This is a genomic window from Chryseobacterium daeguense DSM 19388 (genome assembly GCF_000430825.1).
In the GTDB taxonomy this organism is placed as follows: Bacteria; Bacteroidota; Bacteroidia; order Flavobacteriales; family Weeksellaceae; genus Chryseobacterium; species Chryseobacterium daeguense.
Window position 1 is genome coordinate 1 of the sequence record NZ_AUMT01000017.1, and the last position, 57671, is coordinate 57671.

A 57671-nucleotide genomic window follows, 5' to 3' on the forward strand; every position below is an offset into this window, starting at 1 on the left:
GCAGCCTCAAAGCTTGACCCAAAACAATTAAAAATAGAATCCATCAATTTCCAGAAACCACTGACTGACTGCGGAACTGCAGCAGCCAAAGTGGATGAAAATTATTGGACTTATTTATTCCTCGGATTCATCGGAGGATTAATTGCACTGCTTACCCCGTGCGTTTTCCCGATGATTCCCCTTACCGTTTCCTTCTTTACAAAAGGGAATAAAAACAAGGCAAAAGGAAAAAGAGATGCGCTCATTTATGGATTTTTTATCCTTTTAATTTTTGTGCTGCTGAGTATTCCTTTCCATATTATTGATGGAATTGCAGGGAATATTTTTAATGAAATTTCCACCAGCGTATGGCTGAATATTGTGTTTTTCATCATATTCATTTTCTTTGCGGGAAGCTTCTTCGGGTATTACGATATCACTTTGCCAAGCTCAATTGCCAACAAATCTTCCAAGGCAGAAGAAGCCGGTGGAATTATCGGGATTTTCTTTATGGCACTGACTTTAGTGATCGTTTCTTTCTCCTGTACAGGCCCTATTTTAGGAAGTTTGCTGGGAAGTGCGGTGACGGGTTCGGCAAACGTTCCGATGCTTCTGACATTTGCTCTGGCAGGTTTCGGACTGGCGTGGGCGATTATTTTTGGACTTTTGGCCTTATTCCCGCAGGCATTGCAGAGCCTTCCGAAATCCGGAGGCTGGATGAATACGGTGAAAGTGGTATTAGGTTTTGTTGAACTGGCTTTAGCATTGAAATTCTTATCAAAGGCAGATTTGGTTTCTAAAACTTTCTTCTTAAAAAGGGAGCTTTTCATTGCTGTATGGATCATTATAGCCCTTGGGCTGGCCTTATATTTATTTGGATTAATACGATTTCCGCATGATGATAAAAAACCGAAAATTTCCGTTACAAGAAAAATATTGGGAGTTTTAGGGTTTGGATTTGTGATTTATTTAATTCAGGGGTTAATTCCTTCCGACCGTCCCAAACTGCAGCTATTAAGCGGAATTTTACCTCCGTTGAATGTAAGCTATTTCCATGACGAAAAAGACGGAATCCTGGGAATGCACCCTGAACACGATTTCTTTACAGCCATTGAACTGGCCAAAAAAGAAGACAAGCCTATTTTAATTGATTTCACAGGCTACGGCTGTGAAAACTGCAGAAAAATGGAGGAGTTTGTCTGGAGCGAAGGTGATATTTTACCGATTCTTCAGAATGATGTTGTTCTGGCTTCACTGTACGTAGACGACAAGGAAGAGCTTCCTGAAGATCAGCAGACCAAAATTGATCTTGGAGACGGACAGGTGAAGAAAGTAAAAACCATTGGCGACAGATGGAGCTTATTCCAGCAGGTGAATTTTAACAACAATTCCCAGCCGCATTATGTTTTGATTACCCCGGACGGAAAAGTGATCAACACACCGGTGTCAGGCTACATGCCGAAAGAGGATTTTAAAAAGTTCCTGGAATGCGGGGTTGAATTTTATAAAAAGAACAAGTAATTTTTCTTATCAAAATAAGCAAGCCTTATCAATTTTATTGGTAAGGCTTTTTTAATACATTGATTTTAACAATATTTAAGGTTAATTTTTAAATAAATTTTAAATTTCTTTACGATTTTTAAATTTAAGGTATATAATTTGTATGAATTCAACAAAATAGAGACATACAATTCCATTCTTCTTAAAATACCGTTTAACATTTAAAAAATATTAATTATGGCTGAAGTAATTGCACAAGAAAAGCAGGGAGGAAGCAAGCAGAGAAAGAAAATGATCCGGGTGGATATGACTCCCATGGTAGATCTCGGATTTTTGCTGATCACATTCTTTATGTTTACCACTAATTTTACAAAACCCAATGTAATGGATCTGGGACTGCCAGCGAAAAGTCCTCACCCTCCAACAAACGTAGTTGATACTAAGAATCAGGTCACTTTTATTTTAGGGAAGGATAACAGAGTTTTTTATCATCAAAGCAGTAAGGAAGATTTAAATTCAAGCAATTTAAAAGAAACCAACTTCAGTGGAATTAATATCACTAAAATCATTTCTGAAGCCTACAATAATGCTCCGAAAAAGGAAAATTTCACAATCATTATTGAACCAACCGATGAAGCCAACTATAAAAATTTCGTAGATATTCTGGACAATATTGCGATTTCCAAAAAAGAACGGTACGGAATTACCGACATCAAGCCCTGGGAAAAGAAAGTTTACGAAGAATTAACCAAATAAAAGAGGAAGAGCATTTTTAAAGTGCTCTTTTTTATTTATTTTTGGGTATAATTTTTATTAATGAAAAAATTTTTAACCGCAATTATAATTTCAGCTTTATTTATTTCATGTTCTAAAAAAGAAGCAACCCCTACAACCCACAAAATTGACAGTACAAAAATTGTAGATTCCATCAACGCTGCAAGAACAAAAATAAATAACAGCATCAGATCAAAAAATCATTTCAAAGATTTTTCAGGAAAACATAAATTCACCCATAACTTAATCAAAACACCCGGCTCAATTGAGTTCAAAAAAATTGATGGTGAAGGCGATCATTATACTGTAAAAGGAAGCATTGAATCCGGAAGAAATGTGGTTGAAATGGAAGGTTTTATGGCTGTAGTTTCAGACAAGCATATGAATTTCACAGGAGAAATTACCCAAAGCATCACTGAGGACAGCAACGGAAAACCGTACAGCAGAAAAAAACTACCACTTTCATGTCCAAAGACGGCGGAAAAACTTTCAGATTGCAGGATATGGTAAATGGTTCGGGATTTGTTGATCATATTGATATTCACTTTTAATTTTTGAATTATGCTGAACTTTGAGAGAAAAGGAAATGGTAAGGAAACCCTGGTTTTACTTCATGGATTCATGGAAAATATTTCTATCTGGAATGATATGGAGCCTCATCTCTCCGAGCATTTTTCTTTGCTGAAAATTGACCTTCCTGGGCACGGGCAGTCGGAAATTTTAGCAGAAGTCCAGACCATGGAGCTGATGGCTGAAGAAGTAAAAAAAGTTCTGGACGATCAGAATCTGGAACAAATTCATTTGCTGGGTCACTCAATGGGAGGTTATGTTTCTTTAGGATTTGCTGAAAAATATCCTGAATATCTTAAAAGTTTAACCTTATTTTTCTCCAGCTACCTGGCTGACGACGAAGAAAAAAAAGAACAACGCATTAAAAGCTACAGAATCATAAAAGATGCTTTTTCGCATTACGTGAGAGCCGGAGTTCCTAATTTATTCAATCCGAATGAAAGAGATGTTCTTGAAGGAAAAATTGAAACCGCGCTGGAAGTTGCCCTTTCCACCAATAACCTGGGAGCATTAGCCTCCGTAAAAGGAATGGTAAACAGAACCGACAAAAAGAGCGTATTAGAAAATCTTGAGGCAAAAATTCTAGTGCTTGCCGGAAAACATGATAATGCAGTAAAAACAGAATTGATGATTAAAAATCTTCCCGACAGAACCAATATAAAATCTTATATCCTGGATTGCGGACACAATGGACATTGGGAAAAACCAAGCATCTGCGCAGAGATCATCAACACGGAACTTCTTCATCATTTACCGAAAAAATTAGTTTTCTAATGCTGGATTTTTTCTCTTTCAAAAAAAAGAAGCCGGTGATAGGCCTTACCCTTTCGGGTGGAGGTATGCGCGGAATTGCTCATATCGCTGTTTTAAAAGCTTTGGAAGAGTATGACCTGAAACCACAAATCATCTCCGGAACCAGTGCAGGATCCATTATTGCTGCATTTTATTCTTTCGGGAAAACTCCGGATGAAATGATGGAGATTGTGAGACAGACCACTTTTTTTTCAAGATCTTACCTCAGGCTTTCCAAAAACGGAATTTTTAGTTCGAATTTTATTTTGAAATTATTTAAAGATCATTTTCCTGAAGATGATTTTAAAATCCTGAAAATCCCTGTTTATATTGCCGCTACAGAACTTACCAACGGAATTGTTGATTTCTTTTCGGAAGGTGAGCTTTTCGGACCATTGCTGGCTTCGTCCAGCGTTCCTTTTGTACTTTCTCCGGTGAAAATAGGAGATAAAATATATGTTGACGGCGGGGTTTTGGATAATCTTCCCATAGAACCGATTATTGATAAATGTGATTTTCTAATCGCTTCCCATGTCAACTCCATAAGCTATGACAGCCTTGAAAACATGAGCCTTATGAAAGAATTCGATAGGATTCTGCATTTAGCTATCGCAAAATCTGTTTATTCTAAAGCGAACACATGTGATATTTTCTTAGACCCTCCTAAAATGACAAAATTCAGTTTATTCAATAAAAAATTCCTCGATATAATGTTCCAGGAAGTGTATGAATATACCTGCAAAGAACTGGAGGAAAAGGGATATTCCCGGGTTTCGTCTTGAGTTTGAGGGTGAGAGGATGTAGAGTTTGAGCGTCATTTACGAACAGACTGAAGGTCTGCGAACAAAGCTCAGAAACGACGAAGTAATCTCTTTTTTAAAAATTACACTTTAGACACGAAGTTGTCACTCTGTAGGAACCTCAGCAAGAATATTTTAACAAAAAAATTACAAATTTCCTTCCTCTTCAATCCTTTTTTTAAAGGTTTCAATTGTCTCCTGTAAAGATTCGTGAGATTTTCCTCCCGCGGCATTGATATGCCCTCCGCCGTTGAAATATTTTCTTGAGAACTGGTTAACATCCATATCATCTTTACTTCTAAACGAAATTTTGATGAAATCTTCATACAAATCTTCCATGAAGAACGCAGCCATTTTCACACCCATAATGCTTAAGCCGTAATTAACGAAACCTTCCGTATCTCCTTTCTGGAAACCATATTCTTTTAATTCTTCTCTTGTAAGGTACAGAACAGCCACTTTTCCATCTTTCACCACCTCTATTCTTCCTAAAATCAAAGCTAATAAATGAAGACGCGAAACGGTATTGGTATCCCATGTGCTTGATGTGATCATTGCCGGATCTGCCCCTTTTTCAATTAAGTTCGCAATAATTCTGTGTGTAGTAGCGCTCGTGGAACGGAAACGGAAACCTCCGGTATCAGTCATAATGCCGGTGTAAAGACATTCTGCAATATTCTTGTTCACCAAATTTTCATCATTCATCGCTTCAATAAAATGATAAATCATCTGGCATGTAGCCGGGATCACCGTATCTGAATAAACAAAGTCAAACTGCTCCGGCTGCTGATGATGGTCGATCAATATTTTCTTTCCTTTCGCATTGGTAAGCCAGTCGCCCAACAGCCCGATTCTTGAAGGAGAATTAAAATCCAGGCAGAAAATGACGTCTGCCTCATTGATAAGATCAAAAGCAAATTTTCTTTTATATTCTGCGATCAGAGCTTTTTTTGCTTCCGGCATCCATTTCAGGAACTTCGGGAAATCGTTCGGGACTATGACTTCGGCATGAATCCCCTTTGCTTTTAAATAATGTTTTAAACCAAGGCTGGAACCGATAGCATCACCATCCGGATTGTAATGGGTAAGGATTACTATTTTATTCTTTGGGGTAAGTAACGTATTGATTTCTAAAATTTCCGCTGGTGTAAACATTATCTTGTTTATTTTCTTTAAATTTGGGTCTTCAAAGATAGAGCTTTTAAGCAAATCATAAAGATAATTTTTGGATTATAAAAAACCTTTATACATCAGGCTTTATGATAAGTGATAAAAATTCACATCAAAAATTATAAAAAAAGACTGCTAAAGTTTGTAACTTTTAAAAAAAACCATATCTTTGCAACCTGAAAATTAATAGATAATTACGATTTAAACATATAGTAATGAGTAAAAGAACATTCCAGCCATCAGAAAGAAAAAGAAGAAACAAACACGGTTTCAGAGAAAGAATGTCTACGCCAAATGGAAGAAGAGTTTTGGCTGCGAGAAGAGCTAAAGGCAGAAAGAGTTTAACTGTAAGTGCATCACGCGCTAAGAGATAATCTTTTTATTATCATATACAAATCATGCTTGAAAAGAAGTTTTTCAGGCATTTTTTGTTGTTAAAATTTCCTAAAATTTAGGTTCCTTATTCTTCTTTTTCCTATTTTTAAAATCTGAAAAATATTTTAGAAACAGCACTACTAAAACTCAATTATGCCACATACAAATATTGCGGGAGATAATATTATAAGTTTGCAGCACGCGAAGATCGCGCAAAAAAACTTCACTGTTCTTTCTGATGTGAATCTGAACATTAAAAAAGGAAGATTCTGCTACCTTATCGGAAAAACAGGATCCGGAAAAAGCTCATTATTAAAGACTTTGTACGGGCATATTCCATTGGCTTCCGGTCACGGATCCGTTGTAGGTTTTGATCTTGCGAAAATGAAAACTTCAGACATTCCGAATTTGAGAAGAAAATTAGGAATTGTTTTCCAGGATTTCCAATTGCTTTCCGACAGAACGGTTGAGAAGAATCTCAGATTCGTTCTTGAAGCAACCGGCTGGAGCGACAAAATAAAAATGGAAGACCGCATCAATGAAGTTTTAGGAAGTGTAAACATGAAGAGTAAGAAACACAAGATGCCTCACGAGCTTTCCGGTGGTGAACAGCAGCGTGTGGCTATTGCAAGAGCTCTTTTAAATCACCCGGATCTTATTTTAGCAGATGAGCCTACAGGAAACCTAGACCCTGAAACTTCCAACGAAATCATGACCTTACTAAAGCAGGTCGCCCTTGAAAACGGAGCCGCTGTAGTAATGGCAACACATGATTATCACATGATTCAGAATTTTCCTGGTGAAGCCATCAGATGTGAAGACGGAAAAGTTTCCGTACTGGATACTGCAGAATTATTTGAATAAAAATATTAAGAAATTTAGAGATTGAGATATTACTAACTTCATAAAATTTAATATCTAACTTCTATTTTTAAAAACATGAAACTCCTTCGTGAGTTCAAGATATTGGTCCGAGTATTGTCTCGGACTTTTTTCTATAATGAATTCCTGCTCTTGTAAACTCTTTTCAGCTAAAGAAAATTCAAGGATCACTCTTTTTACTTTCGAATTTTCAATGCCTTGAATGTTGATTTTTTTAATTAGAAACAATTGATGTTCTTTAGAAATTTCAATGAAATCATTTCCTGTCTCAGCAGGAATTATCACCGAAAATAGTCCATTTCCCGAAAGCAGTTCTGATGATTTTGAGATGAGCTGCCTGAAATTTAGCTCAACGGTTTGTCTTGCAATTTTATCTTTTTCTGAATCTGAGGCTTCAAAATAAGGTGGATTCGAAACAATTAAATCAAATTTTTCATCTGACTCAAAATTTTTAAAATCCTGTTGAATATTTTTTAATCTTGATGCAAAAGGAGCATTTCCAAAATTAATTTTTGTAAGATGTACTGCTTCTTCATTGATATCAATTCCCAAAAACTGAGCATTTGCATTTCTTTGCGCCAACATCAACGAAATCAGGCCGGTTCCCGTTCCTACTTCCAAGACTTTACAAGCATTATCTACATTTGCCAGCGCGCCGAGCAAAACACCGTCTGTTCCTACACGGAAAACGTTTTTTGACTGCTGAATTTGAAATTGCCTGAATGTAAAAGGTTTCACTATAAATTGGTCGGTAATGTAATGGTAAATGTTGATCCTTTTCCGACTTCAGATTTTACGGTAATTTCTCCCTTGTAATCTTCCACCATTTTTCTTACCATGGAAAGACCAAGTCCCATTCCGCTGTTTTTTGAAGTGAAATTAGGTTCGAAAATCCTTTCATAAATATTTTCCGGAATCCCGATACCATTGTCCTGAACCGAGATCATTACTCTTCTCTGATGCTGCTCTACATCTACATTGATGATTAATTTTCTTTGATCACTTTCGGCCTGCTTGGCATTGGTAACAAGATTCGTTATAATTCTGGACAGATAAATTCTATCCATATTAATCATAATATTACTCTTGTTGGAGTGCATAAAAATGCTGTCATCATTGAAAACGCGAAGAATATCTTCTACTTCATTATTCAGATTAATGACTTCATTATTTTTTTCGGGAAGCTTGGCAAATTCTGAGAATGCGGATGCCACGGTCGCAATTAAATCAATCTGATCCACCATTGTTTTGCTCATTTGCTTTACTCTTTCGCGGATGCTTGGATCTTCCGGATCAAATTTTCTTTCAAAATTCTGAATCGTAAGCTTCATTGGTGTCAAAGGATTCTTCACCTCATGAGCTACCTGTTTCGCCATTTCCCGCCATGCCTCTTCAGATGCTTTGAACCTCAACCTTTCCTTTTGATCCTGAATCTGCAGAATCATCCTGTTATAGGCCCTTGCCAATGCATTCAGCTCATCATTTTTATAATATCTGATCGGCCGCATTTCATTTTCAAATAATGTAATACGGGTAATCATATCAGAAAACTTTGTGATGGTTTTGGCCAGGCTGTTTGACATTACCCAGCTTATCCAGATACTTAACAAAATAAGGAAAACGTCTACTAAAAGTATGTATTTCACATATTCCGAAAGAACTTCGAGATAGGCTGATTCGTTATGATAAAGAGGAATATATACAATAGCAATAGGCTCCAGCTCATTATTCTTTAAAATAAGATAAGAAGACGTACGCCCGGCATCTTTGGCCGCATCGTAACCCTTGATGTCTACTCTTGCATCAGTTGATAAAATTTTATTAACAATATCCAGTGGAATTGTTTTCTGATCTACGAGGCTTTCGTCTTTGTTGGACAGCAAATAATGCCCATGCAGATCATACAGCACAATATCATGCTGATTAATATCTGCAATTTCAAAAATTTTATTGCCTAAAACCCCCGGAATATCTTTCGTATCAATTGTAGCCCTGCTTACCGCATAGTCCAGATACCTCATTACGGCACTGGTTTTATCATGCATGTCAATTTCACTCTGCTTAAAAGAATTATTTCTTAAAACAAAATAAGGAACAAGCGAAGAAGCAATGACACTTAAAAGACATACCAGCAGGAAACCGAAAAATACACGGTTCCGCAAGCTATAGCCTTTGTAAATATTAATTGACATCCTGTTTTTTAATTAACCTAGCAATATACTTACCAATTATATCAAATTCAAGATTAACTTTATCACCTGCTTTTAAATGTTTCATATTTGTAAATTCCCAAGTGTAAGGAATAATGGCTACAGAAAATTGTGTATCCTCGCTTTTGGCAACCGTAAGACTTATCCCGTTCACCGTGATAGACCCCTGCGGCACCGTTACAAAGCTCCCGTTATCTTCATATTTAATGGTAATGAAATAGCTTCCGTCTTTATTTTCAACACTTACTACTTCACCGGTTTTATCAACATGGCCCTGAACAATATGCCCATCCAGCCTTCCATCCATTTTCATGCAGCGTTCAAGATTCACCACAGTTCCCACTTCCCATTTCCCCAGATTGGTTTTTTCCAAAGTTTCGTTGATAGCGGTTACGATATATTGGTTGTTTTCAATTTTCACTACTGTAAGGCAGCAGCCGTTATGCGCAAGGCTTTGATCAATTTTTAATTCATTGGTAAAGGGGCAGGTAAGCGTAAAATCTATATTACTTCCGTTCTCTTCAATTTTTTCAATAACTCCAACTGCTTCAATAATTCCTGTGAACATATTATTTTTTGCTAAATTTGTAAAATTATAATCTTCAAAGATAATCAAAATGAGCCCAAAAAACCATAAAGTACGAGTAGGAATTTCAATCGGGGATTTCAACGGCATCGGTCCGGAAATCATCATGAAATCCCTTGCAGACAAAACCATTACGGATTTTTTTACTCCGGTAATTTTTGGTTCGGGAAAACTTTTCACCTATCAGAAAAATATTTTTAAGCTAAATTTAAACTTCAACTACATCAATGAGGCTTCACAGGCTCAGGCAGGAAAGCTGAACATGCTGAATCTTGTAAAAGAAAATTCTAATGTTGAGCTGGGAACCCCTACGGAAGAATCTACAAAAATGGCGATAGATTCTTTGGAAGCCGCTACGGAAGCTTTAATGAAGGGAGAAATCGATGTTTTGGTTACCGCTCCTATCAATAAAGATGAAATGATGAAAATGGGCTTCAAACATGCCGGCCATACAGGTTATTTCGAAGAGAAATTTAATAAAAAAGGATTAATGTTCCTGGTTACAGAAGACCTTAAAGTTGCCGTTTCCACGCATCACATCCCGCTAGCACAGGTTGCTGAAAATATTTCTAAAGAAAAAATAAAAAAGCAGATCAGGGTTTTGAACCAGACTTTGATTGAAGATTTTAATATTTCAAAACCGAAAATTGCTGTTTTGGGATTAAATCCACATTCGGGAGACGGCGGCGTTATAGGAAACGAAGAAATTGAAATCATTGCTCCTGCTATTAAAGAGCTTTCGGACAATGGAATTCTGGCTTTTGGGCCTTTTCCTGCGGACAGCTTTTTCCAGCCAAGCAAATACAAAAGCTTTGATGCGGTTCTGGCGATGTATCACGATCAGGGACTAGCTCCATTTAAAACATTGGCCTATGAAGAAGGCGTGAATTACACTGCCGGACTTCCTTTCATCAGAACTTCTCCAGATCATGGGGTTGCATACGATATTGCGGGACAAAATATTGCGGATGAGCAGAGCTTTACGGAAGCTATCTTTACAGCGATAAAAATTTTCAAAAACAGAATGGAATACAATGACCTGATGAGCAACCGCCTGCAGCCGAGAAAAATGGTGGTAGACAACGGAATTGATGAAGATCTGCCAGAGGAAATTGAGCCTTAAATCTTTAAAACAGATTTTAAAGTAATTTGTTAGAAAAATTATTTGTTATTATAAAAAAATTGCATATTTTTGCACACTCATTTTATGGACAGGTTAAGAAACTATGATGTAAGCTTTTCCGGACTGAAAACCGGGAAACATCAGTTCAAGTTTGAGATAGATAAAGAGTTCTTTCAATTATTTGACACTGAACAGGAATTTACAAATCCTAGAATTACAGTAGATGTTTTGCTTGATAAACACTCTACTTTTTTAGAATTTGAGATCAAAGTAAGTGGGACGGTAGAATTGGTTTGTGATATTACAACAGAAACTTTCGATCATCCTATTGAAAATCAGATCAAGGTTTTGGTAAAGTTTGGTGAAGAGTATGATGACAGCGAAGAAGATGTTATTACCATTCCTACTTCTGATCATGCTTTCAACATTGCACAATTGATCTACGAAAACGTAGCACTTTCAATTCCAATGAAAAAAATATCACCGAATATAAGTGATGAAGATCTGAAAATTCTTGAAAAATTCAGCCCAAAGGAAACTGAAGAAGAGAAGGAACATGAAAGCGACCCGAGATGGGACGCATTGAAAAATTTAAAGAATAAAAATTAAATAGTTTAATGATGAGATGATGAATCTCATCGCTCATCAATTAAAAAAGTTATTAGAAAATGGCACATCCAAAGAGAAGACAATCGTCTACAAGAAGAGATAAGAGAAGAACTCACTATAAAGCTGTAGTTCCTCAATTGGCTAAAGATGCAACAACAGGAGAGCTTCACCTATACCACAGAGCTCACTGGCATGAAGGAAAATTATACTACAGAGGAAAAGTAGTATTGGAAAAAGAAGTAGCTGCTACTGAAGAAAACTAAGAGTCGCTTTTCACTGAAAAACACTCGTTTTAATACAAAAACCGCCCGATTTTGATAAAATTTGGCGGTTTTTTGTTGTTTTTTATGTTTTTTTGGTATCTTTGGCTCAAAATCAAATATCAAATTTATGGACATTAAAGACATACAAAATCTTATCAAGTTTGTATCTAAGGCAGAGGTTTCTGAAGTGAAGTACAAAACTAAAGATTTCGAAATCACTATTAAAACTCCATTAGCCGGAAGCGAAATTGCTTATGCTCAGCCTGCGGTTTACCACACTGCTCCTCAGCAAGTAGCTGCTGCTCCTGCACCTGCTGCAACTTCGGCTGCTGCACCTGCTGAAAAAGCAGAAGCTGCATCTGATGATAGCAAATATGTAACAATTAAGTCTCCAATGATTGGAACTTTCTACAGAAAGCCATCTCCAGATAAAGACGTATTCGTAAACGTAGGTGACGAAGTTTCTATCGGAAAAACGGTTTGTGTAATCGAAGCAATGAAGTTATTCAACCAGATAGAATCTGAAGTAAGCGGAAAAATCGTTAAGATTTTAGTTGATGATGCTACACCTGTAGAATACGATCAACCTTTATTCTTAGTAGATCCATCTTAATTAGAAATTAGATGTTAGACATTAGATGTTAGATTAAATTCTACATTAAAATAACATTATCTAATTTTCAAATTATCTAATTTTCAAATTAAAAAAGATGTTCAAAAAAATATTAATTGCCAATCGTGGCGAAATTGCAATGCGTATTTTACGTACTTGTAAAGAAATGGGGATCAAAACCGTTGCGGTTTATTCTACTGCTGATAAAGACAGTCTTCACGTAAGATTTGCTGATGAAGCGGTTTGTATAGGTCCTGCAATGAGTAAAGACTCATATCTGAAAATACCTAATATTATTGCCGCTGCGGAAATTACAAACGCAGATGCTATCCACCCGGGTTACGGATTCTTATCTGAAAATGCTAACTTTTCAAGAATCTGCCAGAAAAACGGTATCAAATTTATCGGCGCTTCTCCCGAGCAAATTGAAAAGATGGGAGATAAAGCGAATGCTAAAGCTACGATGAAAGCAGCAGGCGTACCTTGTGTACCTGGTTCTGACGGTTTGATCGAATCCTACGAGCACGCTGTAAAAGTAGCTGAAGAGACAGGATATCCTGTAATGATCAAAGCAACTGCAGGTGGTGGTGGAAAAGGGATGAGAGCTGTTTGGAAAGCTGAAGACCTTAAAGATCACTGGGAATCTGCAATTCAGGAAGCTGTGGCTGCATTCGGAAACGGAGGTATGTACATGGAAAAGCTGATTGAAGAGCCCAGACATATTGAAATTCAGGTTGCAGGTGACCAGTACGGTAAAGCTTGCCATCTTTCTGAAAGAGACTGTTCTGTACAGAGAAGAAATCAGAAACTGACAGAGGAAACTCCTTCTCCTTTCATGACTGATGAGCTTCGTGAGAAAATGGGTGAAGCAGCTGTAAAAGCAGCAGAATTCATTGGATACGAAGGTGTGGGAACTATTGAATTTCTTGTAGACAAACACAGAAATTTCTATTTCATGGAAATGAATACAAGAATTCAGGTAGAACACCCTATCACTGAGCAGGTTATTGATTATGACCTGATCAGAGAACAAATTCTTCTGGCAGCAGGAACTCCTATTTCAGGAATCAATTATTATCCTAAATTGCATTCCATCGAGTGTAGAATTAACGCGGAAGATCCGTACGCAGATTTCAGACCGTCTCCGGGGAAAATCACAGGATTGAACATTCCAGGCGGACACGGAGTAAGAGTGGACACACATGTTTATGCAGGCTATACAATTCCTTCCAATTATGATTCAATGATTGCAAAACTGATCACTACAGCTCAGACTCGTGAAGAAGCGATTGCAAAAATGAGAAGAGCATTGGAAGAATTCTACATTGAAGGTGTAAAAACTACCATTCCTTTCCACAGACAACTGATGGATAATGAAGATTATCTTTCAGGAAACTATACAACGAAATTCATGGAGAGTTTTGTTATGGATAGAAAATATGATAATCACTAAGATTATTTAGATAAAAACTTTAAACTGTCTCATTTTTGGGACGTTTTTTTTATTTAAAATAATTTAATACATCATTTAAAAGATAGAATAACTACAACAGACAATCTGAAAGGGCAATATTTTCTAATTCACTTTTCGTTAAGCCTTAAAAGCACTTAAAATCAATCATTTTCCAGTGTCGGATTGCTGTTTATCTGTCTCATTTAGAATGCTTAATTTTGTGCAAAACCTAAATTTATGTCAACAGTAGAAACAGCAAAAAACTCACAGTATTTTATTGACCTTGAAGACAAGCACGGTGCACACAACTACCACCCTCTTCCCGTTGTTTTAGACAAAGGAGAAGGCGTTTTCGTGTGGGATGTGGAAGGCAAAAAATATTATGATTTTCTCTCTGCATATTCTGCTGTAAACCAAGGACATTCTCACCCGAAAATTGTAGAGGCACTGGTAGAGCAGGCAAAAAAGCTGGCTTTAACATCAAGAGCTTTTTACAATTCGAAATTAGGGGAATATGAGAAAAAAATAACTTCTCTTTTCGGTTTTGACAAGGTTTTACCCATGAATTCCGGGGCTGAAGCAGTGGAAACTGCCGTAAAATTAGCCAGAAAATGGAGCTATGAAGTAAAAGGAATTTCAGAAAATGCCGCTAAAATTATCGTTTGTGAAAATAACTTCCACGGAAGAACAACAACTATTGTCTCCTTTTCAAACGATCCGGATGCAAATCAGAATTACGGACCTTTCACTCCAGGATTTATTAAAATTCCTTACAATGATATTTCAGCATTGGAAGAAGTTTTAAACAGAGAAGCAGGAAATATCGCTGCATTTTTGGTTGAACCCATCCAAGGTGAAGCAGGAGTTTATGTTCCAAATGACGGCTTCCTGAAAAACGCTTCTGAATTATGTAAAAAACACAATGTCCTTTTCATTGCCGATGAAGTTCAGACGGGAATTGCTAGAACAGGTAAGCTGATTGCCTGCCATCACGAAAATGTACAGCCTGATATTTTGATCCTAGGAAAAGCTCTTTCCGGCGGGATGTATCCTGTTTCTGCGGTTTTGGCTGATGATGAAATTATGAGCGTGATAAAACCGGGACAGCATGGTTCTACTTTCGGAGGAAATCCTATCGCATGCGCCGTGGCCGTCGCTGCTTTGGATGTTGTGGAAGAAGAAAAACTTTCTGAAAGAGCTGAAGAATTAGGAAAATTATTCAGATCTGAGATTGAAAAAATTATTGGAAAAACAGATCTTATTACGAAAGTAAGAGGGAAAGGTTTACTAAACGCTATTTTGATCAACGATACCCCCGAAAGCTCTACAGCATGGAATCTTTGTCTGCAATTAAAGGAAAACGGACTTCTTGCCAAGCCTACTCACGGAAATATTATCAGACTGGCACCTCCTTTGGTAATTACTGAAGAGCAACTTTTGGATTGCGTCAGGATAATCGAAAAAACACTATTAGAATTTAAATAAAAAATGCCACTCTCACTCGCAGTCATTACTTACAATGAAGAAGAAAATATTGTAAGACTATTAGACTCACTTAAAGACACAGTTGATGAAATTGTAATCGTTGATAGCTTTTCAACCGATAAGACCAAAGAAATCTGCACTCAAAAATATCCTCAGGTAAAATTCTTTGAGAAAAAATTTAATGGGTATGGTGAACAAAAAAACCATGCCCTTAATTTGTGTTCAAAAGAATGGATCCTGTTCCTGGACGCAGATGAAATTCCCGATGAAACCCTGATACATTCCATTAAAAAAATCATATCTTCAGAACAACCGGAACATAAAGTTTATAAAGCGAAATTTAACAACCACCTAGGGATTCATTTAATAAGACACGGCGGCTGGGGCAATGTTTGCCGTGAAAGACTTTTCAGAAAAAACTGCGCTAAATATTCTGATGACAAAGTTCATGAGTTTTTGGTTACGGGTGAAAAAGCAGGCCTTTTAGAAGGAAAAATAAATCACTACACTTACAAAAGCATCCATCATCATATTGTAAAAATCAATAAATATTCTGATATGATGGCCGAAAAGATGTTTGAAAGAGGAAAAAAAATAAACCGTTTTAAAATTATTGCAAGCCCTATTTTTGAGTTTGTAAAGGTTTTTATCTTTAAATTTGGCTTTCTGGATGGTTTTCCGGGATTTTATATTGCTAAAACAATGTCTTATTATACATTTTTAAAATACATCAAGCTTCACGAAAAAATACGCCTGATGGAATTAGAAAAAAAACACGGCAAAAAATGCTGATTTATATTATTGCTTTATGCATTCTTACTTTTCTTGTTTTTTATTTTAAGCTGTATCTTTTTGCAGTTCCGAAAAACAGGCTGGTCATTCTTATGTACCATCAGATAGAAAAAGAAAGCCATGAAGATCTTACGGTAAGCCTGCAAAATTTTGAAGATCAGCTGCGATATTTAAACAAAAAAAAATACACTGCAAAATTTTTCTCCGAGCTGGGTACTTTGGAGAAAAAAAGCATTATCCTTACCTTTGATGACGGATATAAAAATAATTTTGAATATCTGCCTCCGTTATTGGAAAAATACGGCTGCAAGGCAACAATTTTCATTCCTACACGGTTTATTCAGGAAGGATACGATAATTATGAAATGATGACATTTGAAGACATCCGGAATCTGGATAAAAAGCATTTTGAAATAGCACTTCACAGCCACAATCATCAGAATTTCAGAAATATTTCTGCAGATTTTTTAGAAAATGATTTAAAAACCAATATGCAGATTTTAGAGGATCAAAAAATAGAATATTCAAAAGTACTAGCTTATCCTTATGGAAAATATCCTAAGAAAAATCTGGAAAAAAATATATTTTTTGCTGTTTTGAAAAATTTAGGAATCGAATTTGCTGTAAGAATTGGAAATGAAGTAAATTTTTTCCCTACTCAAAAGCCTTACGAGCTTTGTAGAATAGACATAAAAGGTAAAGATTCGTTAATAAAATTCAAATTAAAACTTATCTTTGGGAAATTAAAACTGTTTTAGAAAAGATATTTATAATATACTTTCTGATCAAACAAATGTTATGATGAATATAAGTGGCTTAATCATAACACATAATGAAGAAAAAAATATAAAAGATGTTTTGGAGTGTTTTGATTTCTGCGATGAAATAATTGTAGTAGATTCATACAGCACGGACAAAACTGTAGAAATTGCTAGAGAGTTTCCTAACGTAAAAATTATTCAAAATAAATTTGAAGATTTTACCAAACAAAGAAACCTGGCTTTGGACAATGCCAAGAATGATTGGGTCCTTTTTCTTGACGGAGATGAAAGAATAACTCCAGCATTAAGAAAAGAAATTATTGATGAATTTAATAAGCCTGAACAGAAAGATGCCTATTATTTTTACAGGAAGTTCTTTTTTGCTCAGAAGCCTATCAATTTTTCCGGAACACAGTCTGATAAAAATTTCAGGCTTTTCAGAAAATCAAAGGCAAGATATGCTGCCGGGAAAAAAGTACATGAAACACTGGAAGTAAATGGTACGATAGGCGTTTTAAAAAATAAACTGCTGCATTATTCCGTTTCAGATTATGAATCTTATCGCGAGAAAATGATTCATTACGGGATTCTGAAAGGTAAAGAACTGGCTGCAAAAGGTAAAAAGTTTAATATTTTAATGCAATATATTAAAACCGCTTTTAAATTTTTTAAAGCATACGTAATGCGGCTTGGTATTTTGGACGGAAAAGAAGGCTATCAGCTTTCTTATCTGCAGTCATTAAGTGTTTTTGAGACTTATGAATCATTAAAAAAAGAGCAAAATTAGTTGGATGAAGATTTGTATCATAAGTTATGATTTCTGGGATTATGATAAGTATATTGTTGAAACATTATGCAACCGTGGTATTGATGCGCATCATATAAAGATCAGTACCATAACCCATTCCAACTTTAATGAAAGAGCTGTAAACGCTTTAAGCAAAACTTTTCTCAATAAAAATCTTAAGACAGAAAAAAGACAGAAGTACGTTCTTGATTCTCTGGAAAAACTGGGTCATCAGGATCAGATTTTAGTTTTAAACCCTGATACTTTTGATCTTTCCACACTAGAAAAAATAAGGAAATATACCGACCGGCTGATTACCTATCTCTATGACAATCTTGAAAGAGTGCCCGTAGAAGATAAGCTGCATCTTTTTGATAAAATTTTCTCTTTTGATATTATTGATGTTGAAAAGCATGGCTTCGAAAAAATTACCAACTATATTTATCTTCCCTTTACACCAAAGGAAAATCAGAAGCCTGAGATGGATCTGTTTTATATAACTTCTTATGACAACAGAAGAGTTTCACTGATCAAGCTATTAGCTAAAAAATTAATAGATCTCGGATTAAAATTCCAGATCATGGTTATTGGTAAAAAGTCCTGGAAGCATCAGCTTACCAATATTTTTATTAAAGTTCCTGAAAATTTATTCCTTATTTTCAGCATTAAGAAAATACCGCATAACGAACTCCCGAAATATTACAGAAATTCAAAAGTACTGCTGGATCTGATGCGTGAAGGGCAGTATGGCTTAAGCTTCAGGGTATTCGAAGCGATGTCACTGGAGAAGAAAATCATCACTGATAATGAAGCCATTAAAAGCTATGATTTCTACAATCCCAATAATATTTTGATTATAAACGAAAATATTAGTAATCTTGACAAATCTTTCTTTGAAACACCCTACGAAAAAATTCCGGAAGAGATCTATTACAGATATACTCTGGACAGCTGGGTAAACAAAGTTTTTGAATTGAAGCATAAAAACTAACGAATGGGAATCTTAAAAAAAATAAAAAAACACTTTAAGAGAAAAGAAAAACTTAAACAGCTGAAAACGCAGGACATCGTTAATATTCATCTGTATGATTCTTCAAAAAAAACAATCCTTTTTGCTTCAAGAGATTTCCCGACACACGATAAAGATTCAGGATCCAACAGATTAAAAGAAATCATTCTCATCTATAAAGAACTGGGTTACAACTGTATTCTTTTTGCCCCTAATGTTTTTGAAGATGATTCTTATGTAAAATTTTACCAGTCGCGGGACATTATTGTTTTTGTCGAAAACACGCAGTATAATAATATTTATTCATTTCTTTCATCACTTAAAAGGGTTGATTTTGTGTGGTTTAACGGGCCATTAGCTTTAAATTTATTTTATAAAAGAATGAAAGCTATTCTGCCTGAGACAAAATTCATCTATGATATGGTGGATATTCATTTTTTAAGATTTAAAAGAGCTATTGAACTTGAGCCAGCCCGGATCTCTTTAAAGAAAAATTACAAACATTTCTTCCGCTTAGAAACTATTGTTGCGCCTAAGCTGGATTATATGATTGCTATTTCGGATAAAGAAAAGGAGGTCATGAGCCAGTACACAGATAAGAATAAAATTATTACGATTTCCAATATTCATTACCCGAAAATCAACTTTTCCGAAAGAAAGAATTTTCATAACAGTAAAGGAATTATTTTCATTGGCTCTATTCACGAACCGAATATTGACGCGGTAAAATTTTTATATGATAAAATAATGCCGATCGTCTGGAAAGAAAACCCTCAACTTGAAGTAAGTGTCATCGGAAATGTAGCCGATAAACTTGATATAAAACAATATCCGAAATTTAAATTTTTAGGCTTTGTAGAAAGTGTTGAAGAACTTTTTATGAATTCAAAGATCATGGTAGCCCCTTTACGTTTCGGAGCGGGCGTGAAAGGGAAAATCGGGCAGGCTTTTGAATATTACTTTCCCGTAATTACCACAGACATCGGCGCAGAAGGAATGCAGCTGAAAGACAAAAAAAATGTTCTCATTGCCAATGATGAAAAAAGTTTTGCAGAAGCTATTTTGCAGCTTAATAATGATGAACAGCTTTGGAATACATTAAGTGAAAATTCGGAGGACAGCCTGAGGCCATTTTCTCCGGAAGAAGTAAAAGAAAAACTTAAAACATTATAAATCATGTCATTAAGTGTAAATTACCACGGCTTTTTCAACGGAAATTTCGGTATTTCTGAAGCGACCCGTCTGAATGCGCTGGCGTTGGAATCTGTTGGAATAAAGGTCAATACAATTAATTATTCCAGTGAAACTTTTGAAAGAATTGGAGATATTGGGGAATCAGAAAATGAATCTTCCATCAATATTTTTCATATCAATATCAATTTCATTAATGATTTTTTCTCTAAAAATCAGAATTTGAATCTGAAAAATCATTACAATATCATCTATTGGGCTTGGGAATTTCCTGAAGTGTCAAAAAAAGTGGTTGAAATCCTGAATGTTTTTGATGAACTTTGGGTTCCGAGTGATTTTTGCGTCAATATATTCACAAAATATACAGGAATTCCGGTTTTACGCTTTTCCCACCCTATCCAGAAGCTTGAAAATTCCGAAGAATTTGATTTTAATCAATATAACGTTCCACAAAATTCAAAGGTTTATCTTACTATTTTTGACTCTTTAAGCACAACGATTCGAAAAAATCCGGAAGCTACTCTGGAAGCTTTTACAACTGTTTTTAAAGAAGATAAAGAAAGTGTTCTGATTGTAAAAACTCACAATCTCGAACGAAGCAAGGATGCCCAAAAAGCACTGGAAAAGTATAATAATGTTCCAAACGTCATCATCATTAACGAGCATTTTTCAAAAGAAAAACTACATTCACTCATTCAGCAGGCAGATGTTTTACTCTCACTTCACGGCTCGGAAGGTTTTGGCCTTACCCTTGCAGAAGCGATGGCGTATGGAAAAATTGTAGTCGGCACGGGATATTCCGGAAATCTGGATTTCATGAATGTAAATAACAGTTTCCTTGTTCAGTATGATTTCATTAAAACATCGAATACAAAAGGACTGATCGATGAAGGCTTAACCCTGGCAAAACCCAGATTACAGGATGCAGTGGCTAAATTGTTATACATAAAAAACCATTTCAATTCTTTGGATCATCTTAGAGAAAGTGCAAAATCTCAGATTGAAGACAACTTTTCTCTGCAGTCCATCGGCGGATTATTTAAAATCAGGTTAAATTTTATCAATAACTTTGATAAAAAAGAAGGTGCCAGCTCAGATGTAAATAATGTTTTCTACCTGAGTGAAATTGAAAAACTAAATAAGAAAGTTAATTACCTGGAAAGAACAGCTTACAATAAAATAAGAAAAAAAGTAAATATTTTTCTTAAAAGGATAAAAGGCAGGAAATGATCATTTCTTGCCTTTTCTGTTTCTTATATACATTTTTATTCCGTAAATAAACTGTATTGGAGCACTTTTCTTGTAAATCCTGAGATCTTTTTTTAATAAAATATTTTCTACATACAGCTTGATTAAGCTTGATTTATTCTGTGAAATTCTGTTCTCCGATATAAGCTCTTCACATCTGTTCTTGATAAGCTCTCCTACTTTTTTTAGTGACAGGTCTTGAGCAATAGTTTGCTGACCTTTTTCCGCTTTTGTAGAAACCTCTTCTCCGCCCTGATAAACAGATTTTAAAAATATTGAGGCCTGTTTCAATGAGGGTTCAGACCAGACAGTATTAGAATTATAATTAAGATCATCCGAACCATAAGATACTTTTTCAGCATTTACCAGAAAGCTATTTTCAGCATTCATAAACTGCAGATTTCCTGAATATCCCGTTGCTATTACGGGCTTTTTAAAGTACATCGCCTCAGCCATTGTAAGTCCAAAACCTTCTGACCTGTGAAGAGAAATATAGCTGTCGCAATTGCTGATAACATGATTCAAAGCATTTCTGTCAAAAATTTTCTCTACAATCTTTATTTTTGGGGACTCCCCGATTGCCTGTAGAATCTGCTCTTTTTCAGAAGGAAACTTTTGCGATCTGGAAGTTTTAATGGTTAAAAAAGCATTGTTTTCACTGCCATCAAAAGTCTCCCGGAAAACCCTGATCAGGTTAATTACATTTTTTCTTTCAATCGAGCTGTTATAATCAAAAATAAAAAGAAAGTTAAACAAATTTTTATTGTAAAAGCTCAAAGCGTCTTCATCATCTGTCTCCTTCAAATCAATATTGATGGGATGTGGAATAATCTTCACGGGCATTCCTACATATCTTTCAATACATTCTTTACAATATGCAGAAGGTGTCCAAATTTCATCAAAAAGATTCATATTCATCACATAATCTTCAGGAATAGTCTCAGATTCCCAGGCCATATAAAGAATATTATACTTATCTCCAAAAAACGAGTGATCAAAATAATCAAAGAAATTAGGTGTCTCAGAAGGAGAAATCTGTATTAAATTAATAGGATGTGGAGCGTGGTCGGAAAACTCTGTAAAAGTAAGATCATTGTTATTGTGATTGGTCTTCACATTATAATTAATGAGGCTTAATGGAATTCCTGCCGTCTGAATAGCCTTACAGTTCAGCCTTGTAGCTTCTGCAATACCAAATTCTCCATTGATAAATCCAAAAACATTAATTCCCAATTCTGTCATTCTGATCGTTTTATATTTTTAATTAATCTTCCAGTGTTTCGTAGAAATCATTCTGCTTTTTCTGTTTTTCGAAATTCTTTTTGTGAATTAAGGACAAATTATAATCTTTAGGTACTTCCGTGAAATTTTTATTTCCGTACAGGACTTCATGCACCTTATTTTTCCAGAAAATTTTCTTGTTATTTTTAATGATTCTCGCCTGATAGTCGGGAAAATTGATATAACCTTCTTCATTTATGCTCCAGCCCATCTCCTTTACATATTCTTCCGTAATCCCTTCAACAATATTGATTCGCGGAACAAAAAATATTTCTACACTTTTTTCCTTTTTCAGATAAGGTTTTAATGTTTTAATAAAATGTTCTGTAGGATATTCATCAGCATCAATCTGAAAAAGATACCTGCATTTTGAATTTTCTATCAGCTTATTTTTGAAAGTCGCAAAATCTCCGTTAAGCTTAGCTTCAATTATTTTTACTTTAGATTGATACTGTTCCAGCAGCTCCCCCACTTTATGGTCCGGATTTGTCATATCCCGAAGCACAAGCACTTCATCATTCTTATCAATGAGCGGCAGCAGCATATCAAGAAGAACCTTTAGCTCCCTGTGTTCATTGCAAACTGTGATTCCGTAAGTGATGGTAATCGGTTTAAAAAAATCAAGCATTATTTTCTGATTATTAATTGTTTTTCATGAGACCTGTCATTCACGATTTCTATTTTCAGATTATTGATTTTAAAGACATTTTCTTTTCCAAAAATCTTCTGAAATATATTCTTTTTTGAGCTTTTAAATTCTTCAATAATCTCTGCAAGATTTCTAAAGGTATACAGATTTTTCTCAGAAAGTTTTCTCGCATCAAACGTTATTACAATATCATCCGAAATATCTTCACTTTTGGCCCTGAACCTTTCTTTTAAATTAAATATCGTGTTTTTTTGTTCTGTTTCAATGTATTGATCTGCATTAAAATCAGAATACAGGTGATCTGCAAATATTTCCAGCGTTTTCACAGCTTCTTCATTAGGGTTTTCCAGAATAAGCCCGATATTATGTTTCTTTTTTACCTTAGACTGATTCATGAATCCCCATTTCCTGATAAAATTACGCAGTGAATTTTCCTCTATTTTTTTTGTCTTATTCTGAAATTCTTCGGAAAACCTGGATGTTTTGCTTACAAAATGATACACCATTGCGTTTGGACAAACATAGGTTTTTTCACCCGACATTCTCAATCTTAAAATCAGATCATCATCTTCACAAAACATTGGTCTGAAAAGCGGATCCAGACCGTTTATTTTTAAAAGAATTTCTTTTTTGGCGGCCAGAAAAAAACTTACATCTTCTGTAAAAGCACCCTCCTGCTTTTTCTGCTCGTTTTCAAATTGAAAAAAATCATCAAATCTGAAGGTTTCAAAATCATTCCCAAAGTCCTGAATTTCTTTCCAAAGTCTTTTGTCTGCAGCAAAAATAGGAGGTTCTATTACTTTATAATAAACAAGATTATGTTTTTCCAGCGAGTTTCCAATTTCTGCTAAAAAATTTTTGCCGATAACCATATCATTATGTAAAAAGCATACATAATCTTTGGTAGAAATCTCTATAGCTTTATTGTAAGTGTCGGACAGTGTTTTTTCTTCGCGGCTCGTAAAATAGACAAGATTGTCGTCCTGCAGGCTGTCTAGCCATTCATCTGTTCCGTCTGAGCTTCCGAAGCTTACAAAAACAATTTCAGCAACAGGATAATTTTTTCTTATTGAGTAATAACAACTTTTAGAATATTCCAGATTGTTTTTTAATCCTATTAAAAGCGAAATCGTATTATCCATGTCTTATTTTAGGTTCCTAATTATTTCTTAGAAAATACAAATGTAAATATTAAGATAAAAAAAACAGTAAAAATCATATGATTCTTACTGTTTAAATCTTATTGATGAAAAAATTATTAATTAATTTCTGTCATAATCATCCTCTATTCTCACAATATCGTCTTCCCCGAAATATGTTCCCGTCTGAACTTCAATGAAAACAACAGGCTTGTCAGAAAGATTCATCATTCTATGTTTAGCACCAAGCGGGATGAAGATGCTTTCCCCATATTTTAGGTTAATTTCCTTATCATCAAGAACTACGGTAGCATCACCTTCTATGATGGTCCACTGCTCCTGTCTTTTGTGGTGGTATTGGTAAGATAGTTTTTGCCCGGGATTTACCTCAATTCTTTTAAGTTTATAATTCGGTTCATCTGCCAAAACATAATATTTTCCCCACGGTCTTTCGCCTATTTCTAACATAATTTACTTTTTATATATACAAATGTAGAAATTCAAAACAAAAAAGCCAATAACCCGAACATTAATCATCCTTAAAACACATAATTTAAGTAAATTTGCATCAAAATTTTAATTGAAATGGAGAAAGTAAGAGTACGTTTTGCTCCAAGTCCTACCGGACCTTTACATTTGGGAGGCGTAAGAACCGCATTATATGATTATCTTTTTGCTAAAAACCAGGGAGGTGAATTTGTATTAAGAATAGAAGATACAGACACTGCAAGATATGTGGAAGGTGCAGAAGAGTACATCGAAGAAGCTTTGGAATGGTGCGGGATCATTGCGGATGAAAGCCCTAAAAAAGGAGGAAAATTCGCTCCATACAGACAATCGGAAAGAAGAGATATTTACGACAGATATACAGAGCAGATCCTGAAAACGGACTATGCTTACATCGCTTTTGATACGGCCGAAGAATTAGACACCATCCGCGCCGAATATGAAGCAAGAGGTGATGTATTTTCGTATGATAACAAAACCAGAAACCAGCTTAGAAACAGCCTTGCATTTTCTGAAGAGGAGGTTAAGAAATTACTGGATGAAAAAACACCATACGTGGTGAGATTCAAAATGCCTGTTGACAGAACATTGAATCTTGAAGACATTATCCGAGGAAAATTTTCTGTGAATACTAATACTTTAGATGATAAAGTCTTGGTTAAAAATGACGGAATGCCGACTTACCATTTCGCCAACATCATCGATGATCATGAAATGGAAATTTCCCACGTGATCCGTGGTGAAGAATGGCTGCCATCCTTAGGCCTGCATACTTTATTATATGAAGCAATGGGTTGGGAAGCGCCACAGTTTGCGCACCTTTCTTTGATTCTAAAACCTGAAGGAAAAGGCAAATTAAGCAAAAGAGACGGTGATAAATTCGGATTCCCTGTATTTCCTTTAAACTTTACAGATCCTGCAACAGGAAATGTTTCCCAGGGATATAGAGAAAGCGGTTATCTTCCTGAAGCTTTCATCAATATGGTGGCACTTCTAGGCTGGTCTCCTGCTGATGACAAAGAAATCCTATCGTTGGATGAAATGGCAAAAGAATTTGACTTAAATAAAGTTCATAAAGCCGGGGCAAGATTCAGTAAAGAAAAAGCAGAATGGTTTAACCATCAGTATATTCAGATGAAATCCGATGAAGAATTGCTGCAAATTTTAAAAAAATCAGATTTAAACTTAACACTTTCTGACGAAAAACTGTTAAAAATAATTCACCTGATGAAAGAACGAGCAACGTTCCCGAAAGACATCTATGAAAACGGTAAATTTTTCTTCGAAGCACCCACTTATTATGATGAAAAAGCATCAAAAAAAGCTTGGAACGAAGAAACTTCAGGCATTTTAGGTGATTTGGCTTCAAAACTGGAATCTGTGGATTTTAAGGCTGAAGCTGTAAAGCAAACCATGCATGATCTGGCTGAGGAAAAAGGTTTGGGAATGGGTAAAGTGATGATGCCTTTACGTCTCGCATTAGTGGGCGAACTGAAAGGCCCTGACGTCCCGGACATCATGGAACTTCTTGGAAGAGAGGAAACTACCTCCAGAATAAACAATGCGATCAATAATTTTAAATAGTTTTTGATAATTTTTCATAAATTTGAAAGATTTAATTTACTTCAAGAAATGGAATATTTAAGTTTCGAACTTCCTATAAAAGAACTGATGGATCAACTTCAGACTTGTTCTTTGGTAGGAGAAGAAAGTGGTGTTGATGTAAAATTAGCATGTAGCCAGATAGAGGATAAGATCATAGAAAAGAAAAAAGAAATCTATTCTAATCTTACGCCTTGGCAAAGAGTACAACTATCGCGTCATCCGGACCGTCCTTATACCCTTGATTATATCAGCGGAATGGTAGATAAAGGAAGCTTCCTGGAACTTCACGGAGACAGAAATTTCGCAGACGACCCTGCAATGATTGGCGGTTTAGCCACTCTTGATGGTCATAAAGTAATGATCATAGGAACTCAAAAAGGAAGAACAACTAAGGAAAGACAGCACAGAAGATTCGGGATGCCAAATCCTGAAGGATACAGAAAGGCTTTGAGACTAATGAAGCTTGCTGAAAAATTCCAGATTCCTGTAGTAACTTTAGTAGATACACCGGGAGCTTATCCTGGTCTGGAAGCCGAAGAAAGAGGACAGGGTGAAGCTATTGCAAGAAATATTTTCGAAATGGTTCAGCTTAAAACTCCTATTTTCACGTATATCATCGGTGAAGGAGCAAGTGGCGGAGCATTAGGAATAGGTGTAGGAAATAAGGTATATATGTTGGAAAACACATGGTACACCGTAATCGCACCGGAAAGCTGCTCATCCATCCTTTGGAGAAACTGGGATCATAAGGAAGATGCAGCCAATGCATTGAACCTTACCCCGAAAGATGCTTTAAGAGAAAAATTCATTGATGGGATTATTGAGGAGCCGCTAGGCGGAGCACATTACGACCCGGCAACAACGTTTTTGAACTTAAAAACTTCTATTTTACAGAATATCAAAGCGTTTTCAAAATTTACAGGACAGGAACTTGAAACCCAGAGACAGGAGAAATTCATTGCGATGGGACAGTTTAAAGGATAAATAAAACCGGTTAAGAAAATTTCTTAACCGGTTTTTAATTCTATTTATCTGTAACTTATTAAATCTTCCATTTTTAGATCTGCTGCTTTCAGAATTAATTTTGTCGCGTACCAGAAATCTTTCTGAGACTTATCATTTTTAGATCTTTTTCCTAAGCCAGTCGCATAATAACTCTTATTATTTCCTAAATCATCATATAATGAGATACGGCTTGCTGAACCATGTATCATATTTCTGACTGCAACTGTATCAAATTTTATTTTCATACAAGCATTATAGATATCTCTAAACTTTTCTTTCGGAATTTTTAAAAAATATTCTTCACCTCTATCCTTTTTTACTTTTATTTTTATTTTCTCTTTTTTATTATTTTTTATTGGTTCAAAAAGAATGTCTACCGATTTAAAAAGAATCATCGCATTTGAGTGATGAAACTCTATCTTAATAATATTTTGGCAAAAGTATAAAGGACTCAGTATCAAAAAAAATATGCTTAAAAATTTATTTTTCATTTTATTATTATAATATCCTTTATCTTTCTTTCTACAAAAATACTTATTTCAAATTGTTCCTTTACAGGGATGCCAAAGATTCTAGCAGATTTCCATGTATTAAAGTCTTCCAATTTAAAGACATTTTCAATTGCATCCTTTATTTTTTTGTCTGTGTATTTGAGCAATTTTACGCTTTCTAGATTGTCTTTTATACCTATAGTTAAAAGAACCCGGTTTTCTCCTTCTTTGGCATTTTTAGGGATTTTAATTTTTTTAAACAATACCGTTCTAAAATTAGAAATTCCTTTTGGAAATTCTGCATGAAGTGTCATAATGCCTCTATCATCAATACAGATTGAATTTTTATTTTTCTCACATTTTTCTAAAGCCTCTTCAGTTGATAAATCAATTTTTCGGATTTTTGCAGAATCATGTTTAGTCGCAGGAAATATTTTAATGTTTTCTATTCCTGGAGAAAGATAATAATTAATTGACTCGCTTTTTATTTTACAACTTTCAGCACAAAAAAGAATTATAAAAAAGAATGTAAGTTTCATTATTTAGGATCATTACTCTTGTTTGTCAAACCTCTCACATACCAAAACTCAATTTTCTTTATAATTAAATTTTTATAAAAATTCTCAGCTGCTGAATTCCAATACCAATGGTATTGTTGAATAATTGTAGAAGCTTGCTGAAAATCAAATGTTTGAGTAAAATATATGTCAATGTAAGGATTTGCATAATTTTTTTTTCTAATTTCTGATCTTGTATCTACATCACCAACAAACATTAATCTCAAAAATCCGCTATCTGGATAATAAGATTGTATTGTCAAATTACTTTGCGATATTTTTTGCAAGAACAAAGAAAGAGGTTGATTGTAATAATTTGTTTTATTAAGAATGACATTATCTAAATTATTTATAGTTTGATCATAGAAGTTAGGATAATCTATTATATTAATAGGCTGACTTGCCTGTGATTTATATTGAGAAAAAAAAAGAACTGTGATAATAAGTATAAATATTTTCTTTGGTTTCATAATAATTTTTTTAATATTAGGGACAAGGTACTGCTTTATAACCAATTATTGTTTTCCCGCCAGATGCTGGAATTTCATATTGAAAAGCAACAGATCGAAGAGGTTTTAAATTTCCATTTGAATCTATTTTCGCTAAATTAATACCAGAATTATATTTTTCAAGAATACTTGCATAAGCTGATTCAATACCATCATCTTGACTGTTTCCTGAATAAGCAGGGAGCCTTCCCACCATATAGTTTTCTAATATATTCAAAAAATCTTTTCCTACAGCTGAGCTATCATTAAAAATTCTTCCTTCATTCGTAGTATTATTTGCTAACGGGTAAGCCGCTAAAAATGCGATAGCCTTCTCTCTATCAGTAACTACAAAAGCATATATTGTTCCATTACTGCTAAAAACAAATGATGATTGAAAGGTTAGATATTCTTTAGAATTACCAAGCGTATTATATAGATCTTTTACAGATGGAGGAGCAGCCCCATGATTGGGGTGCGTATGTGCTGAAGCAAGATAATCCCCTACCGGTGGCACAGTAATTCCAACATGTCCAGGGTCATTAGGATCATTATTCGAATATGGATCTTGAGCAATTACAGTAGTACCAGTATTAATAATTGCTGTACCATACTCATAATGATCATTAGCAGCATACTGTTTCAATGCATTCATTTCCGTGGATATTGTGGCTGTATTTAGAATATTATTCGCATTATTTACAGGATTTTTTGCATTTTCACAAGGATTATTCTTAGGGTGTCCTCCCAAATTGGGTACTGTTGGTGTACCGTCATTACAATCATTCTGCCCTATTTCTGTGGTAGGTGACTGCGGTTGTGTAGGAACCCCGTTCCCACCACATGGCTGAGAAGAGCCGTCGCCTGTACCACCTCCGTCTGAGCTGCCATTATCACCATCTCCTGTAGGATTTCCCGGGCCGGCTCCCGAGCCTGCACCGCCTCCGTCACTTGGGCATTTCCAATCTGCGGAAATTACCAGCACAGACTGTGCTTCTGCTTTACAGGGCCCTCCGTCATCCGTAGAAAGCTCTCCGTGATTATGGTAGCCTTCACTACACCACGTATAATAAGAATTTACCTGCCAGTAGCAGCCGTCATCTTTCTGCATTATTCCCGTTGAGTAGGTGTTATTTTCTAATACAGTATAAGAAATCTTCCCGTGCAGGTTTACAGCTCCTCCCGAAAGCATGATCTGCTTTTCCTGTTCGGTAAGAGTGTAGGTTATCAGAGTTTCTTTCCAGGTTCCGTCTGAAAGAGGACTTAACACTAAATTTTCTACCGGTGCATCAGCAGGAGCATTTTCCCTGTTGATTCTAAAAGTGTAGGTGTGAAACCCGGGACCGTTTTCAATATAGATCACATCATCTGTATCTATTGAAACTCCGTTTCCATAGCTCACCACTTTCCCGGAAATATTGGTTTTGAGTGTCTTAAAAGTTTGTTCTGCTTTTTGCAGTTCCGTGGAAAGCTTATCAAAGTGATTACTTTCCTGTAAAGAAATAGTTTTTAAAGTAAGTTTGAAAGCACTGCTGTTGTAATAAGCTTCATGCTGTTCATTAAGATAGTCGTTCCTGCAGGATTGCAGCATTAGTATAAAGACTGCCAGAAACGACAGCCATAAAGTAATTTTTTTACTCATTTGTTTTGTTGTTTTTTAAGGTTGTAAATATATAAAATTAATAATCCACACCGAAGTGATATTTGCAAATATAAAAGAAAAATTTAATTATGGCAAAAATGCCATAATGATTTTTTTTTATAATCTCAACCTTTGTATTGTGAGAGCAAGCATTGATAAAGAGTTTATAATATTATTTGGGAAAAATCTAAGAAATATTAGAGAGTCCAAAGGTATGAGTATGCAAACTCTTGCAGATATAATAAATGTTGAATATTCACAAATAAGCCGAATTGAAAGAGGACTAATAAATACATCAATAGGAATTGCCAATGAGATAGCAAAGGCCTTAGAAATTGATATAAAAGAATTATTTAATTTCCCAACAGAACAAAATAAAAAAACCATCAAAATTTGATGGTTTTCTTCTATATTAATTTTAATCCTCCCTCAGATTTAATTCCAGCTCAATATCTTTATTAATCTTCTTTATGGAAGAATATTTGGCATCACAAACCATTGTGGTCAAAACATACTCACCTTTGTCTACAAGCAAAAAGTTTTGTCCGTTGGCCGGGACATCAAGGTTGTAATATTTTTTACCGCTTATTTTTACAATGAGGTTACATTTAGATTTATTTTTAATATTAATGTAAGCTTCTTTGTCCATAGGATCATTATTAAACATGTGGGTCAATAATGCTGCCGTTCTTTTATTTTGTTCGCTTGCACCGGTAGATTTTTTGCTGGTTCCTGCTACACTTGCGTAGTTTACGGTTCTTTCCGGAGCTGCTGAGCCTGTATTTGCAGCGATAGTTTTGGAGCTGTTCAGGGTATTGTTGTCAAGAACCATTTGTTTCACTTTATCTTCACTCAGAGGTTTGATGGTAGGCTTGGCTTCGGGAGAATTATCTGCCATAATAAGTGCGATCAGCTTCTTTTTAAAATAATCTGTCTTGGCATGCCCGGGGTTTTGCTTTAAAAATCCTGCAATTACCCTGGCTTCTTTTGTAGCTTCCGCATCGCCTTCCGTATAGATGATCACGGTCTCTTTTTCTACAATGGCTTTAGATTTTGTTTTTTTCTTTTTTTGAGAAAAGCCCAAGGTAAAAATACATAAAAATATGAGGAGAAATATTTTTTTCATTAACTAAACGTTTAAAATTTTATTAAATATACAAATAACGCAAAAAGTCATTTTTTAGTTTATCATTAAAATCATTATCTTTGCACAGCTTTAAAACTAAGCAAAAAATTAATACTAATCTTACAATAAAAAAATAATAGATATTATGTCTTATACACCAGTAGCTGCTGACGTAGCAAAATTGAGAAACCAAACGGGTGCAGGTATGATGGACTGCAAGAAAGCTTTAGTAGAAGCTGAAGGAGATTTCGAAAAAGCAGTAGATATCCTTAGAAAAAAAGGACAGAAAGTTGCTGCTAACAGAGCGGACAGAGAGTCTACTGAAGGTGCAGTAATCGCAAGAGTAAACGAAGATAACACTTTAGGTGCTATTATTTCTTTGAACTGCGAAACTGACTTCGTTGCTAAAAATGAAGCTTTCATTGAGCTGGCTTACGAATTAGCTGAAATGGCGATCTTCGCTGCTACAAAAGAGGAGCTTTTAGCTACAGATTTCCACGGAATCACTGTTGCTGAAAAATTAGTAGAGCAGACAGGTGTTATCGGTGAAAAAATTGAGATCGGTGCATTCGAAAGAATTACAGGTCCTTATTTAGGAGCTTACATCCACGCTGGAAACAAAATCGCTGCTATCACTGCCCTTTCTTCTAAAGTAGACGGAGCTGATGAAACTGCTAAGGCTGTTTCTATGCAGGTTGCTGCTATGAACCCGATCGCTCTTGACGAAACTGCTGTTTCTCAGGAAACTATCGACAGAGAATTAGAAATCGAGAGACACAAACTTACTGAAGAAGGTAAGCCTGCAAACATTATCGACAATATCCTGAAAGGTAAAATGCAGAGATTCTACAAAGACAATACTTTGGTACACCAGGATTTCATTAAGGACGGAAGCATTTCTGTTGCTGACTATGTGAAGTCTGTAAACGGAGACCTTAAAGTAACTGGATTCGTAAGAGTAAGCTTATAATCTTTTCAGATTTTAAAAATAGATCCCGGTGATTTTTTCACCGGGATTTTTTTATTTCACCGGATTATGAAATCCGAGCCAATATTAAAATTTAATTAAATTTTCAATAATTTAAACATGAACGAGAATTTAGCAGAATTTTTTGTTTAAAAATTTGATTATTAATACTTACATTTGCTTCCCTTATCAATAACCATGAAAAAACTTCTACTAACTATTTGTACTTTTCTTTGCTTATTATTCAATGCACAGCTTGATACTGACCACTGGTTTGCCCCGATGGCAGCAAAAGCAGGAATGACGGGACTTCAGGGACATTTATACCTTTCAACTAATGAGACCACGCCGTTTTCCGTGCAGATTTATAATAACAATACACTCTACACCACAGTACAGGTGAGCAAGGGAAATCCTGCTCAGGTTAGTATTCCCAACTACTTCCTGATTACAGATAATCCCGGAGACCTCTTTACTCCTAATGCCATGGGAATGAATGTGAAAGGTCCAAAAAAATTCTTTGCGAATTACAGGTTCTCACTTCAGAACCATGCAGAAATCATCACTTCCAAAGGACTGGCCGGTCTGGGAACTACCTTCTATGCAGGAATGGCTCCTATAACAGGTACAGCTTACTATGTAAATGCCATGATAGGAATTACAGCCACGGAAGATAATACTTCTGTAGTAGTTTCCGGATACAACCCAAATGTTGTTTTTTCTGACGGATCTTCAAGCCCTACTAAAACTTTTACTTTAAATAAAGGACAATCTTACATATTAGATGCAGCAAGTACAGATTCCTTCTACAATCTTAACGGGCTGGTAGGAGCAAAAATTGTAGCTACAAAACCCATTTCGGTCACCAACGGAAATTTTAACGGGATCTACACAAGCTTAAATTTTACCAATAATGATGTTCTCATGGATCAGGCTGTTCCGGTAGAAAGACTGGGAAAAGACTTTGTAGTAGTAAAAGGCAACGGCTCTGTTGCATCTGAAATGGAAACCGCTTTAGTCATCGCTACCGAGGACAATACACAGCTTACCATCAATGGTACCGGCACAGGGATTACACTAAATGCAGGACAATATTATATGGTTCCGAGCAGCAATTATGTGTTTCAGGGAGGTATAGACAATTACAATATGGGCATTTCTGCCACTAAAAATATCTATGTATATCAATTATTGGCGGGCGTTTCAGGAGGAAATGAATATCCTACCGGCGGAATGAATTTCATCCCTCCGCTAAGCTGCTTTATGCCAAATAAAATTGATGAAATCGGGTTTATCAACAGGATCGGAACCCAGACCTACAACACAAAACTAAACATCATTACCCAAACCGGAGCTGCCGTAACGTTGAACGGAGCAGCCATTGCTGCCGCCAACGGTCCTTTTGTGGTAAACGGAAATCCAAACTGGGTAACCTATTCTGTACCAAATGTTTCGGGAACAATTACCGTAAACTCTACAAAATCTGTAACTGCAGGAATTGCGGCTGGAAGCGGTGCGGTAGGTTATGGAGGTTATTTTGCAGGGTTTTCATCAGTTCCGTCTATTTCGAAGACAGGGGACTGCTATACAGGAATTTTATTGCAGGTAGATAACACCTACGACGGATACCAATGGTATCTGAATGGAAATCCTATTCCCGGGGCGACCTCCTACTCCATCAATCCTGAATTGTACGGAGCGGGAACTTACACTTGTCTGGTAACAAAAAATAATTGTGAATCCAAGCTTACGGCAGGTTATAATTACACCCTTTGTCCGCCAATCACAACTACAACGTATACCATCGGATCTTGTAATACGAAAGTAATTTCTCCTGTATTTACTACTTCCACACAGGCTATTATTCCTTCAAATACGAGCATTATTTCAGCACCTACATCAGGAACCGCGACAGTAAACCCTGCAACAGGACAAATTACCTACATTCCAAATCCCGGATTGACGGCAGATGCTACGGATACATTTGTTTATTATGCAGAAGGAAACGGAAACCCTGCTGATTTTGAATATTTTAAGATTATAATTAATATTGATGTTTTACAAACCACTAACGGAACTTTAACATCTTGCGCGGATACTAACGGAAATGGCACTTTTGACCTGACTTCAGTAAGTCTTTCTCCGGATTCAGGAACTACGGTTCAATATTTTACAAACGCTGCTCTTTCCGGAGCGCCTGTTGCATCTCCCACGACATACAATGGTCCGGCAGGAACAATCTACGCAAATGTGTCTTCCCAATACGGCTGTACAAAAGCAGCTCAGATTGTTTTAACAACAACACCTTCCCCGAATATTAATACCGGCAACTTTAATGCAACACTTTGTGATGATAATTTTGATGGTATTGTCAATGTTAATTTTTCAAGCATTACACCTGTAATTGTAACGAGTTCAGGAAGCTTTAATGTGAGATATTATTTAAACCAGACAGACGCTACTGCAGGAAACACCAATACATTGCCCGCTAACTGGACGTATACAGCCAATACTACTGTTTATGTAAGAGTAGATGCCATTACAGGAGGCTGTCCTGCGGTATTTGGCCAGATTAACTTTAAAATCGGGAATAAAATCGCTCTGCTTACAGGAACTGCATCGACAGATGTTTGTGATAATGACATCTCCGGCTCAGAAAGTGTAAATCTTAATGATTATAAAAATTTATTTACTGCAGATCCGGGTATTATTTTAACATTTCATACTACTTTAGCAAATGCGCAGGCTGGAACAAATGCAATTCCGGCTGTACAGAATATCACCTCGGCGGCTACATTTTACATCAGATTTACCAGCGCAGCGGGATGCCCGAATACAGGAGTTTTAACAATAAATTTAAAAACTCCGAAGATATCAGATAAGCTGCATGACCAGGTAGTTTGTGAGAACGAAGTGGTAACTTTGGATCCGGGACCGGGCTTTACTTCATATACATGGAGCACAGGAGCTACAAGCCAGACTGTAACCGTAGGTGCCGGAAGCTATTACGTAGATTTAGGATTTAACGGATGTGTTTACCGCCAGAATGTAACCGTGACCACTGCCCAGGCCCCCGTTATTAATAAAATTGAAGTTTCAGGATATAATGCAACAGTTTTTGTTTCCGGAGGCACTCCACCTTATCAATATTCATTAAACGGGATTGATTATCAAGCCTCTAATGTATTCACAGGTTTATCAAGAGGTATGCATACCGTGTATGTTTTGGGTGCAGACGGATGTTCTCCGGTAAGAAAAGAATTTTTAATATTAAACCTTATCAATGCCATTACCCCAAATGGCGACGGCCTTAATGATATATTAAATTATTCTGATCTTAGAATAAAACAGGACGTTTCTATAGAAGTGGTGGATCGCTACGGAGCTATGGTTTACAGAGCTGCAGATAAAAACTATACCTGGGACGGAAAAGTAAACGGAAGACCTTTAACTACCGGAACGTATTGGTATTTACTAAGATGGATTGAACCTGACACAAAATTACCAGTTTCATACTCAGGATGGATATTAATTAAAAATCGGGAGTAATTTTATATTTTTCTTCACATTTTATTAACAATATTTCAAATATTATATTAAATTTGTAGAAATCCTAATTCCTACTATATGAAAAGATTTCTACTTAGCTTAGTATTAGTTTTTTTAACGATTAATACTCTCTTTGCACAAAGAGACACAGAACACTGGTTTGCCCCTATGATGGCAAGGTCTTCTACATTTTCACTAGCTCAGGATATTTATTTCTCTACTGACTCTACTACGCCTTTCAACGTAGATATTTACAACAACAATGTTATCATTGGTACAGTAACGATCAGTAAAGGAAGTCCTCAGATTTTTGATTTGCAGGGAGCAGGTCTTCCGGCCGGAGCCAGTATGATTACCACTGCACAGACAGACCTTTTTACACCCATCACCAGAGGTATTTACACAAAAGGAACAAAACCTTATTATGCCAACTTGAGAGTTTCAATTACCAGTCATGGTGAGATTTTAGTATCTAAAGGAAAAGCTGGTATCGGTAAAAAATTCTATGCAGCAGCTGCACCTATTACAGATGTAGGCGGAGGCAGTATTTATAACTTTATGACAGGTATCCTGGCAACGGAAAACAATACAGTTGTAACAGTTTCCGGGTATTCTTCAGGAGTCGTATTTTCAAACGGAAACACCGGAGCTACAACTCCTTCAATGTCTTTCACTCTTAATAAGGGACAGTCTTACATTATAGAAGGACGCGGAAACATTTCCGGAAACGCTACTGGATTTATCGGAGCAAAAATAGAATCTGATAAACCGATTTCTGTAACGAATGGTAACTTCAACGGCCAGTTTTCATGGGGCGCTGTGGGAGGAAGCTCAGATATCATCATGGACCAGTCTGTACCTGTTGACAGGCTTGGAAACGAATTCGTCTTGGTAAAAGGGAATGGAAATGTTTCCGCGCAGATGGAAGATGCATTGATTATTGCTACGGAAAACAATACGGAAGTGCAGATCAACGGAGGCCCGGTAGTAGCAACCCTTAACGAAGGACAGTTCTACAGAGTAAACGGCCCGAACAATGCAACTCCGGCAAATAACGTCAACTACATTGATCAGGGGAACGGACATTACAATATGTACATTAAAACAAGTAAAAATGTATATGTTTACCAGCTTCTTGCAGGTCTTGCAACGAGTATTGCAACATTGGGATACAACTACATCCCGCCTTTGAACTGTTTCTTACCAAGAAAAATCGATGAAATTGCATATATCAACGACCTTAACGGAAGCCCAAGTCCTGATATAAAATTAAATATATTAACAGAAGCAGGGGCTGCTGTTAGCTATAGCGCGAATGGCGGACCGGTAACCACTCCTACTGCCGCACAGGGACCATATCCTGTTCAGGGAACAACTGCCTGGGTATCTTATTCTATTCCGGGACTTGCAGGAAACGTTACCGTAACTTCCACGAAAGCTGTTACGGCAGGTATCGCAGGAGGTAGTGGTGCTGTAGGATACGGAGGATACTTTGCGGGATTCTCTTCGATTCCTGTTATTGCAAAAAAATCGGGAGACTGTGTACCGGGAATTGTTCTGGAAGTGGATGACAGCTATGAGGGATACCAATGGTTCCTGAACGGTGTAGCCATTTCGGGAGCTACTCAATATACATACACTCCTACACAGGCAGGAAATTATACGGTAAAAGTGTCAATGGGAACATGTCCTCCTATTACGACTCCTATCTATAAAGTATTTTCATGTATTACAAATACCACTGCTACACTGAATGCCTGTGCAACGAAGGTAATTACTCCTACTTTCTCATTCCCTACATCACAGATTCCAGTAGCAAGTACGGTAACAATCCTTACACAGCCTACGCATGGAACAGCTACTATAAATCCTTCAACAGGACAGATCACTTATATTCCTACTCCTGGTTATTTAGGGCCTGATACTATTGTTTATCAGTTCTGTGGGAATGCACCGGAGTTTGTAGATTGCGAACACGTAACTTTAAACTTAAATGTAGTTCCTTTCATCCTGACAGATACTACCATTAAAGCTTGTCAATACGACGGAAAAGGTTTCTTTGACCTTACAACAGCCATCGTTACTAACTATAATCCTGTAACGAAGAAATTCTATCCTACTCTGGCAGATCTTAATGCTGGTACAAACCAAATTATGCAGCCGGACAATTATCTTTCTGCAGCCGGATTTGTATATGTAAAAGTAACTACTAATGAAGGATGTACAGGAAATGCAAAAATCACATTAGAGTTCTACCCTTCACCAGTGGTATATGAAGCCACGCTGAGCGAGTGTTTCACTGAAGTTGATGAGACAAAGGGTAATTTTAATTTAACAATTGCAGATGTATCATCTGAAACACCAATTACAAAAAAATACTACCCTACCTTCACAGATGCAAGTAATGGCACCAATGAAATCCTTAATCCTCAAGCTATGGCTTATATTTCAGGAAACGAGGCGGTGTATGTAAGAGTATTCAATAGCAACGGATGTTATTCAATTGCTAAAATAAATTTAAAAGTTATCCCTCCTAAGAGATCTCCTCTATTGGTAGACAAAATAATTTGTGTAGACGGAAGAACCAATCTTGATGCAGGCCCTGGTTATGCTTCTTACCAATGGAGTACTGGTGCTACAACACAATCAATTGAAGGTTTATCTGTAGGTGATTATTGGGTAATCCTGGAAGACAATGGATGTTTTGTTAAGCAGTTTGTAAGCATTAAAAAAGCCCAGGATCCGGTAATTAAAGAGCTTGAAATTTCTAACAATACGGTTACCGTACATGTAGAAGGAGGAAAAGCACCTTATCAGTATGCAGTAGACTCTCCTACAAACTGGCAGGATTCTAATCTATTTACAGGTCTTACAAGAGGTCAGCACACATTCTACGTGAAAGATTTTTACAACTGTACACCAATCTCTGTAGAGATCACTGTACCAAACCTGATCAATGCAATTACGCCAAACGGAGATAACAAAAATGATTTCATAGATTATAGTGAATTAGCTTACAAAGACAATCTTACCTTCGTGATCTATGACAGATACGGTAATAAAATCTTTACAGGTGATAAGTTCAATAACTACAAATGGGACGGTAAACATTACGATAAAAAATTAGTAACCGGAACGTATTGGTATCATATCAACTGGAATGAACCAAATAAAGCTAAAACCCCAATCAAATACACCGGTTGGATTTTAGTAAAAAATATAGATTAAAAATTTTAAATATCTTTTTAGAGCCACGATTTTGAAATCGTGGCTTTTTTATTGCGCTTTGGGTACTTTTAATTGATATTTTAAAGGTTTAGTTAAAAAATTCTTCTATTTTTGTAACAATCCTAATTCCATATTTATGAAAAGATTTCTATTATCTTTAGTATTGACGTGCCTATCACTCAATACCCTCTTTGCACAAAGAGACACAGACCATTGGTTTGCCCCTTACCATGATGTTTCAACGGGCGGTGTTTACAATCACGTATTATATTTTTCTACAGATGCTACCACTCCGTTTGATGTGGACATCTACAACAATAATGCTGTGATTGGTACCGTCACCATCAGTAAAGGAGCTCCCCAAACATTTGCTTTAAATGCAAACCTTATCCGTGCCACAGGCGCATCCAGCGCGGCAACGCCCCTTAGCCTGGGAGTTTATACAAAAGGTGACAGACCTTACTTTGTTTCATTAAGAGCAGCAGTAAGTTCCCACGGCGAAATTATCACCTCCAAAGGAAAGGCAGGGATAGGTACAAAGTTTTATGCCGCAGCTACCCCTGTTACAGTTCCAGCTTCGGATAAAAACTTTACCACAGGAATCCTGGCAACTGAGGATAATACCACAGTTACCATCTCTGGCTATGACCCGAATATTTCTTTTGTAAATATTCCCGCACCTACACCACTTTCTATAACGGTAAACCTGAACAAAGGACAATCTTATATCCTTACAGGCCTGTCTACAACAACTCCTGTAAACAGAGACGGCTTCATCGGGGCTAAAATTGAGGCGACAAAGCCTATTTCAGTTACCAACGGTAATGCAAACGGATTTTATGCAACCACTACTTCTTCAGACGGTGCCGATTTGATTATGGACCAGTCTGTTCCTACAGACCGTCTCGGGAATGAATTTGCTATGGTAAAGAGTATTTCCACCAGCAGTGCCAACATGGAAGGTGGAATCATCATTGGTACAGAAAATAATACTGATATTTACCTGAATGATGCCACTACACCTATCGCGACTATAGACGAAGGAGAATATTACAGAATTCTGGCTAACGAATACAAAGATCAGGGTGGAGGCCATTTCAACATGTATATAAGAACTACTAAAAATGTTTACCTCTATCAGCTGGTAGGTGCAGGATCAGCAAATAATACGGGCGGCTACAATTATATCCCGCCTTTGAACTGTTTTTTACCAAGAAAAATAGATGAGATCGGAAGAATCAATGTAATGCCGAATATTACGTCTACAATTAATTTAAAACTTAATATTCTGACTGAGGTCGGTGCTGCCGTTACAGTAAATGGTGTAACACCTACCGCTGCACAGGGGCCTTATTCTCTTACAGGAAATCCTCAATGGGTTACCTATGCCATTACCGGTATTACAGGAAATGTAACCATTACCTCAACAAAAGCAGTAACAGCAGGGGTAAATGGAGGATACAGCTCCGCAGGATATGGCGGATATTTCGCAGGTTTCTCATCCATCCCTCTAATTGCCAAGCAAACGGGAAACTGTATTCCGGGAATTGTTCTGGAAGTGGACGACAGCTACGACACGTATCAGTGGTTCCTGAATGGAAACCCTATTCCCGGGGCCAATTCTAATACATATACTCCCACAGTGGCAGGAAATTACACCGTAACAATCACAGTAGGATCTTGTCTTCCGGCTACAACACCTATTTATAAAGTATTTACGTGTCTTCACCAGTCTACAAAATCATTGACTGTCTGCGAAGGTTTCAAAGCCATTGTTCCTGAGTTTACCAATTCTACACAAACTTACGTACCAAGCACGGTAACAATAGTAACACCTCCTGCAAACGGTACGGTAATCGTAGAACCAAACGGAGTGATTGGCTATACCCCGAATTTCGGATTTACCGGAACAGATACCATTGTTTATAAATTCTGTGGAAATGATCCGGAATTCGTAGACTGCGAAGAAGTAACTTTAACGTTAACCGTTTCTGACAGCCCTGTTGTTACCAACGCCACTTTAAGGTCCTGCTTTATTCCGCAAAATCCGGCAACAGGTTTATTTAATTTGACTACGGCACCGGTAACAACGCAGAGTGGAGTAATTAAGCAATACTATCCTTCTCCTACTGATGCAAACAACGGAACCAACGAAATTCTTGATCCCGTAAATTATATTGCTCCAAACGGGGTAGTCTACATTAAAGTAAGCAATGCAAACGGATGCTACAGAGTAGCTGAAGTAACCCTTGTTGTTCTTCCACCGGTTTATTCTAATGTGTTGGAAGATAAAATTATCTGTATTGAAGACACTACAACTTTAGACGCCGGCCCGGGCTTCAATAAATATACATGGAGCACAGGAGCTACCACTCAGTCTATTAATAATGTAAGCGCAGGAACTTATTGGGTGGATCTTGAAACAGGAACCTGTACAACAAGGCAGACGGTAAAAGTGTACCCGGCAGAGCAGCCTGTTATCACAAGCATTGATATTTCTAACAATACCGTTACGGCAAACGTAGCAGGAGGAACTATTCCTTACAAATATTCTTTAGACAATATCAACTGGCAGGATTCTAATGTATTTACCAATGTTCCTAGAGGAAACAGTATGATTTATGTAAAAGATGCTTATGACTGTGATCCTATTGATATAGAAATTACAGTTCCGAACCTCATCAATGTGATTACACCAAACGGAGACGGGGTAAATGATATCCTGGATTATTCAGAATTGGCTTTCAAACCAAATTTTGTTTTCAATATCTATGACAGATACGGAACCAAAATGCACGAAGGAAACAAAGCCAACGGATACAAATGGGACGGTGCTGTAGGCGGCAAAAAAGTATCTACCGGAAACTACTGGTTTGATCTTAGCTGGAACGAACCGAACAGCAAGCAAACCCCGGTTAAATATTCCGGATGGATTATGGTGAAAAACAGAGAATAACAGCATTTAATTAAAATTATTAAAAACACGGTTTTATAATCGTGTTTTTTTTATCACTTATGCATTTATTACGAAATAATATTCTATTTTTGTTAAAAACTAATATCACATAACTATGAAAAGATATCTCTACTCATTTGTTTTCTTTTTATTTGCATTCATTAGTGTTTCAGCACAAAGAGATACAGAGCATTGGTTTGCACCGTTTTCTGCAGCCAATCTGTCATCTACAGCGAAACAGGCAGTGTATCTTTCTACAGATTCTACAACTCCGTTTGATGTAAATATTTATAACAATAATGTGATTATTGGAACAGTTACCATCAGTAAAGGAAGTCCTCAGGTATTCAATATCACAGCTTCCGATATGATTGGCTCTACAGCCGCAGATCTTTTTACAGTAGGTACAAAAGGACTTTACCTGAAAGGCACAAAACCGTTTTTTGCCACCTTCAGGTTTGTGGTTCCCGCGCATGGTGAAATATTAACCTCAAAAGGAAAAGCCGGAGTAGGAACAAAATTCTACGCCGTAGTTGCACCCATCACCAATCCTTCCCAAGGTATGAATTTCACCACAGGAATTCTTGCTACGGAAGACAATACCACGGTTACCGTTTCAGGGTATAACTCTGCCGTAGTATTCACAAACGGAACAACAGCGGTTTCCACACCAAGCATTTCAATTACTTTAAATAAAGGACAATCTTATATTCTTGAAGGAAGGGGAAATCAGCCGGGGAATGCAACCGGTTTCATCGGAACTAAAATAGTTTCTGACAAACCCGTTTCTGTAACCAACGGAAATTTCCTTGGAGAATACAACCTCGGGACGTTCTTAACCGGAGGGGATATTGTAATGGATCAAAATGTTCCTATAGACCGACTGGGAAAAGAATTCGTAATTGTAAAAGGTTATGGTAATATCGCGGCAAAAACTGAAGACGTTTTGGTAGTAGCCACTGAAAACAACACAGAAATTTATGTAAATGGCAACCCTACCCCTGTTGCAACTATTAATGAAGGACAGCATTATCGTGTCAATGAGCCGAATAACACGAATTATATCGATCAGGGAAGCGGACATTACAATATGTATGTAAAAACTTCAAAAAATGCTTATGTTTACCAGCTTCTTGCAGGGACAGCAAATACAAGCGCAACCATTGGCTTTAATTACATACCTCCTTTAAACTGTCTTTTACCAAGAAAAATTGACGAAATCGGGATGATCGAGATGCTTCCCCAGGCAGCCAATAATATTAAATTAAATATTTTAACAGAAAAAGGCGCCGCCGTAACAGTAAACGGAGTAGCACCTACGGCAGCACAAGGGCCATATAACGTTACCGGAACCCTGGACTGGGAGTCTTATTCCCTTACCGGAGTTACAGGAAATGTTACTATTGTTTCCACTAAAGCCGTTACGGCAGGAATTGCGGGCGGAAGCGGTGTTGTAGGTTACGGAGGATATTTTGCCGGGTTTTCATCAGTTCCGGTTATCAGTAAAAAATCAGGAGACTGTGTTCCGGGGATTGTCCTGGAAACCGGCGACAGCTTTGAGTCTTATCAGTGGTATATTGGTACAACGCCAATTCCGGGAGCCAATACCAATATTTACACCCCAATGCAGGCTGGAAACTATACCGTAAAAGTAGGAATGGGCGGCTGTTTTGCCACAACACCTATTTACGTGGTAACATCATGTTATGAACAGGTTACAAAGAGCCTTGTTGTATGTGAAACTTCAAAAACTATCATTCCTAAATTTACCAATCATAATGTTGCTTTTATTCCGAGCACTGTTACAATTGATACCGCTCCTGCAAATGGTACAGCAACTATTGATCCTGCTACAGGCACAATTACCTATACAGCAAACGCCAGTTTTGTAGGGAATGATATGATGATCTACCATTTTTGCGCCAATCCTGCTACCGGAGTAGGCTGCGAACAGGTAACCATGCATTTTTCGGTGGATCCGAATCCGGTAGTGAAAAATGTAACCATCAGATCATGTTACATTGAGATTGATCCTACGAAGGCATCATTTAACCTTGAAACAGCTCCGTTCACAAGTCAGCTAGGAGTTACTAAAAACTATTACCCTACTCTGGCAGACCTTAACAACGGAACCAACGAAATATTGCCGCCAGCTACTACAGCATACATTTCTTCCAACAAAAAAGTATATGTAAAAGTAACCAATACAAACGGATGCTTCAGCATCGCAGAAATCGAGCTTGTAGTGCTTCCACCGGTGAAATCAAATGTTTTAACGGATAAAATCATCTGTATAGAAAATGAAGCGGTATTAGACGCCGGGCCCGGATTTGACGGCTACGAATGGAGCACAGGAGCTACAACACAAACCGTAACCGTTCCCGTGGGCGCTTATTGGGTAAGATTAAAAACAGGAGAATGCTTTACAAGACAGATGGTAAAAGTAATTCCTGCTACACAGCCGGTAATTTCTAATCTTGAAATTAAAAACAATACCATTACTGTTACAGTAGTTGGCGGCACTCCACCTTATAAATATTCATTGGACGGAGTTACATGGCAGGATTCCAACTTCTTTGGAAATCTTCCGAGAGGTGAAAACAGTATTTTCGTAAAAGATTTTTACAATTGTGAGCCAATTGACGTAACCGTTACCGTTCCTAATCTTCTTAACGCCATTACTCCGAACGGAGACAACAAGAATGATTATATTGATTATTCTGAATTATCTTATAAGAAAAACCTGATCTTCAATATCTATGACCGCTACGGAAACAAAGTGCATGAGGCCAATAAATTCAATGCTTACAAATGGGACGGAACCATGTTCGGCAAAAAGGTATCCACAGGAACCTACTGGTATGAAATTACGTGGACAGAGCCTAATAAAGCCCAGACTCAGATAAAATATTCCGGCTGGATTCTCGTAAAAAATTTAGATTAAATCAACCGAATAAAAACCTTTAAAAAACCATGATCATTAAATCATGGTTTTTTATTTATTTTTTAATATAGTAATGCTTTTTATTATTAAATTTGTGATAAAGGCTATAACTGGATGAAGAAAATTCTATCTTTTCTGTTTATATTTTATTTTTTTACCTCTACATTTGCTCAATTGGATAGGGAACACTGGTTCGCACCTATGGTTGACCGTACAGGTAACCCGAATCCTTTTCAGAAGTTATACCTTTCTACCAATCGTACGACTCCGTTTCCGGTAAGCATTTATAACAATAATACATTAATTGCCACTGTAAATATCAGCAAAGGCAACCCGCAGAAGGTTGATATTCTAAGAAATTACATCATTACTACCCTGCAGGCCGACCTCTTTACACCGACTACAAAGGGTCTTTACGTAAAAGCAGAATTTCCTTTTTATGCCAACCTCAGATTTTCCGTTTATAATCACGCGGAAATCATTACTTCAAAAGGAATTCCTTCTACAGGTAAGCTATTCTACTCAGCTCATGCACCAATTTCGGTTTCCAATCCTATTCTGAATTTCATGACCAGTGTGCTGGCAACAGAGGATAATACCGAGGTGACCATTACCGGATATAAGCCAACCGTGCAATTTTCCAACGGTACTACAGGTGCCACCACTCCATCCATTACATTTACTTTAAACAAAGGGCAATCCTACATCATAGACGGAAGCGGAAGCAATACCGGAAACTTTGACGGATTTATAGGATCCAAAATAACCGCCACAAAACCGATAAATGTTACCAACGGAAATTTTAACGGCCAGTACGCCGGAAATTTTCCCGGAAGCTCAGATATTCTGATGGACCAGGCAGTTCCTGTGGACAGGCTGGGTAATGAGTTTGCATTGGTAAAAGGGAACGGAAACATTGGAGCCAATATGGAAGGCGCCGTTGTTATTGCCACAGAAAACAATACGGAAATCCGTGTAAATAATGAGCTTACTCCAGTGGCAACTTTAAATACAGGAGAATATTTCAGAATTCCGGAATCTAAATTTCAGCTTCAGGGAAGCGGCCATTATAACTTATACATTAAAACCACCAAAAATGCTTACGTCTATCAGATTTTGGCCGGAAATACCAATGTCGGGGGAAGTGTGGTGGCAACGGGCGGTTTTAATTTTATCCCTGCCTTGAACTGTTATTTACCCAAACAGATTAATGAACTTGGTTTAATAGATGAAAACTTTGTTCACTCTAATGGAAACCCTACCGGAATCTTAAATATTCCGACAAAATTAAATTTAATTACAGAAAAAGGAGCAGTGGTTACCGTAAACGGAAGTGTTCCTCCGGCTACAACAGGTCCTTTCAATATGACCGGAACCAATAACTGGGTAACGTATGGTATTCCCAACACCACAGGAACTATCACTATCGTTTCTTCCAAGGCGATCATGGCGGGAATCAATGCGGGAAGTGATGCGGTAGGTTATGGAGGCTTTTTTGCGGGATTCCCTACACAGCCGGTAATTTTAAAATCCGGCGGAGATTGTATTCCGGGGATTGTTCTTACGGTTGACCCTATTATTTATGATTCTTACCAATGGTATAATAACGGGACTCCAATTCCGGGAGCAACAGGCACGTCAATAACACCTACTGCACCGGGTTACTATACCTGTTCCGTAACTATGGGAAGCTGTGCGCCCTTGGTAACGGAACAATTTAAAGTTCTGAACTGTACAAAGCAGACCGCCGCAGCCTATGATGTCTGTAACACAAAAATAATTACACCCACATTTACTTCTTCAACACAAACGCCGGTGGTTTCTACCGTTGCGATCCTTACTGCGCCAACATTAGGTACAGCAATCGTAAACCCAACAACAGGAGTTATCACATATAATGTTACTACCCCCGGAACTACAGGAACAGATACTTTCACCTATACATTCTGCGGGAATAATCCTGATTTCCCGGATTGTGAAACGGTAACCGTAACGGTCAGCCTTCAGGTTTTAACAGTTAATAATGCTACGCTTAGCGCCTGTAATAATAACGGGTCTGGCCAGGGAACATTTAATTTAACAACGGCTAATGTTACAAGTAATTCTCCCGTTACCATTACCTATTACACTACTCTGCTCAATGCCCAGAATGAAACTCCCGGAACCGCAATTTCCAGCCCTACTGCTTACAATGCGGCCAACGGAACCATTATATATGCAGTAATAAAAAATGATATCGGATGTAAGGAAATTGTCCAGATTACCCTTAATCTGTTCCCTTATGCAGAAGTGACTACTAACTATTCCGGAGTATTCTGTGACGAAAATGTAGACGGAGTGGTAAATGTTACTTTATCTGACATTACTCCTATTGTTTTAACCAACCCTACCTATTTTACAGGGGTAAGATATTATGCCAATTTAGCAGACGCAAATGCAGGAAATGCCAATACCCTTCCGAATAACTGGACGTATACAGCTACTACAACCATCTACATAAGAGTAGATTCTCCGGATGGATGTCCTCCGGTAATCAAGCCGCTTGTTTTCAATGTGGGAGGAAAGCTGCCATTGGTCAAAACTACCCATTCCATTACAGTTTGCGACGATGACTTAGACGGTATCAAAATGATGAACCTTCTTCCCTTTATCAGCGAGTTTACGGCGGATCCGCTGGTGAACGTGAGCTTTCATGCTACTTTAGCTGATGCACAGAATGATGTGGCACCGATCGGTAACCCAATGAATCTTACAGGAACACAAACCATTTATATAAGATTCGAAAAAGCAGGAGCCTGCCCGAATGTAGCCTCCATTACAGTCACCATTAAGATTCCTAAAAAATCTGATATTTTACACGATAAGATTATCTGTCCTAAAACTTTAACAAATTTAGATGCAGGCCCCGGCTTTGACAGCTACTTGTGGAGCACAGGTGCTACAACGCCTTCCATTTCGAATGTGGGGGCCGGAAATTATTGGGTAGACCTTACAGTGAACGGCTGTACTTACAGACAAAATATAACGGTTACAGAATCTACGCTTCCTGTTATCACCAAAATAGATATTAACGGAAATACAGTAACCATAGGTGTAGGAGGAGGAACTCCGCCTTACCAGTATTCTCTTGATGCGGTAAACTGGCAGGATTCTAACGTATTTTATAATGTCCCGAGAGGAAGCCATACCATCCATGTACGAGATGCTGCACGATGCGATGAAGTGACAATGACCTTTATCATCATTAATTTAATTAATACCATTACTCCGAATCTTGATGGCTATAATGACGCCATAGATTATTCTGCGCTAATGAACAATGACAATATTCAATTCAGGATATTCGACAGGTATGGAGCAGAAATTTTCCGAGGCAGCCCTTCAAACAGGTTTATCTGGGATGGCAGAATCACCGGAAGACCTACCAATACGGCCACTTATTGGTATTTCATCAGCTGGACAGAAAACGGCGGAACGACTACCGTAAAATACACCAGCTGGCTTTTGGTAAAAAACTATTAATTATAAATTAAAAGAAGAAGATTTTTCACATCCTTTTTATTAAATCAAATTCTTATAACATTCATTAACAATTTTATAGTAAAGTTTAATATAACTTTAACCTGTTTTCACTACTTAAATAGGTATAAATTGATGCAATTGTACGTAATTTTGTCACATTATATGAAGAAGCTATTTACCTTATTGCTGTTGGTTTTTCTGGCAAAAATTAACGCCCAAACATATTCCGGTGAGGTTTTCCTTAGAGATAATTCCGTATTATATCTTAATCAGGTATATGTAACGAATATTACTACTCAAAAAACGGTACTTACCGATTATAACGGCGACTTTACTATTCCTGCAAACCCGGGTGATCTCATCCGTTTTACCTCCATTGTTACGGAAAGGAAAGACATCAGGCTTACTCCTCAGATGATGGGCCCGAAAAATTTAATTGAGCTTAAAATTGCTTACCGTGAGATTCAGGAAGTGGTAATTAACAGGTTCAAGCCTACGGGAAATTTGCGATATGATGTAAATGCTCTTAAAAAAGAAGACAAAGGACTGGCTATCAAAAAAGTAATCGGCCTGCCGGAACCGAAAGGAGACGGAACACCTCCGCAGCTTCCTGTTGCCGGTTTGAGAGACGGCGGACTTACCTTCAGCCTGGAAAGCATCTATGATATTCTTTCCGGAGAAAGAAAGAAAAAACAAAGGTATATTGCCTACGAAAAAATGAACAGCTCTATCACCCAGATCAAAAATTATTTGGGGAAAGATTATTTCACAAGATTCAAAATCCCTGAAAACCTGATTGATAATTTCCTTCAATTCGTTTATACTTCAGAAAATATTGAGCCTTATGTAATGGTTGGAAATTTTGAAGCTGTAAAAATTCCTATTGAAAAATATCTTCCTATTTATCAGAAAAGATTAAGAAACTCCCATCTTCAGGAGGTTTTAAAATAAATTTTTAAATAATCAAAGTCCGGAACTGCATCTCTCTGCATTCCGGCTTTAAATTTTATATATTTTTAACGAAAATTTTAATGTTTAGAAATAAAAATAATGTAATTTCCGTTGTTATTTCAAGACACTAAAAACTACTAACCCAAATCACAAACACAATAAAAGAAAAAAATATCTTATCTTTTAACTTTAATATTAGTGAATGAAAAGGATACTTCTACTTTTTAGTGCCGTATTATTTGTAAATCTTTCTGCCCAGAAAAAAGGGAAAGATTACAGTGAAATTTTAAAAAGTAAAAATATTTACGAAATCAATGCATTCCTGAGGGATGCACATCCGGATGACCCGCGAAGATCTGTTCTGAAACCACGTGTAATGGACATGATGAAAGAGTACATCAAAAACGCCCAGCCCGGAGACACTAAAGTAAAGCAGATGCAGGACTGGCTTGCAATGCTCAAAAGAAGACCTTCCACAAAAATATCCTTTGAAGAAATGAATGCTATCATCAAGCAGAAACAGATAGCAAAATACCAAAAACAGCTGCAAATGGGCCAGGCTGTGGTAGTCTACACCCCAAGTACGCCAAAAAATGTTTTTGTAGCTCCATCTACCCCTGAAGTAGCAAAACCTGCCGCTGCCATCCCCGATGCGGAAGCTTCAGAATTCAATATGCTGATGGCGGAAAACCCTGTAGAACATAAAAACAAGACCGTTAAAATCCTGAATTCACTTTTCGATAACGATCCCAATACGAAAGAATGTATTGTAATGATAGAAAATAAATCCGACTGTAATATCATCGTAAGAATGGAAGGTATCGGAGTTACAAAATACAGGCTTCCGGTTCCTGCTCACGGCGACAATTCCATTGTAGTGCAGAAGGGTGATTACCTTTTCACAAGTATCGTTTGCGGCGCTCAATATGCATCGCAAAAAACCATCCAGAAACCGTTAATGGTAGCATTGGGACATTCTGGTAAAAAATAAGCCTGATAGTTATTATTTATCGTTAAAACCGTTTGCTTATATAAAATTTTGCTATTTTTGCAGGATTTTATTGATTACTCATGGGTAAAAACAAAATAGCAAGATTTGCAGAAAACAAAATATTACCGAATGTTATTCAGCCTACAAGGGAAGAAGCTTTAAATGGTTTCGAACTTAGAGGAAAATGGCGTACAGATTTCTTTAAGAACGAAAACCCTATTGTTCTTGAACTTGGCTGTGGAAAAGGAGAATATTCTGTAGGTCTGGCAAAAACTTTCCCTGAGCAAAATTTTATAGGTGTTGATATCAAAGGAGCAAGATTTTGGTTTGGAGCGAAGGAAGCCGTACAAAACGAAATGCATAATGTAGCTTTCCTCAGAACTCAGATAGAACTTGTAGATTATTTTTTCGCAGAAAATGAAGTAGATGAAATCTGGATCACTTTCCCTGATCCTCAGATCAAATATAAACGTACAAAGCACAGGCTCACACATCCGGATTTTTTAGAGAGGTATAAAAAATTCCTGAAGCCCGGCGGAATCATTCATTTGAAAACGGACTCTGAATTCCTTCACGGCTATACCCTTGGTTACCTTCAGGGCGCCGGCTACGAGATTATCACAGCCCATCATGATATTTACGGAGCTTTGGAATATGAACCGAATACGCCGCATTTAAGGGATATCAGAACCTATTATGAAGAATTGTTTTCTGCAAAAGGAAAAACAATTACCTATATTAAATTCAAAATAAATTAAAAAAACAAAAAACGAGATGAGAAAAAATATGAACACAAAACACAATTATCATTTAGCTTAAACGTTTTTTAAGTAACAAATTTGCTTAAAGCTATTATAGGTTGTAGAAATTACAGCCTGTAAATATTATAACACACACTCTAGAATGAAAATTTATTTATTAAACTCTATTACTTATGAAAAAATGTTCCCAAATCATTGGGCTGCTTCTTATAGCAGTCTCCTGTACTACAAGTAAAGTTGCAAAAAAAGATGCCCCTAATATCCTGGAAAGCAAGGATATCAAAGAAATTGAAAGCTTTCTGAAAACATCCCATCCGGATGATCCCAGAAGAACTGTTCTAAAGCCAAAGCTAATTGCTCTTAAAAACGCAGAATGGACTAAAGGCAAGAAAGATGCAAAACCCATGGAGGCCAGACCTGTCATTTCGGAAATCCCAACTGGTTTTTTTAAGAATTCCGGTTCTTCTGAAGCCGAGGAGTTTAAGCAACTGATTGCCTCTACCTCTAAGGAGCACCAGGATAAAACAGTAAAGCTTCTGAATGCAATGTTTAATGAAGATATCAGCAGTAAGGAAGTGATTCTATTATTTAAAAATCTGTCTGATTGTAATCTTGTCCTTAGAATACAAGGCAAAAACTTCTATAATATGGCAGTTCCTGCAAAGGGTGAAAACTTTATCGTGATTAATAAAGGAACTTACATCTTGACGAGTAATGTATGTGATGTCGTTTATTCTTCTAAAAAAGATATTAATAAAAGTATTTTTTTAACAATTAATAACCCGGTGCAAGTGGGGAATAAAGTTGCTTCCGGCAGTAAATAATCTTAAAGGCTACAATAAAACACTTAATGGTGCGTTATTCTCAAAAATAGATAAGCGATATCCGAAAAGCTAAAAGAGTAGGAAGAAAAATAAACTAAAACAAATGAAAAACTTTAAAAAAATTTCCAGAGAAGGACTTAAAAATATCGTCGGAGGAATAAGAAACCCTTATGAAGCCGAAGATCAAATTACAATGTGTTACAGTCTTCTTTATTGTTTAGCCGATGAAAAACTTTTTTTATCTAAGCATATTTTGCCTTATTATTTCTCTTAACAGCTGCGGAACTAATTACCAGCCTAAATATCCGGTGAGAAGACCTTATCCTGTTGTTTCAGCTACAGGAAGCAGCACTACTTCCGCGAGCCAGACGGAAAGAGAATATCAGGCACTTATAAAGACCTATAAATCTGAAACGGCAGAGGTGTTAACAGATCTCCTGAATGACTCATCAGGCAACACAAAAACATCCATTACAGTGGAAAATAAGTCCAGCTGCAATATGGTTTTAACAATAAGCGGAAATAATTATTTCAAAAAAGTACCTATCGGAGCTCATAAAATAGGAGCTGTAATGGTTCCCAAGAATCAAAATTACAGTCTATCAGGAATGGTTTGCAATGCTGTATATCAAAAAACTAAATTTGTAAGCAGTTCTTATAATGTGGCAATTTCCAACAACTAAAATTGCAAAAAATTAATCCAGTTAAAATAAAACAAAACCGCTGAATCTAAGATTCAGCGGTTTTATATTGTTAAGAAATATCTTAATTATTCTGCATCGAAATCTGCATCTTTATCAGCAGAAATCACTTCTCCTTCTTCTTTAGATTTTTCTTTATCAGCTTTTCTCTGAGACTGACCTTCTTTGATAGCTTCAGAAACTACGTTAAGGATCATATCAATAGATTTAGAAGCATCATCGTTTCCTGGGATTACGAAGTCTACTTTTCTTGGGTCAGAGTTTGTATCAACAATACCGAAAACAGGAATACCTAATTTCTTAGCTTCCGTTACAGCGATGTGTTCTCTCATGATATCTACTACGAATACAGCAGATGGAAGTCTCACCATGTCAGCGATAGAACCTAAGTTCTTCTCAAGGTTTGCTCTTTGTCTGTCTACCTGTAATCTTTCTTTTTTAGATAAAGTTTCGAACGTACCGTCTTTTTTCATTTTGTCGATAGAGTTCATCTTCTTTACAGCCTTTCTGATCGTAACGAAGTTCGTTAACATACCACCTGGCCATCTTTCTGTAATATAAGGCATATTAAGTTCAGAAGCGTGTTTTGCAACTACTTCTTTCGCTTGCTTCTTAGTAGCTACGAAAAGAACTTTTTTACCTGCAGAAGTTAATTTTTCTAAAGCGTTACAAGCTTCGTCTAATTTAACAGCTGTTTTATGTAAGTCTACAATGTGAATACCATTTTTCTCCATAAAAATGTATGGAGCCATATTTGGGTTCCACTTTCTAGTCATGTGACCGAAGTGTACGCCAGCCTCTAGAAGGTCTTTTACATTTGCTTTTGCCATGTTTTTTGTTTTTGTTAGTTTACTTTCCGTCTTTTAAACAATCAACAACTTCTTTAGATGGGAGAAGCGTTTGGATGCTAAACGTAACGGGCAATTTTTTTGTTTTGATAAATAGATTTTAGATATAAAATAACAGACCAAATAAATTCTGAAATCTGAGATCTTGCATCTGAAGTCTGAAAATTAACGTTTTGAGAATTGGAATCTCTTTCTTGCTTTTTTCTGACCTGGCTTCTTTCTTTCCACCATTCTTGCGTCTCTTGTAAGTAAACCAGCTGGTTTCAAAGCTAATCTGAACTCAGCGTTGATTTCGCATAAAGCTCTTGAAATACCTAATCTGATAGCTTCTGCCTGACCTGTATTTCCACCACCGAATACATTTACGGTAACGTCATACTGACCAACAGTTTCAGAAAGGATAAATGGTTGGTTCAATTTGTAAACCATTACATCTGTAGAGAAGTATTCTTTAGCATCTTTACCGTTTACTGTAATGTTACCAGCACCTGGCTTTACGTAAACTCTTGCTACAGAAGTTTTTCTTCTTCCGATTTTGTGAACTGTAGACATATTAATTATTTAAATTCGTTAACATTAATTGTTTTAGGCTGTTGAGCTTCATGTTTGTGCTCAGTTCCTTCATATAAGTAAAGATTCTTAAGAATAGCAGCTCCAAGTCTGTTTTTAGGCAACATCCCTTTTACTGATTTTTCTAATACTTTTAAAGAATCTTTCTTTTGAAGTTCAGCCGCAGTCATAGACTTTTGACCTCCAGGATACCCTGTATGCCAGATATAAGTCTTGTCGTTCCACTTGTTTCCGGAAAGAGTAACTTTCCCAGCGTTCAAAACGATTACGTTATCACCACAATCTACGTGAGGTGTGTAGTTCGTCTTGTGCTTACCTCTCAAAATCTTTGCAACCGTAGAAGCTAGTCTTCCTAACGGCTGTCCTTCAGCGTCTACCACAACCCATTCTTTATTAGCAGTAGCTTTGTTCGCTGAAACAGTTTTGTAACTTAATGTATTCACACGTTTTAGTTAAAGATTAAACATAATTTTCCCCCTAAAAGGGTGTGCAAAGGTACAAATATTTTTCATAATGTAAAAACTTATTTCATTTTGTATTGCATCTCTTATTTAGGTTAAACGATTCGACAGATTTTGTCTATATAAATTATTTTTGGCATAAATATTGCGAAATGATTTCCGATGAAAAAATTATTTTAGAAGATTCTAAAAACACTAATGATAAAGTAAAGAGTTTGATCTCAAGCTCTTGCTTTATTGTTTTTTCCCTAAACATTCTTCAGGAAGCTTATCAATATCATTTTTCATAATTCTGATAAAATCAATTATCAGATTTATTATTTAATTTAAATTCAAAAATATTTTTGTTTTCCTTAAATAATTATATTTGCTCAAAATCCTGATAAAACTATGAGCCACGGTAAACTAAGAGAAGAAAAAGATTGCCTGAATTGCGGACATTTGGTAGAAGAAAGGTTTTGCCCGCACTGCGGACAAGAAAACACCCAGACGAGACAGCCCTTTCATTATCTGTTTACCCATTTTGTGGAGGATTTTACTCATTATGACGGCCAGTTCTGGAAGACAATGAAATATTTACTATTCCGTCCCGGCAAGCTTACCAAAGAATACCTTTAAGGCAAAAGACAATTATATGTAGCACCTGTAAAGCTTTATATTTTTGTAAGCTTTATTACTTTTTTCCTTCCATCACTATTTTCGAGTTCAAAAGAAGAGGAAATTACAGATCACAAGAAAAACGAAGCCGTACTGAAAGAAAATGAGCGTGAAGAACGAATTGCAAAACTCACGGACAGCATTTCGCGGGAATTAACAAAAGAAGGACTCATAAAAAAACCGGTTAATGTCAAAGATTCCAAGCTTACAGAAATCAACGGTAACAACATTGAAACAGATGCTCTGGGAGAAAGTGAAGACGGGAAAATAGTTGTTTTAAGAGCTAAAAATATGAAGCAGTATGACTCTCTTCATCGTCATGACATTAAAAACAAGAACCTTTACGAATTCATGGAGCCTTTCGCGAAGAAAGTTTTCTATTTACAGGATCAGGGACTGAAAAAAGAACAGATTATTGAGAAATTTGGCTATACTTTGGTTCATACACTGCCGAAAGCATTATTTATTTACCTTCCTATTTTCGCATTTTTCCTTTGGATTTTTCATAATAAAAAGAAATGGTGGTACTTTGAGCACGGTATATTCACACTTCATTACTTTTCATTTTTATTGCTGGGAATCCTTCTCTTAATATTCTTTTCACGGTTAGTAAGCCTGCTTCCCGATTACGGAATCCTGACATTTTTAAAAGTTCTGATCCAGATGGCAGCTACCTTATATATGTGTGCTTATTTCTTCATAGCTCATCACCGGGTTTATGAAAGCTCAAGAAGCATGAGCGTATTGAAGGGAATATTCTTGTTTATTGTGAACTTTATAGGGTTGCTTTGTATGTTTCTGGCGCTAGTATATGTAAGCTTTGTTACGATGCATTAATTACGCAGTGTTTTATTTGCTCTGAAGCTTGCAATTAAATAATAAGCCACAAAAACCGTTGAAAACTTCAGCACGGATGGAATCGCCAGCTCAAGTGTAAAAATCAAGGTACCTGTTAAAACCAAAACGCCCATAGCAACAAAAGATAATCCTAATTTCTGAGGCAATGTAAAGTTCGGAGTATCCAGGTAATAAGCAATTCCCCAGGCAAAACCGAAAGCAATGGCATAATAAAGATCAAGCCCGATATTTTTTGAGCTGTAAAAAAAATAATTAATCAAAAAACTTAAAACCGTTCCCAACGCAAAATACATCAATGCCTTTTTCATACCTATATAATTATAATGCAAAAGTAGAGAATTTAATTTGAGAATTTGAAGATGTGTTCATTTGAAAATTACCATTAAAATAAGAATTAAACTTTTAGTTTTTCACCTCAAATTTAGCCTTAATCTCAACCTTATCCTAAACTAATGTTTGTTAATTCAGGGAGGGCTAAATTCATTAAAATTATTTAAATATCTAAAAATCAAAGCCTTAAATCTAAACTTAAGGTTATTATTTTATTATTATATTTGGAAATTCAGAAATTTTCTAGATTTTTTATGGAAACCCAAAAATATACTCCTAAAAACAAAGTAAGAATCGTAACAGCCGCGTCGTTATTCGACGGCCATGATGCTGCGATTAATATCATGCGTCGTGTGATACAGGGAACCGGATGCGAAGTAATCCACCTGGGCCACGACAAATCTGCAGAGGAAGTTGTAAATACAGCTATTCAGGAAGATGCAAATGCGATCGCCTTAACTTCTTATCAGGGTGGTCACAACGAATATTTTAAATACATCTATGATCTTTTAAGAGAAAAAAACTCTCCGCAAATCAAAATCTTTGGCGGTGGCGGCGGCGTAATTCTGCCGGAAGAAATAAAGGAGCTGATGGATTACGGAATAGACAGGATTTATTCTCCCGACGACGGCCGTGAGCTTGGATTACAGGGAATGATCGATGATTTGGTGAACAGGTCCGATTTCGCGACAGGAAAAGATGTTACTGCGGACGATCTGGATGCAATCAACTTTGAAAACCCTACAAGCATTGCAAAAATCATTTCAGCTGTTGAAAACTTTTCAGAAGAAAAACCAGAGCTGGTAAAAGCAATTGATGAAAAATCAAAAGATTTAAATATCCCTATCATTGGTATCACAGGTACCGGTGGGGCCGGAAAATCTTCGTTAACAGACGAATTAGTAAGACGTTTCCTACGTTCAAACACCGATAAAAAAATCGCAATTATCTCAATTGACCCTTCCAAGAAGAAAACCGGAGGTGCACTTTTGGGTGACAGAATCCGTATGAACGCGATCAATGATCCGAGAGTTTATATGCGTTCGATGGCAACGAGAGAAAACAATGTTTCGGTTTCTCCGTTCATTCAT

The 57671-nt window shown here is 36.6% G+C and carries 54 protein-coding genes (1 of these 54 running past the window's edge); 37 read left to right on the forward strand and 17 right to left on the reverse strand.

Annotation, left to right across the window (positions count from 1 at the left end):
• From H560_RS0117240 to H560_RS0117260, 5 genes are all read left to right on the forward strand, one after another.
• On the forward strand, nt 1-1500 hold a 1500-nt coding region (locus H560_RS0117240), incomplete at its 5' end, for a protein-disulfide reductase DsbD family protein (protein ID WP_027381145.1).
• Between the two features lie 216 nt (nt 1501-1716).
• Complete coding sequence (locus H560_RS0117245) at nt 1717-2235, forward strand: biopolymer transporter ExbD (protein ID WP_027381146.1); 519 nt, start codon at nt 1717-1719, stop codon at nt 2233-2235.
• 60 nt (nt 2236-2295) lie between these two features.
• On the forward strand, nt 2296-2763 hold the full coding sequence (locus H560_RS0117250; protein ID WP_027381147.1) for a hypothetical protein: 468 nt from the start codon (nt 2296-2298) through the stop codon (nt 2761-2763).
• 51 nt (nt 2764-2814) lie between these two features.
• The gene (locus H560_RS0117255) at nt 2815-3597 is read left to right on the forward strand and encodes an alpha/beta fold hydrolase (protein ID WP_027381148.1); all 783 of its coding nucleotides are present in this window, start codon (nt 2815-2817) and stop codon (nt 3595-3597) included.
• Nucleotides 3597-4397 carry a patatin-like phospholipase family protein gene (locus H560_RS0117260; RefSeq protein WP_034753135.1) on the forward strand — a complete coding sequence of 267 codons (801 nt, stop codon included), beginning with the start codon at nt 3597-3599 and terminating at the stop codon, nt 4395-4397. The genes H560_RS0117255 and H560_RS0117260 overlap by 1 nt, the downstream gene beginning before the upstream one ends.
• Nucleotides 4398-4562: 165 nt before the next feature.
• On the opposite strand, the gene H560_RS0117265 is transcribed toward H560_RS0117260, so the two are convergent.
• A complete protein-coding gene (locus tag H560_RS0117265) occupies nt 4563-5570 on the reverse strand; it encodes a DHH family phosphoesterase (protein ID WP_027381150.1) in 1008 nt (335 codons plus the stop codon).
• Nucleotides 5571-5800: 230 nt separating this feature from the next.
• Here H560_RS0117265 and rpmH point away from each other — a divergent pair, with 230 nt between their 5' ends.
• Together rpmH and H560_RS0117275 are read left to right on the forward strand one after the other, a co-directional pair.
• On the forward strand, nt 5801-5959 hold the full coding sequence (rpmH, locus tag H560_RS0117270; RefSeq protein ID WP_007843334.1) for a 50S ribosomal protein L34: 159 nt from the start codon (nt 5801-5803) through the stop codon (nt 5957-5959).
• A 154-nt stretch (nt 5960-6113) separates the two neighbouring features.
• Nucleotides 6114-6824, forward strand: coding sequence for a cell division ATP-binding protein FtsE (locus H560_RS0117275; RefSeq protein ID WP_027381151.1), 711 nt, complete (start codon nt 6114-6116; stop codon nt 6822-6824).
• Nucleotides 6825-6878: 54 nt separating this feature from the next.
• On the opposite strand, the gene H560_RS0117280 is transcribed toward H560_RS0117275, so the two are convergent.
• The 3 genes from H560_RS0117280 to H560_RS0117290 are packed head-to-tail and all read right to left on the reverse strand — an operon-like array spanning nt 6879 to nt 9620.
• Nucleotides 6879-7580 carry a tRNA1(Val) (adenine(37)-N6)-methyltransferase gene (locus H560_RS0117280; protein ID WP_027381152.1) on the reverse strand — a complete coding sequence of 234 codons (702 nt, stop codon included), beginning with the start codon at nt 7578-7580 and terminating at the stop codon, nt 6879-6881.
• On the reverse strand, nt 7580-9034 hold the full coding sequence (locus tag H560_RS0117285; protein WP_027381153.1) for a sensor histidine kinase: 1455 nt from the start codon (nt 9032-9034) through the stop codon (nt 7580-7582). Before H560_RS0117285 ends, H560_RS0117280 begins: the two co-directional genes overlap by 1 nt.
• The gene (locus tag H560_RS0117290; RefSeq protein ID WP_027381154.1) at nt 9024-9620 is read right to left on the reverse strand and encodes a riboflavin synthase; all 597 of its coding nucleotides are present in this window, start codon (nt 9618-9620) and stop codon (nt 9024-9026) included. Before H560_RS0117290 ends, H560_RS0117285 begins: the two co-directional genes overlap by 11 nt.
• A 49-nt stretch (nt 9621-9669) precedes the next feature.
• Here H560_RS0117290 and pdxA point away from each other — a divergent pair, with 49 nt between their 5' ends.
• The 12 genes from pdxA (at nt 9670) to H560_RS0117350 (ending at nt 20954) form a co-directional block, all read left to right on the forward strand.
• A complete protein-coding gene (gene pdxA / locus H560_RS0117295; protein WP_027381155.1) occupies nt 9670-10761 on the forward strand; it encodes a 4-hydroxythreonine-4-phosphate dehydrogenase PdxA in 1092 nt (363 codons plus the stop codon).
• Between the two features lie 84 nt (nt 10762-10845).
• On the forward strand, nt 10846-11370 hold the full coding sequence (locus H560_RS0117300; protein WP_027381156.1) for a YceD family protein: 525 nt from the start codon (nt 10846-10848) through the stop codon (nt 11368-11370).
• Nucleotides 11371-11429: 59 nt separating this feature from the next.
• A complete protein-coding gene (rpmF, locus tag H560_RS0117305) occupies nt 11430-11633 on the forward strand; it encodes a 50S ribosomal protein L32 (RefSeq protein WP_002976251.1) in 204 nt (67 codons plus the stop codon).
• A 127-nt stretch (nt 11634-11760) separates the two neighbouring features.
• The gene (gene accB, locus H560_RS0117310; protein WP_027381157.1) at nt 11761-12246 is read left to right on the forward strand and encodes an acetyl-CoA carboxylase biotin carboxyl carrier protein; all 486 of its coding nucleotides are present in this window, start codon (nt 11761-11763) and stop codon (nt 12244-12246) included.
• A gap of 97 nt (nt 12247-12343) precedes the next feature.
• A complete protein-coding gene (gene accC, locus H560_RS0117315) occupies nt 12344-13699 on the forward strand; it encodes an acetyl-CoA carboxylase biotin carboxylase subunit (protein ID WP_027381158.1) in 1356 nt (451 codons plus the stop codon).
• 237 nt (nt 13700-13936) lie between these two features.
• The gene (gene rocD / locus H560_RS0117320; RefSeq protein ID WP_027381159.1) at nt 13937-15184 is read left to right on the forward strand and encodes an ornithine--oxo-acid transaminase; all 1248 of its coding nucleotides are present in this window, start codon (nt 13937-13939) and stop codon (nt 15182-15184) included.
• 3 nt (nt 15185-15187) lie between these two features.
• On the forward strand, nt 15188-15976 hold the full coding sequence (locus H560_RS0117325) for a glycosyltransferase family 2 protein (protein WP_027381160.1): 789 nt from the start codon (nt 15188-15190) through the stop codon (nt 15974-15976).
• Entirely contained in the window at nt 15970-16734 is a 765-nt protein-coding gene (locus H560_RS0117330) for a polysaccharide deacetylase family protein (protein ID WP_051289374.1), read from the forward strand. The genes H560_RS0117325 and H560_RS0117330 overlap by 7 nt, the downstream gene beginning before the upstream one ends.
• Nucleotides 16735-16774: 40 nt before the next feature.
• The gene (locus tag H560_RS0117335) at nt 16775-17524 is read left to right on the forward strand and encodes a glycosyltransferase family 2 protein (RefSeq protein WP_027381162.1); all 750 of its coding nucleotides are present in this window, start codon (nt 16775-16777) and stop codon (nt 17522-17524) included.
• A 4-nt stretch (nt 17525-17528) separates the two neighbouring features.
• On the forward strand, nt 17529-18515 hold the full coding sequence (locus H560_RS0117340) for a glycosyltransferase family protein (protein WP_027381163.1): 987 nt from the start codon (nt 17529-17531) through the stop codon (nt 18513-18515).
• 3 nt (nt 18516-18518) lie between these two features.
• Nucleotides 18519-19706, forward strand: a complete 1188-nt coding sequence (locus H560_RS0117345; protein WP_027381164.1) for a glycosyltransferase family 4 protein — start codon at nt 18519-18521, stop codon at nt 19704-19706.
• A gap of 3 nt (nt 19707-19709) precedes the next feature.
• Nucleotides 19710-20954: a glycosyltransferase gene (locus tag H560_RS0117350; protein ID WP_027381165.1), complete on the forward strand. Its 1245-nt coding sequence runs from the start codon at nt 19710-19712 to the stop codon at nt 20952-20954.
• Here H560_RS0117350 and H560_RS21915 read toward each other — a convergent pair whose 3' ends face one another.
• From H560_RS21915 to H560_RS0117370, 4 genes are all read right to left on the reverse strand, one after another.
• On the reverse strand, nt 20955-22214 hold the full coding sequence (locus H560_RS21915) for a glycosyltransferase (RefSeq protein ID WP_051289375.1): 1260 nt from the start codon (nt 22212-22214) through the stop codon (nt 20955-20957).
• Between the two features lie 22 nt (nt 22215-22236).
• Nucleotides 22237-22881, reverse strand: a complete 645-nt coding sequence (locus tag H560_RS0117360; RefSeq protein ID WP_027381166.1) for a glycosyltransferase — start codon at nt 22879-22881, stop codon at nt 22237-22239.
• Nucleotides 22881-24044 carry a glycosyltransferase family 2 protein gene (locus tag H560_RS0117365; protein ID WP_027381167.1) on the reverse strand — a complete coding sequence of 388 codons (1164 nt, stop codon included), beginning with the start codon at nt 24042-24044 and terminating at the stop codon, nt 22881-22883. The genes H560_RS0117360 and H560_RS0117365 overlap by 1 nt, the downstream gene beginning before the upstream one ends.
• A 120-nt stretch (nt 24045-24164) precedes the next feature.
• Entirely contained in the window at nt 24165-24509 is a 345-nt protein-coding gene (locus tag H560_RS0117370; RefSeq protein ID WP_027381168.1) for a phosphomannose isomerase type II C-terminal cupin domain, read from the reverse strand.
• A gap of 117 nt (nt 24510-24626) precedes the next feature.
• Here H560_RS0117370 and gltX point away from each other — a divergent pair, with 117 nt between their 5' ends.
• Nucleotides 24627-26132 (forward strand): glutamate--tRNA ligase, encoded by a 1506-nt coding sequence (gene gltX / locus H560_RS0117375; RefSeq protein ID WP_027381169.1) that lies wholly within the window; start codon nt 24627-24629, stop codon nt 26130-26132.
• A gap of 48 nt (nt 26133-26180) precedes the next feature.
• Complete coding sequence (locus H560_RS0117380) at nt 26181-27137, forward strand: acetyl-CoA carboxylase carboxyltransferase subunit alpha (RefSeq protein ID WP_027381170.1); 957 nt, start codon at nt 26181-26183, stop codon at nt 27135-27137.
• Nucleotides 27138-27181: 44 nt separating this feature from the next.
• On the opposite strand, the gene H560_RS0117385 is transcribed toward H560_RS0117380, so the two are convergent.
• From H560_RS0117385 to H560_RS0117400, 4 genes are read right to left on the reverse strand one after another with little or no spacing between them, the layout of a single operon-like run.
• The gene (locus H560_RS0117385) at nt 27182-27649 is read right to left on the reverse strand and encodes a hypothetical protein (protein WP_027381171.1); all 468 of its coding nucleotides are present in this window, start codon (nt 27647-27649) and stop codon (nt 27182-27184) included.
• The gene (locus H560_RS0117390; protein ID WP_027381172.1) at nt 27646-28188 is read right to left on the reverse strand and encodes a hypothetical protein; all 543 of its coding nucleotides are present in this window, start codon (nt 28186-28188) and stop codon (nt 27646-27648) included. The genes H560_RS0117385 and H560_RS0117390 overlap by 4 nt, the downstream gene beginning before the upstream one ends.
• Nucleotides 28188-28676: a hypothetical protein gene (locus tag H560_RS0117395; protein ID WP_027381173.1), complete on the reverse strand. Its 489-nt coding sequence runs from the start codon at nt 28674-28676 to the stop codon at nt 28188-28190. Before H560_RS0117395 ends, H560_RS0117390 begins: the two co-directional genes overlap by 1 nt.
• Before the next feature lie 16 nt (nt 28677-28692).
• Nucleotides 28693-30336 carry a hypothetical protein gene (locus tag H560_RS0117400; RefSeq protein ID WP_155845035.1) on the reverse strand — a complete coding sequence of 548 codons (1644 nt, stop codon included), beginning with the start codon at nt 30334-30336 and terminating at the stop codon, nt 28693-28695.
• Between the two features lie 139 nt (nt 30337-30475).
• On the opposite strand from H560_RS0117400, the gene H560_RS0117405 reads away from it, so the two are divergent.
• Nucleotides 30476-30733, forward strand: a complete 258-nt coding sequence (locus tag H560_RS0117405; protein WP_027381175.1) for a helix-turn-helix domain-containing protein — start codon at nt 30476-30478, stop codon at nt 30731-30733.
• Between the two features lie 21 nt (nt 30734-30754).
• On the opposite strand, the gene H560_RS0117410 is transcribed toward H560_RS0117405, so the two are convergent.
• On the reverse strand, nt 30755-31462 hold the full coding sequence (locus H560_RS0117410; RefSeq protein WP_027381176.1) for a DUF6759 domain-containing protein: 708 nt from the start codon (nt 31460-31462) through the stop codon (nt 30755-30757).
• A gap of 145 nt (nt 31463-31607) precedes the next feature.
• Between H560_RS0117410 and tsf the strand changes: the two genes are divergently transcribed.
• From tsf to H560_RS0117465, 12 genes are all read left to right on the forward strand, one after another.
• Nucleotides 31608-32432 carry a translation elongation factor Ts gene (gene tsf, locus H560_RS0117415; RefSeq protein ID WP_027381177.1) on the forward strand — a complete coding sequence of 275 codons (825 nt, stop codon included), beginning with the start codon at nt 31608-31610 and terminating at the stop codon, nt 32430-32432.
• Nucleotides 32433-32627: 195 nt separating this feature from the next.
• Nucleotides 32628-35978, forward strand: coding sequence for a T9SS type B sorting domain-containing protein (locus tag H560_RS0117420; protein WP_027381178.1), 3351 nt, complete (start codon nt 32628-32630; stop codon nt 35976-35978).
• A gap of 78 nt (nt 35979-36056) precedes the next feature.
• The gene (locus H560_RS0117425) at nt 36057-39206 is read left to right on the forward strand and encodes a T9SS type B sorting domain-containing protein (protein ID WP_027381179.1); all 3150 of its coding nucleotides are present in this window, start codon (nt 36057-36059) and stop codon (nt 39204-39206) included.
• 136 nt (nt 39207-39342) lie between these two features.
• On the forward strand, nt 39343-42162 hold the full coding sequence (locus H560_RS0117430; protein ID WP_027381180.1) for a T9SS type B sorting domain-containing protein: 2820 nt from the start codon (nt 39343-39345) through the stop codon (nt 42160-42162).
• A 115-nt stretch (nt 42163-42277) separates the two neighbouring features.
• A complete protein-coding gene (locus tag H560_RS0117435) occupies nt 42278-45106 on the forward strand; it encodes a T9SS type B sorting domain-containing protein (protein WP_027381181.1) in 2829 nt (942 codons plus the stop codon).
• 114 nt (nt 45107-45220) lie between these two features.
• The gene (locus H560_RS0117440) at nt 45221-48628 is read left to right on the forward strand and encodes a T9SS type B sorting domain-containing protein (protein WP_027381182.1); all 3408 of its coding nucleotides are present in this window, start codon (nt 45221-45223) and stop codon (nt 48626-48628) included.
• Between the two features lie 162 nt (nt 48629-48790).
• A complete protein-coding gene (locus tag H560_RS0117445; protein WP_027381183.1) occupies nt 48791-49579 on the forward strand; it encodes a hypothetical protein in 789 nt (262 codons plus the stop codon).
• A gap of 202 nt (nt 49580-49781) precedes the next feature.
• A complete protein-coding gene (locus H560_RS0117450) occupies nt 49782-50570 on the forward strand; it encodes a DUF6759 domain-containing protein (protein ID WP_027381184.1) in 789 nt (262 codons plus the stop codon).
• Between the two features lie 80 nt (nt 50571-50650).
• On the forward strand, nt 50651-51328 hold the full coding sequence (gene trmB / locus H560_RS0117455; RefSeq protein ID WP_027381185.1) for a tRNA (guanosine(46)-N7)-methyltransferase TrmB: 678 nt from the start codon (nt 50651-50653) through the stop codon (nt 51326-51328).
• A 176-nt stretch (nt 51329-51504) separates the two neighbouring features.
• The gene (locus tag H560_RS0117460; RefSeq protein WP_027381186.1) at nt 51505-52155 is read left to right on the forward strand and encodes a DUF6759 domain-containing protein; all 651 of its coding nucleotides are present in this window, start codon (nt 51505-51507) and stop codon (nt 52153-52155) included.
• 103 nt (nt 52156-52258) lie between these two features.
• The gene (locus H560_RS23830) at nt 52259-52429 is read left to right on the forward strand and encodes a bacteriocin-like protein (protein ID WP_407918628.1); all 171 of its coding nucleotides are present in this window, start codon (nt 52259-52261) and stop codon (nt 52427-52429) included.
• Nucleotides 52380-52838, forward strand: a complete 459-nt coding sequence (locus H560_RS0117465; protein ID WP_027381187.1) for a DUF6759 domain-containing protein — start codon at nt 52380-52382, stop codon at nt 52836-52838. Before H560_RS23830 ends, H560_RS0117465 begins: the two co-directional genes overlap by 50 nt.
• Before the next feature lie 86 nt (nt 52839-52924).
• Here the strand turns inward: H560_RS0117465 and rpsB are convergent, their stop codons facing one another.
• From rpsB to rplM, 3 genes are all read right to left on the reverse strand, one after another.
• On the reverse strand, nt 52925-53686 hold the full coding sequence (gene rpsB, locus H560_RS0117470) for a 30S ribosomal protein S2 (protein ID WP_027381188.1): 762 nt from the start codon (nt 53684-53686) through the stop codon (nt 52925-52927).
• Nucleotides 53687-53869: 183 nt separating this feature from the next.
• Nucleotides 53870-54256, reverse strand: coding sequence for a 30S ribosomal protein S9 (rpsI, locus tag H560_RS0117475; protein WP_027381189.1), 387 nt, complete (start codon nt 54254-54256; stop codon nt 53870-53872).
• A 5-nt stretch (nt 54257-54261) separates the two neighbouring features.
• Entirely contained in the window at nt 54262-54717 is a 456-nt protein-coding gene (rplM, locus tag H560_RS0117480; protein WP_027381190.1) for a 50S ribosomal protein L13, read from the reverse strand.
• A gap of 408 nt (nt 54718-55125) precedes the next feature.
• On the opposite strand from rplM, the gene H560_RS23450 reads away from it, so the two are divergent.
• Entirely contained in the window at nt 55126-55353 is a 228-nt protein-coding gene (locus H560_RS23450) for a DUF3667 domain-containing protein (RefSeq protein ID WP_228372498.1), read from the forward strand.
• 330 nt (nt 55354-55683) lie between these two features.
• Entirely contained in the window at nt 55684-56229 is a 546-nt protein-coding gene (locus H560_RS23455; protein ID WP_228372499.1) for a hypothetical protein, read from the forward strand.
• Here H560_RS23455 and H560_RS0117495 read toward each other — a convergent pair.
• Complete coding sequence (locus tag H560_RS0117495; RefSeq protein ID WP_027381191.1) at nt 56226-56558, reverse strand: hypothetical protein; 333 nt, start codon at nt 56556-56558, stop codon at nt 56226-56228. The two genes, H560_RS23455 and H560_RS0117495, sit on opposite strands and share 4 nt — an antisense overlap.
• Before the next feature lie 276 nt (nt 56559-56834).
• On the opposite strand from H560_RS0117495, the gene H560_RS0117500 reads away from it, so the two are divergent.
• Nucleotides 56835-57671: the start of a methylmalonyl-CoA mutase family protein gene (locus H560_RS0117500; RefSeq protein WP_027381192.1), read on the forward strand. 2511 nt of this gene lie beyond the right edge of the window; only the first 837 of its 3348 coding nucleotides appear in the window; the start codon lies at nt 56835-56837; its stop codon lies off the right edge, out of view.

What these genes read in the sequence shown, in the direction of transcription:
- accC (WP_027381158.1), top strand. Translation starts at nt 12,344, where the DNA reads ATGTTCAAAAAAATATTAATTGCCAATCGTGGCGAAATTGCAATGCGT.
- H560_RS0117435 (WP_027381181.1), top strand. Translation starts at nt 42,278, where the DNA reads ATGAAAAGATATCTCTACTCATTTGTTTTCTTTTTATTTGCATTCATT.
- H560_RS23830 (WP_407918628.1), top strand. Translation starts at nt 52,259, where the DNA reads ATGAAAAACTTTAAAAAAATTTCCAGAGAAGGACTTAAAAATATCGTC.
- H560_RS0117395 (WP_027381173.1), bottom strand. Translation starts at nt 28,676, where the DNA reads ATGAAACCAAAGAAAATATTTATACTTATTATCACAGTTCTTTTTTTT.
- H560_RS0117365 (WP_027381167.1), bottom strand. Translation starts at nt 24,044, where the DNA reads ATGGATAATACGATTTCGCTTTTAATAGGATTAAAAAACAATCTGGAA.
- H560_RS0117330 (WP_051289374.1), top strand. Translation starts at nt 15,970, where the DNA reads ATGCTGATTTATATTATTGCTTTATGCATTCTTACTTTTCTTGTTTTT.
- H560_RS0117335 (WP_027381162.1), top strand. Translation starts at nt 16,775, where the DNA reads ATGATGAATATAAGTGGCTTAATCATAACACATAATGAAGAAAAAAAT.
- H560_RS0117260 (WP_034753135.1), top strand. Translation starts at nt 3,597, where the DNA reads ATGCTGGATTTTTTCTCTTTCAAAAAAAAGAAGCCGGTGATAGGCCTT.
- H560_RS23455 (WP_228372499.1), top strand. Translation starts at nt 55,684, where the DNA reads ATGAAGCAGTATGACTCTCTTCATCGTCATGACATTAAAAACAAGAAC.
- rpsI (WP_027381189.1), bottom strand. Translation starts at nt 54,256, where the DNA reads ATGTCTACAGTTCACAAAATCGGAAGAAGAAAAACTTCTGTAGCAAGA.
- H560_RS0117245 (WP_027381146.1), top strand. Translation starts at nt 1,717, where the DNA reads ATGGCTGAAGTAATTGCACAAGAAAAGCAGGGAGGAAGCAAGCAGAGA.
- H560_RS0117390 (WP_027381172.1), bottom strand. Translation starts at nt 28,188, where the DNA reads ATGAAACTTACATTCTTTTTTATAATTCTTTTTTGTGCTGAAAGTTGT.
- H560_RS0117265 (WP_027381150.1), bottom strand. Translation starts at nt 5,570, where the DNA reads ATGTTTACACCAGCGGAAATTTTAGAAATCAATACGTTACTTACCCCA.
- H560_RS0117255 (WP_027381148.1), top strand. Translation starts at nt 2,815, where the DNA reads ATGCTGAACTTTGAGAGAAAAGGAAATGGTAAGGAAACCCTGGTTTTA.
- H560_RS0117370 (WP_027381168.1), bottom strand. Translation starts at nt 24,509, where the DNA reads ATGTTAGAAATAGGCGAAAGACCGTGGGGAAAATATTATGTTTTGGCA.
- H560_RS21915 (WP_051289375.1), bottom strand. Translation starts at nt 22,214, where the DNA reads ATGACAGAATTGGGAATTAATGTTTTTGGATTTATCAATGGAGAATTT.
- H560_RS0117400 (WP_155845035.1), bottom strand. Translation starts at nt 30,336, where the DNA reads ATGAGTAAAAAAATTACTTTATGGCTGTCGTTTCTGGCAGTCTTTATA.
- H560_RS0117450 (WP_027381184.1), top strand. Translation starts at nt 49,782, where the DNA reads ATGAAAAGGATACTTCTACTTTTTAGTGCCGTATTATTTGTAAATCTT.
- accB (WP_027381157.1), top strand. Translation starts at nt 11,761, where the DNA reads ATGGACATTAAAGACATACAAAATCTTATCAAGTTTGTATCTAAGGCA.
- H560_RS0117425 (WP_027381179.1), top strand. Translation starts at nt 36,057, where the DNA reads ATGAAAAGATTTCTACTTAGCTTAGTATTAGTTTTTTTAACGATTAAT.
- H560_RS0117420 (WP_027381178.1), top strand. Translation starts at nt 32,628, where the DNA reads ATGAAAAAACTTCTACTAACTATTTGTACTTTTCTTTGCTTATTATTC.
- pdxA (WP_027381155.1), top strand. Translation starts at nt 9,670, where the DNA reads ATGAGCCCAAAAAACCATAAAGTACGAGTAGGAATTTCAATCGGGGAT.
- H560_RS0117360 (WP_027381166.1), bottom strand. Translation starts at nt 22,881, where the DNA reads ATGCTTGATTTTTTTAAACCGATTACCATCACTTACGGAATCACAGTT.
- rpmH (WP_007843334.1), top strand. Translation starts at nt 5,801, where the DNA reads ATGAGTAAAAGAACATTCCAGCCATCAGAAAGAAAAAGAAGAAACAAA.
- trmB (WP_027381185.1), top strand. Translation starts at nt 50,651, where the DNA reads ATGGGTAAAAACAAAATAGCAAGATTTGCAGAAAACAAAATATTACCG.
- H560_RS0117340 (WP_027381163.1), top strand. Translation starts at nt 17,529, where the DNA reads ATGAAGATTTGTATCATAAGTTATGATTTCTGGGATTATGATAAGTAT.
- H560_RS0117440 (WP_027381182.1), top strand. Translation starts at nt 45,221, where the DNA reads ATGAAGAAAATTCTATCTTTTCTGTTTATATTTTATTTTTTTACCTCT.
- H560_RS0117325 (WP_027381160.1), top strand. Translation starts at nt 15,188, where the DNA reads ATGCCACTCTCACTCGCAGTCATTACTTACAATGAAGAAGAAAATATT.
- H560_RS0117430 (WP_027381180.1), top strand. Translation starts at nt 39,343, where the DNA reads ATGAAAAGATTTCTATTATCTTTAGTATTGACGTGCCTATCACTCAAT.
- rpmF (WP_002976251.1), top strand. Translation starts at nt 11,430, where the DNA reads ATGGCACATCCAAAGAGAAGACAATCGTCTACAAGAAGAGATAAGAGA.
- H560_RS0117465 (WP_027381187.1), top strand. Translation starts at nt 52,380, where the DNA reads ATGAAAAACTTTTTTTATCTAAGCATATTTTGCCTTATTATTTCTCTT.
- H560_RS0117285 (WP_027381153.1), bottom strand. Translation starts at nt 9,034, where the DNA reads ATGTCAATTAATATTTACAAAGGCTATAGCTTGCGGAACCGTGTATTT.
- H560_RS0117345 (WP_027381164.1), top strand. Translation starts at nt 18,519, where the DNA reads ATGGGAATCTTAAAAAAAATAAAAAAACACTTTAAGAGAAAAGAAAAA.
- H560_RS0117290 (WP_027381154.1), bottom strand. Translation starts at nt 9,620, where the DNA reads ATGTTCACAGGAATTATTGAAGCAGTTGGAGTTATTGAAAAAATTGAA.
- H560_RS0117380 (WP_027381170.1), top strand. Translation starts at nt 26,181, where the DNA reads ATGGAATATTTAAGTTTCGAACTTCCTATAAAAGAACTGATGGATCAA.
- rpsB (WP_027381188.1), bottom strand. Translation starts at nt 53,686, where the DNA reads ATGGCAAAAGCAAATGTAAAAGACCTTCTAGAGGCTGGCGTACACTTC.
- H560_RS0117495 (WP_027381191.1), bottom strand. Translation starts at nt 56,558, where the DNA reads ATGAAAAAGGCATTGATGTATTTTGCGTTGGGAACGGTTTTAAGTTTT.
- H560_RS0117410 (WP_027381176.1), bottom strand. Translation starts at nt 31,462, where the DNA reads ATGAAAAAAATATTTCTCCTCATATTTTTATGTATTTTTACCTTGGGC.
- H560_RS0117250 (WP_027381147.1), top strand. Translation starts at nt 2,296, where the DNA reads ATGAAAAAATTTTTAACCGCAATTATAATTTCAGCTTTATTTATTTCA.
- H560_RS0117445 (WP_027381183.1), top strand. Translation starts at nt 48,791, where the DNA reads ATGAAGAAGCTATTTACCTTATTGCTGTTGGTTTTTCTGGCAAAAATT.
- H560_RS0117385 (WP_027381171.1), bottom strand. Translation starts at nt 27,649, where the DNA reads ATGAAAAATAAATTTTTAAGCATATTTTTTTTGATACTGAGTCCTTTA.
- gltX (WP_027381169.1), top strand. Translation starts at nt 24,627, where the DNA reads ATGGAGAAAGTAAGAGTACGTTTTGCTCCAAGTCCTACCGGACCTTTA.
- rocD (WP_027381159.1), top strand. Translation starts at nt 13,937, where the DNA reads ATGTCAACAGTAGAAACAGCAAAAAACTCACAGTATTTTATTGACCTT.
- tsf (WP_027381177.1), top strand. Translation starts at nt 31,608, where the DNA reads ATGTCTTATACACCAGTAGCTGCTGACGTAGCAAAATTGAGAAACCAA.
- H560_RS0117300 (WP_027381156.1), top strand. Translation starts at nt 10,846, where the DNA reads ATGGACAGGTTAAGAAACTATGATGTAAGCTTTTCCGGACTGAAAACC.
- H560_RS23450 (WP_228372498.1), top strand. Translation starts at nt 55,126, where the DNA reads ATGAGCCACGGTAAACTAAGAGAAGAAAAAGATTGCCTGAATTGCGGA.
- H560_RS0117275 (WP_027381151.1), top strand. Translation starts at nt 6,114, where the DNA reads ATGCCACATACAAATATTGCGGGAGATAATATTATAAGTTTGCAGCAC.
- H560_RS0117350 (WP_027381165.1), top strand. Translation starts at nt 19,710, where the DNA reads ATGTCATTAAGTGTAAATTACCACGGCTTTTTCAACGGAAATTTCGGT.
- H560_RS0117460 (WP_027381186.1), top strand. Translation starts at nt 51,505, where the DNA reads ATGAAAAAATGTTCCCAAATCATTGGGCTGCTTCTTATAGCAGTCTCC.